19 protein-coding genes (2 of these 19 only partly in view) are annotated in these 57,671 nt (G+C 46.6%); all 19 read right to left on the bottom strand.

Annotated elements, in window-relative coordinates; all coding sequences use genetic code 11:
* Nucleotides 1–5,247 carry the 5' portion of a non-ribosomal peptide synthetase gene (locus C173_RS20530; protein WP_036727817.1) on the bottom strand. 1,941 nt of this gene lie to the left of the window's left edge, so only the first 5,247 of its 7,188 coding nucleotides appear in the window; it begins with the start codon at nucleotides 5,245–5,247; its stop codon lies beyond the left edge, outside the window.
* 24 nt (nucleotides 5,248–5,271) lie between these two features.
* Complete coding sequence (locus tag C173_RS20525; RefSeq protein WP_036727815.1) at nucleotides 5,272–6,243, bottom strand: serine hydrolase domain-containing protein; 972 nt, start codon at nucleotides 6,241–6,243, stop codon at nucleotides 5,272–5,274.
* A 22-nt stretch (nucleotides 6,244–6,265) separates the two neighbouring features.
* Nucleotides 6,266–8,311: an ABC transporter gene (locus tag C173_RS20520; RefSeq protein ID WP_162174709.1), complete on the bottom strand. Its 2,046-nt coding sequence runs from the start codon at nucleotides 8,309–8,311 to the stop codon at nucleotides 6,266–6,268.
* Nucleotides 8,312–8,644: 333 nt separating this feature from the next.
* Entirely contained in the window at nucleotides 8,645–9,808 is a 1,164-nt protein-coding gene (locus tag C173_RS20515; RefSeq protein WP_036727811.1) for a U32 family peptidase, read from the bottom strand.
* An 18-nt stretch (nucleotides 9,809–9,826) separates the two neighbouring features.
* The gene (locus C173_RS32995; RefSeq protein ID WP_051478217.1) at nucleotides 9,827–14,767 is read right to left on the bottom strand and encodes an SDR family NAD(P)-dependent oxidoreductase; all 4,941 of its coding nucleotides are present in this window, start codon (nucleotides 14,765–14,767) and stop codon (nucleotides 9,827–9,829) included.
* Nucleotides 14,768–14,800: 33 nt separating this feature from the next.
* Nucleotides 14,801–16,072, bottom strand: a complete 1,272-nt coding sequence (fabD, locus tag C173_RS20505; RefSeq protein WP_036727809.1) for an ACP S-malonyltransferase — start codon at nucleotides 16,070–16,072, stop codon at nucleotides 14,801–14,803.
* 24 nt (nucleotides 16,073–16,096) lie between these two features.
* Nucleotides 16,097–17,113, bottom strand: coding sequence for an HAD-IIIC family phosphatase (locus tag C173_RS20500; RefSeq protein ID WP_235191967.1), 1,017 nt, complete (start codon nucleotides 17,111–17,113; stop codon nucleotides 16,097–16,099).
* Between the two features lie 67 nt (nucleotides 17,114–17,180).
* Nucleotides 17,181–18,308, bottom strand: a complete 1,128-nt coding sequence (locus C173_RS20495; protein ID WP_036727805.1) for an acyl-CoA dehydrogenase family protein — start codon at nucleotides 18,306–18,308, stop codon at nucleotides 17,181–17,183.
* A gap of 30 nt (nucleotides 18,309–18,338) precedes the next feature.
* Nucleotides 18,339–18,578 (bottom strand): acyl carrier protein, encoded by a 240-nt coding sequence (locus tag C173_RS20490; protein WP_036727803.1) that lies wholly within the window; start codon nucleotides 18,576–18,578, stop codon nucleotides 18,339–18,341.
* A 20-nt stretch (nucleotides 18,579–18,598) separates the two neighbouring features.
* A complete protein-coding gene (locus C173_RS20485) occupies nucleotides 18,599–19,459 on the bottom strand; it encodes a 3-hydroxyacyl-CoA dehydrogenase family protein (RefSeq protein ID WP_036727801.1) in 861 nt (286 codons plus the stop codon).
* Entirely contained in the window at nucleotides 19,452–19,709 is a 258-nt protein-coding gene (locus C173_RS20480) for an acyl carrier protein (protein ID WP_051478215.1), read from the bottom strand. The genes C173_RS20485 and C173_RS20480 overlap by 8 nt, the downstream gene beginning before the upstream one ends.
* A gap of 4 nt (nucleotides 19,710–19,713) precedes the next feature.
* Nucleotides 19,714–24,954 carry a non-ribosomal peptide synthetase gene (locus C173_RS20475; RefSeq protein ID WP_036727799.1) on the bottom strand — a complete coding sequence of 1,747 codons (5,241 nt, stop codon included), beginning with the start codon at nucleotides 24,952–24,954 and terminating at the stop codon, nucleotides 19,714–19,716.
* A gap of 12 nt (nucleotides 24,955–24,966) precedes the next feature.
* Complete coding sequence (locus tag C173_RS32990; protein WP_051478214.1) at nucleotides 24,967–30,060, bottom strand: SDR family NAD(P)-dependent oxidoreductase; 5,094 nt, start codon at nucleotides 30,058–30,060, stop codon at nucleotides 24,967–24,969.
* On the bottom strand, nucleotides 30,061–37,926 hold the full coding sequence (locus C173_RS20465) for a non-ribosomal peptide synthetase (protein WP_036727797.1): 7,866 nt from the start codon (nucleotides 37,924–37,926) through the stop codon (nucleotides 30,061–30,063).
* A gap of 3 nt (nucleotides 37,927–37,929) precedes the next feature.
* Nucleotides 37,930–41,829, bottom strand: a complete 3,900-nt coding sequence (locus C173_RS32985; RefSeq protein ID WP_155991591.1) for a type I polyketide synthase — start codon at nucleotides 41,827–41,829, stop codon at nucleotides 37,930–37,932.
* Nucleotides 41,817–45,665, bottom strand: a complete 3,849-nt coding sequence (locus tag C173_RS32980; RefSeq protein ID WP_051478212.1) for a type I polyketide synthase — start codon at nucleotides 45,663–45,665, stop codon at nucleotides 41,817–41,819. Before C173_RS32980 ends, C173_RS32985 begins: the two co-directional genes overlap by 13 nt.
* Before the next feature lie 11 nt (nucleotides 45,666–45,676).
* Nucleotides 45,677–46,900, bottom strand: coding sequence for an ACP S-malonyltransferase (fabD, locus tag C173_RS20450; RefSeq protein WP_036727795.1), 1,224 nt, complete (start codon nucleotides 46,898–46,900; stop codon nucleotides 45,677–45,679).
* Nucleotides 46,900–54,297: a non-ribosomal peptide synthetase gene (locus C173_RS20445; RefSeq protein WP_036727793.1), complete on the bottom strand. Its 7,398-nt coding sequence runs from the start codon at nucleotides 54,295–54,297 to the stop codon at nucleotides 46,900–46,902. The genes fabD (C173_RS20450) and C173_RS20445 overlap by 1 nt, the downstream gene beginning before the upstream one ends.
* A gap of 35 nt (nucleotides 54,298–54,332) precedes the next feature.
* Nucleotides 54,333–57,671, bottom strand: partial view of a non-ribosomal peptide synthetase gene (locus C173_RS20440; RefSeq protein ID WP_155991590.1) — the 3' portion only. Its footprint extends 516 nt past the window's final position; 3,339 of the gene's 3,855 nt are visible here — the last part of the coding sequence; the start codon falls outside the window, past its right edge; the stop codon is at nucleotides 54,333–54,335.

Here is a 57,671-nt window from a genome sequence, read left to right as displayed (position 1 = left end):
CTCTCCGAGTTCAACCCGGAATCCTCTGATCTTGACCTGGTTCTGCTCTAACCTTCCCATAAACTCAATATTGCCGTCCGCAAGAAATCTGCCCATATCACCGGTTTTGTACAACTGCTTGCCAGTGTAGGGATCACTAAGAAAGGCTTCCTTCGTCATGCCCTCATTCTTGTGATATCCCAGGGAGAGCCCCGCACCGCCGATAAATAGTTCTCCGACAGCTCCATAGGGCATACGCTGCAGGCTGTTGTCCAAAATGTAAAACTGATTATTGTCAATCGGCTTTCCGTAAGGAATGCTTACCTCATACGCACATGATTCCTCTATCGGATAATATATCGACCATATTGACGCTTCTGTAGCACCGCCGAGGCTGATACATTGGGCATTTGGAAAGAAGCCCTGTATGCGGGCCGGCAATCCGACACCGATCCAATCTCCGCTCATAAACACCAGCCGCAGATACGTCTGCTTGGTCGTCAACTCGCTGTCTTCCATGTATCCGACCAAATGCGATAACGTTGAGGGAACAGAATCCCAAAAGGTGATTCTCTGCTCGTACAAAAGATTATGCAGCTTACGTGGATCCATAACGCTTTCTTTATCTGCTATGACAACTTGTCCACCTGCCGATAAAATCCCGAATAAATCATAAACTGATAAATCAAAGCTAATTGAAGTCACAAATAAAAGCCGATCATCCCGTCCGATGTCAAAGCGCTGATTCACCCAACAAATCAAGTTCACCACGGAATGATGTGCGATGGTTACCCCTTTGGGGGTTCCTGTCGAACCTGATGTGTAAATTATATAAGCTACATCCACTCCGCTTACTCTTACATCGTTGTTATGCGATGGAAATGACCTGAAGTGTTTGTCGTTATACCGTAAGAGACGGGGATGATATATCCCTTCCTCCGCGTCACCTGACACCATTAAGCGGACTTCCGCATCCTTCATAATCGCTTCTTTTCTTTCCTGCGGATAATCAGGTTCGATTGGAACGTATGCCGCCCCCGATTTCATGACCGCAAGTAAGGTTACGATCATATCGAACCCGCGATGCATACAAATAGCTATCCGATCACCCGGTTGTATTCCGAACTCCCGTGTTAAACAGTGCGCTAATCGATTGACCTTCCGGTTTAATTCGCCATACGTGATCGTTGCATCTTCCAAGAGAAGTGCAATATTCTCCGGGAACAACTCCGCTTGCTCCTCAAAAAGCTGATGGATGGTTGTATTCGATGGATACTCTTTCTGCGTCTCATTAAGAGCGTTCATCCGCTCCAATTCCCGGTCATTCAGAATCTGTTCTTTATTAGTCTGGATATCGGGATTCTTAATGAATTGCTCCAAAATAGCAAGATAGTAATCGGCATATATTTCGACTTCGGCAACCGGCAAATAGGCTTCTTTATAAATCATTCTGATTTCCAGTTCTGAGTCAAAATTGCTGATCGTAAAATCAAATAAAGTATTGGTCCGTTCATAGTTACTGATCGACAATTCACTCTTCGCTGACAGGTCCTGCTTCACTTCGTTATAGACATAGAAGTCTACATAATTAAACAGGGTATCGAAAAACGGATTGGAGTTGCCCATTTCACCCAGATGTTTGGAAATCTCATATAACGGCATTCTTCCAAAATACTTTAGCTTTGTTAACTTCTCTTCAACGCGATGGATGAGATCCCTCCAAGTCAACCGGCTGTCCCCCAACTGAAAGCGAACAGGAATCGTATTCAGGAAGCAACCCAGTATCTTATGACTATCCTCAGACATAAGCCTGTTCTGATCTACAATACCTGCTACAATATCATTATCGTGGGAATACAGGTTCAACATATACAGATAAGCGCTGAATAAGACGGTTTTCAAAGAAACTTGATTCTGGGCAGCAAATTGCTTCAGCGATTGTGTTGTAATCTCATCAATCTTAAATATGGATGCCTTACTCTCCGCCCCTTCTCCCGCCTCCTTACTGCGTTTAGGGAATTGAGAGCGCTTATACTCGTTTAGCTCTTCCTCCCAGAAGTGATAAATGTCGTTCTTTTCCTTCAGCGATAATTGATAGAGAACGTAGTCATAATACGTACTGCTTAATTTCTCAAACACGGCGAAGCCATCTGATTTCATTTGGAAATACGTATTAATGATTTCCGTACTGAAGGTTGCGTTGCTCCAACCGTCCAGCAAAGCATGATGGAAGCTCCAGCAGATGCAAACGGATTGAGTATTAATTTGGAATGCCTTCATTCTCCACAACAGCGAGAACCCTTCCTGCAACGGGTAAATAAAAGGCTTACGCTTATCCTCTTCCTGGTATAAAGCGATGATTCTTTGCTGATCGTCTTTGGAGTACCCGGTTATGTCTATGTAATCAATAATATAATCCATATTATTGTGAACGATCTGAACCGGCTCGTGAAAATGTTGAATATCAAATGTGGTTCTGAGAATAGGATGCTTCTTCAGCATTAATCCCATGGATTTATTAAGCGCTTCCAATACAAAGCAGTCATCCTCAATTTCATAAACAAATTGTTCATGATAAACAGCATCCCCGGAGTTTTTCAATGAGTAAAAGATCATGCCCAACTGAATATCGCTGATCGGGTAAAAATCTTCATATTGCTCAGGAAGAAAAGCTGCCTGCAGCGGATCGTTTAAGATGGTGTCCCTGAGCTTTTCGACACGCTCGATAGCACCGGATAAATCGTTCGCAGGTGATTCATTTTGTTTCGCATGCACGGCTAATCGGCGAATCGTCGGATGTTCATATATATAGCTGATATCCAATTCAATGTGTGATTTCTGCAAAGCTGCCACAATCTGAATAGCCTTAAGGGAATCTCCCCCCAAGTTAAAAAAGTTATCGTCAATTCCAAACTCACTCAAACCTAAAATCCCCGCCCAGGCTTTATGGATTCTACGTTCCATTTCATTTGCAGGCTGCTCCTGGCCGTGATCTACTTGCTCTGTTAACATCTTCAGTGCATGCCGGTCAATTTTCCCATTGGCATTCAACGGCATCTCATCCAAATGGATAAAGCGGGCAGGAATCATATAACCCGGTAAATAAGCACTTAAGAATGCAGCGAGCTCCCCCGCCGGCGCGGCCTTACCTGCAGCATAATACGCGGTCAATTCCTTATTGCTGGAACGGTCCTCCTGAACCAGCACCACTGCAGACTTCACCATTTCAACCTTCAAAAGCTGCAGTTCAATTTCAGGAATTTCGATCCGGTTTCCTCGAATTTTCACTTGATAGTCGATCCGGCCAATGTATTCCAGCTCACCGCCGGCTGTCCATTTTGCCCAATCGCCGGTTCTATACATCTGTCCCTCATGGGTAATGCAGTTATCTTTAAATCTGGCATCAGTGAGGTCCTGCTGATTCAAATAACCTCTGGCAACCCCTACACCTGTGATGACCAATTCTCCCGGTACCCCGACAGGCTGCAACTGATTACTGCGGTTAACTACAAACAATCCGATGTTATCAATCGGCTTGCCTATTGGGACTGCATCAGCCTGATGCGATTCACTGCACACATGATACGAAACATCAACGGTTCCTTCAGTCGGCCCGTACAAGTTCACCAATTGCTTATTCCGGAAGACGGAGTGGAAATTTTGTACATGCTTTCCGTGCAAGGCTTCTCCGCTGGCAAACACTACTTTTACTGTATCCATAAGATGTGCGTTCCCGGTTTGTTGAACATAATCGACAAAGATATCAAGCATCGACGGAACAAAGTGCATCACCGTCACCCCGCCCTGATGAATAGCTTCCAGTATTGCAATGGGGTTTTTTTCGCCTTCCGGCTCTAGTATGCATACCTTCGCACCTTGGAAAGACCACCAAAAAATCTCCCAAACCGAAACATCGAAGGTATAGGGGGTCTTCTGCAATATGACGTCATTGCGCTGTAACGGAAATTTTTTTTGCATCCAATGCAACCGGTTCACAACGGAATGGTGCTCAACCATAACCCCTTTTGGCACTCCTGTCGAACCCGATGTATAAATGACATATGCAAGGTCTGCCGGGGAATTGACAGGAGCCATATTGGTAGCTTCCCCGGAATAATTCGCCGCTTCATCAAGGGCAATGATCTCCAGGCCTTGCTTCTCAAGCCCGGGACAGCTGTGGTCTGTCAAGACCACCCTCACACGGCTGAAGTCCAGCATATAATCCCGTCTTTCAATGGGACATTTGGGATCAATCGGCAGGTAGCATCCGCCCGCCTTAAGAATAGCCATGATACCGACCAGCATCTCAGGAGAACGCTGGCAATACATCGCAACGGATTCATTGCATCCTACTCCCAGTGAACGCAATTTCCTGGCCAGTTGATTGCTTCTCCGATTCATTTCTTTATACGTCATTCTTTCATTCTTGCAGATAATGGCCACTTGATCCGGCGTTTTGGCCGCCTGCTCTTCAAAGAGCTCATAGAGGAGTTTATCCTTCGGATAGTAGGCTTTTGTGTTATTGAACTCATATATGATTGTATTTTTTTCTTCAGATGTAATATACTCATACTCTTGTATCGGGCGCTCCATACTGCTCATCACCTGCATGAACAGTTGAATGAACCATTCTGTAATCCGGCAAATGGTAGCTTCGTCAAAACTGCCCAAGCGGTACAGTACCTTCCCTTTAATCAGCCCGTCAGTCTGAGCAAAGGAGAACACTAACTCATTATTTGGGTTGGAGCTAAGGCTGGTGATGAATTCTTCCCGGTGTAACCCCTGCATATGCAATGCCACCCGGAATACAGATTGCGCAGCTTCTTCTCCAAGAAGCTCACTTAATCTGCGGATAGAGAAATAATGATGCTTGTAGGCATCCATCAAGCTTTGCTTCTCCTGAAACAGCAGACTCTTAAATGTTTGTTCAGGGTCGATTTCTGTTCGGAGAAACAAATACGGATTCAGCGATTCTTCTGCTAACGCAGGAATAACAACCGTCATGTCATCCTGATCGCACCATTTGTTTAGGAAAACATGCAATGCGCATAAGATCACGGTAAACACCGCTAAATTCTGATTTTTCCCGAGCCGCAAGATTTGCGCCGATAATTCGGCTGGTAGGTTAAAAAGATACTCACCCTTTTCATTTCCCTGAGCAGAATAATCTTTTGGAAGTCTCAATTCCTGGTATTCCTTCCTGAACTTTTCGATCCAGTAATTCATCGTTTCACTTTGTAAACCTGATGAAAGAAGAGATTCATTCATTTTTGCGCCTCCAAAGAGATGTTTTTAACTTAAGCCGATGTATGGGAATAAATGTGTATGCATCGCCTCCATAGGATGGCGGAACCGCTTCAGATGTTTAGCTTGAAAAACAATAACCATATCCGCTTGAGGCAGAATGATTATGCTTGTTCCCCCGGCCCCTGAGGCATAATAGCCATGCGGATGCAGCCACCACAAATATGAATAGGGACCGCTTCCGGCGGTGGATTCAGTTACCCAAGTGGAGGGGATAACTTGTACACCGTTCCAATCCCCCTCATTTAAGTACAAATAACCGAACCGGGCCATATCTTTTGCAGTTAAATGCAAGCTTCCGGCCAAATGCTGCTGCGGATCCTCGCATTCCCAAGCATCGGCGTGTATACCGATTGGACCAAACAGCCACTTGTTGGCCAATTCGTAAATTGACATTTGGCTTACTCTCTGTAACACAGCCGAAAGAAGCCAAGCATCGAAATTATTATATTGAAACCGGTTCATCGCCCTGTTCTTGACAGGAAGCTCAAGAATATACCTTAACCAGTTATCAGACCTGCGCATCCTGTCAACCATTGGCTGACTGTCGGCTGCAAGTCTGGGATAGTAGAAACCCGATGTCATCGTTAATAGATGCTTGATGTTGAGACAGAGTATCCTTGGATCACAATCCTTGCTGAGAAACTCGGGAAACAGTTCTATGATTTGCTGATCCGTATTCGACAGGTATCCTTTAGCTAAGGCTATACCGGCCAAAGCTGACAGTATACTTTTATTCACAGACAGAATATCCCGTTTATCAGTCTCTCTTGTTCCTCTGTAATACTGTTCAAAGGCGATTCTTCCATGTTGTACTACTAAAAAACTGTATACATGGGGGAAATCTCTCTGAAGATGCTTACTGGCATTCCATAACAGCTCCGGATCGATTCCTGCTGAGCTTGGAGTGCCGTATTCCCATTCCTCCGCCGGCCATATCTTTGATCCGTGAACCACCATGGTATTGCTAGCCTCCGTAGTTTTAGTTTAGATATAAGAAGCTTCCTATAACCGAATGCGGATTATGGACTAGCATCTCAGGCGTCCCCTCCGCAATGATAGAGCCGCCCTGTTCCCCGCTTCCCGGACCCAATTCCAAAATCCAGTCACAACATGAAAGAAACAAGGCGTCATGCTCAATCACGATCACGCTATTCCCTCTTCCAACCAATTCATTTAATAAGGTCAGCAGCTTGCCTATATCATGATAGCTAAGGCCCGAAGTAGGCTCATCAAGAACAAACAGCTGTCCTGTATGCTTGTGATCGGCTAATTCCTTAGTCAATTTTATCCGCTGGGCCTCTCCGCCGCTAATCGTTGTAATCGGTTGCCCCAATGCAATATAACCTAATCCTACATTGACCATGGTTAACAGAATCCTTGCGATTTTTGGATCATGAACAAATACTCCAGAGGCTTCTTGTACGGTCATCCGCAAAACGTCACTGATGGTATAGCCTTGATACCGGATTTGAAGAATTTCAGGCTTAAAGCGCTTCCCTTCGCAGCTGGGACAAACATGGCTGAACCGGGCGATCTCAACGATACCGTCACCACGGCATTGCTGGCAAGCTCCCCTGGAGTTGAAGGAGAAATCTCCTTCGGTATAATGCTCTCCCTGATCAATGGCTTGCTTGGAAAACGCCTGCCTGATAAGGTCCCAAACTCCGATGTAACTGGCAGGAATGGACGTTTTGGCCCTGCCTATAGGCTTTTGTTCAACTAAATGGCACTTCCTAATATGCTCCGCTCCATCTAAATGTGTGGAACCGGCAACACTCTTTCTTCCCTTGGACAAGTGCTCTTGCAGTGCCGGAACAAGCGTGTCCGTGATCAAGGAGCTTTTGCCGCTTCCGGATACGCCAGCAACTCCAACCATTGTGCCCAGTGGAATGGCAACATGGATATCCTTCAGATTGTTTGTGTTAACCCCATACAGGCTAAGACGCGGTGTATCTGCAGTTATAATCAGATCTCTTCTTCTCAGCAAACGCTGCACTTGTTCCTTTGCAATATATTGGCTGATCACACTCTCCTTACAGCTGATGAACTGTTCATAGTTTCCCTGGAACAGAATCTGTCCGCCTTCTTGTCCACCGCCGGGTCCGAATTCAATAATGTGCTCCGCTGCCCTTAGCATCATATGGTCATGTTCAACGACTATAACGGTATTACCGGCTTCCTTTAACTTAAGAAGCTTATTAATAACCTTATCTTTCTCAATTTCGTGCAGCCCGACTGTAGGCTCGTCAAAAACATACATGATCTCATTTAATTCAATATCAAAGAATGAAGCCAGATATAGTCTTTGCAGTTCTCCTCCGCTTAACGTTGGAATTCTGCGTTGCAAAGAGAGATAGGACAATCCGACATCCAATAAATGCAGCAGTTTTCTGCACATAAGCTCGGCAAGCTGCACGGACCGCTCATCGTGCCCGTGCTCGGCTGCCTCAGTCAGAATCCCGTAAAGCTCCTTAACCGAAATGGATTTCAGGTATGAGATATGGTGGTTCAATACCTTTACCTTCAGAACCTCCGGAGCCAGTCCGCTGCCCTCACACCCAGGACAAACCGTGGTTTCTGCCCAGTCTTCAATATCTTTTTGAGCGTAGATTTGATTAATGTAGGGAATATAGCCAATAAAATAAAATTCATTGCTCCCATACAAGTAGTCACGCTGTATTGCGGGAGACTGCTTGGAATACGGCAGATTGGCATCAAACCCTGCCAGCTTCGCATAACGCAGAAGCTCCTGTTTCAAATTCCGGTTCGTATCGTTGTACAGGCTTGCTTTGGATAACATTAGCTTTTCAAATATACTTTTTTCATCCACATGGGAGATAACGCCCCGTCCGTAGCATTGAAAACACATGCCGATGCTGGAGTTAGGCGAGAATGCTGAAGGGACGTATTCCCCGTGGCGGCTCCCACAAACCTTACAACTTGTATTGACGGCTACGGTGTTACCGCATACCGTACATTCCAACGTTCCGTAAAGTGAAAAGAACAACTCCAGCAACCGGTTCATTCCCAGCTTCGTCCCGACCGTGCTGCGGGGATTGCTCTGCCGGACAAGCTTCTGTTCCACCGCAACCGTCGGGTTAAGTCCCTCCATCTTGTCGAAGGAAGTAGTCTCATATTCATAATTCAGATCCCATTCTCCAAGTGCGCTAAGGTAACGTTTGGTGCCTTCGTAATGAATCAAATCAAAGGCAAGGCTTGATTTACCTGAGCCGCTCGGTCCGGTAATGACCGTTAACCGGTGCTTCGGTATTTCAACATAGATTTCCTTTAAGTTATGCAGGCGCGCTCTGTGGATTTTGAGCGATGACATCGTAACTCCTCCCCGGTATATACAAGCTTAGAAATCAAACTCGATTTCCATACCGCCTACAGTGCTCGAAGCTTCTTCTTTCTTGTCATGATCAACAGCTCGCACAAATTTCTTGTAATCATCGTATTTGGTATGAAAATCCTTGGCGAGTGCGCTTATTTCATTGACTCCGTCACTCACAACACTTTTGCTGGCATACCTGTCGCAGTAACTGCATCTTGTACAGTCTTTTTTGCAATATCCCTGAATGTCGTAGAAAGGTTTGAGGAAACCATCGAGCAGCTTATTGTCAACTGAAAACTTATAAGCATAATTCGATGAGAACATATCCAGCAATTCCATCAGATTCCCGTCAAATGACCCTCTGAAATATGCTTCCACTGCCTTAAGCGGATTCCCGCGGTTCACGTATTCTCTGCCTTGTAATTTGTAATAGCGGATTCCGATGCTTTCATAGTAATGCAGGTCCTCAGGACGGATCCAAGACAACTTCATAAGTTGGTTTACATCCTGAAAAATTTTCAGCGCACACCTGGTTGTATAGTAGTTTGTTCCTGTATCCATAGGATCCCGTACAACACCGCTTGTCTGGTTGTAATGGAACATCCGGTACGTACACTCCTGATGGCACAGGGAGTTAATAATGATTTCCGATTTGTCGCCGAAAGCGCTCGCGATTCTCCGGAGCATGTCAAAATCCCGGTTGATTGATTCGTCCAGCACGATACGGTCTACACCATTCTTCTTGTAGTGCAGAGCTTTGTTTACGGAATTGATCTGGCAGATGACAGACGCTTTAATCTTTATGTCCAACTCCATGGAGTTCACAAGATCCATCAGCGATGGGAGTGTTACGGTCAACGATCTGACCCCTGCTTTATATAATGCGGATATAAACTGCTTCGTCTCCTTCACGCCTTCTGCAGTAAACTCACGGTTATGCATGTAAGGTGCATTGAAAACATAGTTAAAACCAATGCCCTTCGCTTCACAATACCGGATGTATTCTGTCAAATCATACATGTCAATCTGGGGTAAATATTCGTTGATCCGTCCCGATTCAAAAGAGTTATTAATGGATATTTGCCCGTAAGTCTCGAGTACCTGACTACCGGGATATTGCTTGGCAAGCTCAACATACCCGTTGATTGTAGTCTCTTTGAAATCCGCCGGAATACTGAAAAACCTCATTTTAGCATAACCTCCATTTTAGTCCAGTTCAAGTTCAAAATTGAAATCCCAGCTGTCTGCCAGCGGCTTTTGCTCTACAGCACGGGAGGTTAGGCTCCCGATATCCATGGAAGGGTCGTTCAGGGTTAATTCAATCAGCTTGTTGTACTCATCGGCTATGCTGCGGATCGTCTCCTCTTTATAAAGAGCCGTTTTGTAAGTAAAATTAATCCGCAGCTGCGCGGAAGTTTCCGTAACTTCAACCTCCAAGTCCATTTTGGAAGCAGTCTGGTCAATGGAATAAGGGACCAGCCTCACATCCTGGAACTGCCCCTGGATCTTAGTAGAATTTTGCAGTACGAACAAGGTGTCGTATAACGGGTTGCGATTGGTATCCCGCTGTATTCCCAAGGCGTTAACCAACTCATCGAATGGAAGCTCCTGATTATCATAAGCTTCCAAAAGACTCGTTTTTACCTCAAACAGAAAATCCAGAAAGCTCTTGCAGGGAACAGGATAGTTTCTTAGCGCCAGGGTGTTGACAAATAAACCAATGATCTTTTCCGTCCCCATTTGCGTTCTTCCTTCAATAGGAAATCCCACCACAATATCCTCTTGTCCGGAGAATTTGTTTAGCAGCACATAGTAGACAGACAGTAACACCATATAGAGAGTACATTCTTTCTCCGCAGCGAAGCTTCTCAGCCGATCCGTCGTCTTCCGGTCTACCTCGATAGAAAACATACGTCCTTCGAAACCTACATATGATGTTCTTACATAGTCCGTCGGAAGTTCCAAAGGCGGAGCCAGTGTTTGATACCGGCGGAGCCAGTACTCGGTTTGCCTCTTGAAGTACCCTTCCTTTTGCATCTCGCTCTGCCAGGTGGAATAGTCTTTGTATTGCAGCTCCAATGGAGGCAGCGTTCTTCCTTCGTAGCCGTCTCCCAATTCACCCAGAATAATTCCCCGGGAGGTTCCGTCGGTAACAATATGATGGATATCAATAAGCAGCAAATGCTCGTTCTGCTGCAACTTGATAAGCTTCGCCCGTATCAGCGGAGAAGTGCCTAAATTAAAACAGCTGATGAAGGGGCGAATACAAGCCTCAACCTCCATGCTGGTATCCTGGGAGAGATCCGCCCATTCAAGCCTAAAGCTGCACTCGCTGGATACTTTCTGTACAACCTCTGCTCCCTCAACTAAGAAATACGTTCGAAGGGTCTCATGCCTATGAATCAAAGAAAGAAAGGCCTTCTCCAATCTTTGGCGGTCCAGATCGCCATCTATCCTGAAGGCATCCAGCATATTGTAAGCCGTGTTATTTCTGCTGATGCTTTGCAAAAGAAATATTCTTTTTTGTGCAGCCGACACCGGATAATATTTCTGTTCCTTGGCTGGAACAATCGCCTTTAACATGGATAATTGTTGCCACAATGTCTCCAAATGTCCGGATAACTGATGGACGGTTGGATATCTGAAGATATCCGCTACCTCCAAGCTACAGTTCAGCTGATTCTGGATTCGGTTGATAATTTTGGCCGCAATGATAGAATCAACACCCAACTCAAAGAAGTTCTGGTTATAATCCACATGCTCATAAGATAAGAGCTCTCCAATCAGACTTCCGATCTTCTGTTCAATTGTCCGTGTTGCGGTCTTATTGTTCACCTGAATACGACTGTCTGCATCCGGCCTGAGCTGTTGCCGTTTATGAAACTCCTCGTTGACGGATTCCGAAAAACGGATCGGCAATTGTTCAGAGATTTCATACAACTCACATCCCCAATTTATCCTGCCCGGGATCAAATCGTGGACATTATGGTGCAGCACCCAGTCAAAATAACGTATGGCCCTCTCCAGTAACAGTGGCTCAAATAATTCTTTGCGCAGATTGGTTTGCTTGCATTCTGCCAGCCCGGTATCCGTCCATTCAGGCCACCTGATGTTAATAAACGGAGTCGATGCGCTGCAGCGCATACTCGCGTAACTGTTCATGTAACTGTTAGCTGCTGTGTAACCGGCAGCCCCGTATCCTCCGATCAGGGTCATGGCCGAAGAGAATAGACAGATAAAGTCAGGCGGTTCGTTACATGTCAGCCGGTCCAATATCCAAGTGCCCTGCACCTTAGGACGCAGGATTCCCCTAAGGCTGTCTTCCGACAACTCATGGATTTCTTTGACCATCCCGTTTCCGGCACAATGAACAATGCCATTCAACGGGCCATGTATCACCCTGATCTCCTCCATTATTTGCTTCATCCGGTCAAAATCCGCAATATCCGCAGCATAATGGATAATTGTACTGCCGGAGTTCTCCATCTGCTTAATCATGTCCATCTTTCGGGCATCCGTATCGGGAAGTCTGGAACGACCGAGAAGAATAAGCCGGACTTTCTTTTTACCGCTCAGATACTTGGCCAGTTCCAGCCCGATCCCGCCAAATCCCCCGGTTATCAGATACAGCCCGTTTTCCTTTATCCCCACATTGCGTAATTCAGCATGGACGGTAGTCTCGGACATTGGGTTCAGCTCTTCATAATATCTTCTTCCAGCACGGAGAGCCGTTATGAAATAAGGTGACTGGCAGAGCACTTCACGCGTGATAACGGAAAGCTCAGTGGCATCGTCTATATCAATGCATTTGCAGCCCACCTGGGGAAATTCCCAATGAAATGACTTGGCAAACCCGTGCAAGGCCGCATTCACAGGTTGTACCAGGTCTGTTTGATTCACCAGATAGGCATACCGGGTAACAATGACCAATTCGGCCTCTTGGATTTGATTCATCTGAAACGTTCTAATCAGTGTAAGCAGATTGATAACCGGGTCTATCATGGATGTTCCCAGTTCCATATAATCATCCGCAGCGTTGACTGAGCCCACGGAAGTCATATGAACCAATTGTACTTTCCCGCTTATGCCGATTTGTCTGAACAGCCATTGATACCCCGTTCTATCACCTGTGATGAAGAACCTTTCCCCCTCCTTGGCGCAATAATCCGTTATCGTCACAGGAATTACATTCTCGGTATCTGCCTGCAATGATGCTAGAATCGCCCTCTCCCGCTCTCCGCCTCCGCCCAACACTATGGTGACTACATCATTACGGGCAGCAGCCGGCCGGTTCGGGCTCAGATCCTCCTTCCAGACCACCTCATAGCCATCCTGCATTTCAAAACACTTCCCAACCCGGCTATGTTCCGGTATTTGGATCCAGCACCGCTTCCGTTCAAAGGGGGTAACCGGAATTCTGACCCTATGCCTGCTCTGGCCTCTATATAGGGCGGAGAAATCAATCGTCATACCAGCAGCATAGCGCTGCGCAATAGTCTGAAGCGGCAGGGGGGCCTCTTCGCTGCAAGACAACGCCTGCTGTGTGAAGGCTTCCTCACCGCCAATATATATATCCGGTTCCTGAATCCACAAAGAATCATCCATGCAGTTCAATTGTTCCAGCTTTGACAGCAGATCTTCTTTGCTCTTAATAAGCATGGATAGTCTGTGTTTGTAATGCGTTCTGCCGTTGTTAGCTGTAAAACAGAGATCTTGGATATTCAATAAGTCTAAATGGGTTCGAAGGTGTTGTTCATATTGCTTCATTAGCTCAATCAAAGATTTCCTACTTTTTGCGGAAAGACAGAGAACATCGGGCAGTTCCTCCTCGCGAGGTGGAACGGAGGGCTCCTCCTCCACAACAATATGACAGTTGGTTCCGCCAATTCCAAAAGAACTGATCCCACTTCTTCTAGGCACAGCATTCCAGGGCTCGTTCCTGTCGCTGACATAGAGAGGAGAATCAATAAACCGGATTCTCTTATTCGGTTGCAGAAAATTTATTTGCTTGGGTATCACTTTATACTGCATAGCCAATATAACCTTGATCAGTCCCGCCAAACCGGAGACACAATTTAAATGGCCCAGATTCGTTTTGACTGAGCCGATGGCACAGAACTGTTTTTTCGAGGTATACGCTTCAAATGCTTTTCTGATTCCTAAAACTTCAATCGGATCCCCGATTTTGGTCCCAGTACCATGCGCTTCGATATAGGTAATGGTCTCTGGATCAATATCCGCATTCTTCCACGCCTTTCTGATGACATTGCCCTGTGCCTCCGCACTGGGAGATGTCAGGCCGATGGTTTTACCGTCCTGGTTAACCGCACTGCCCCTGATCAGGGCATAGATATGGTCCCTGTCTTCCTTCGCCTGATTGTAGCTCTTCAATAGAAGCGTAATTACACCTTCGCTCTCAACGGTACCGTCCGCTGAGGCATCGAATGTCTTCGTCTTGTTGAATTCCGACTCAATTCCAATCTTTACATCACTCTGTATCGGATCAGGCATGATATAAGCTCCACCGACGAGAGCCATGCTGCAGTCGCCTGAACGGATAGCTTGGCATGCCAGATGGAGGCCGACCAAAGAGGAAGAGCAAGCGGTGTCTAGGGTCATGGAAGGCCCTGTGAGATTGAGCAGATAACTCACTCTATTAGCTACTATAGCCGTTGCGTTCCCCGTCAAGAAATTTCCATACCCCTCCGGATCAACTTCTTTTGCAATCGTTGCATAGGCGGAATGATTCAAACGGACTCCCGCATAAACCCCCGTATCGGTTCCTGCCAATCGTTGTACGGCATAACCTGCGTCCTCAATTGCTTCCCAGCAAGACTCCAAGAACATCCGGTGGGTGGGGTCCATCACCGAGGATTCTTTGGGTGAGATCCGAAAATGACTGTTGTCAAACTGGTCTATATTTTGCAAAAAACCGCCCTTATTGTACCTAAGCTCATGATCATATCCCGCGGAATAATCCCGGTAAGCTTCAATATCACGCTTCCGGGCCAAAGGCAGGTCAGAGATGCACTCCTTCCCCTCTGTAATAACTCCCCACAATTCTTCCAGACTGCCGGCTCCAGGCACTTGCATAGCGATTCCGATAATCGCTATGCTCTCTTGATTGTATTTGTCAGATTTATTCATCCAAAGATGCTTCCCTCCTGCACTAAACCAGACTTAATGGTAAATAAAATCGGCGAACAAGGCTTTTGTACCGGTCTCTTCAAAAATTTGATCAAACCGCTTTACTCTAAGCTCCGCGGGAGTACGTTTAGTTTCAAATACACTCATCAGCATCGCAAGCGCTTCTTCCATGTGTTCCTTCGTCGGCATACTCTGCTCTTTCTCCAGTTGATCCTGAAGGGCTTGTATTTTCTCGTAAGGCATAATTACGCCGGTTTCGTATTCTTCGTTGTTGTCATTATTATTTTTTGTACAAACCGCGATTGCTAGGCAACGGGTAATCACCGTAAACTGATTGTCCTCTGGAGTGTTGACATGATGAGTCTGAAATTTATCCATTACGGAGTTGCGGTCGTCAATCTGACCAAAGGAGTAAGCCTGTACGTTGCTGCAGGTTGCCCTAATGACATTGGTCATGATGGATTGCGGTCCCATCTCAATATACAAATCTGTGCCTTGTCCAGACAAGTATTCCATCGTCTTGTCCCATTGAACCGGCTTGTACAGCTGCTCGGTCAGATTGGTGATGATTTGCTCTGAGGTTGTATATGGCATTCCGGTAACATTTGAAATGACAGGCCACTTTACGTCGTTCAGTGTAATTTTTGATATTTCTGCTCTCAATTGATCCGAGACATCCTTCAACAACCCGCTGTGAAAGGGAGGACTCGAAAACAACGGTGTAATCTGCACGTCGTCGGCAAGTTCAAGCAGTTCATTCTCCGCATCCGTGATAGCCTGTTCACTGCCGGCAATCACCTGCTGGTCTTTGAGATTGAAACAAGCAATAGAGACGGTATGTCCCAACCGGGACAGGCAATTGCATACTGCTTCCACCTGGGCTGAATCTAGTCCGTTCACCACCGTCATCCAGCTTGGATGTGTATCCTTGACATTCATCGCCAGTGAACCCCTTAACCGGACAAGCCGGAGGGCATCGGCAAACCGAAGCCCTCCCGAAGCAACCAAAGCTGAGTATTCTCCCAAACTGTGACCGGCCAAATACCTTGGTTCAAGTCCGACCTTATCCATAAAGGCCCTGAAGATGGCATAGCTTGCCGTCAATAAAGCAGGCAACATGTTCTCAATGGCATTCAGCTCCAAGACAGGCCCTTCAAAGCAAAGTTTTTTAATATTAAACCCCAGGATATCATTCGCTTCCTCGAATACTTCCCTCGCTACTGAATAGTCATCACAGAGTGTTTTGGTCATACCGACAAATTGCGATCCTTGTCCCGGAAAAACAAACGCCAGCTTGTTATTCATTTATTGCAGCTCCTTCGTCATTGGTTAATCATTGATGATAATGCTTACATAATCGGGCAGCTGAGGAATTTGATCCGTATTCCGCTCCATAATTGTACAATTCCCTTGTTGTTCAACTTCTTGGAACCCGGCAAATTTATAGGTAATCAGCATAGGCCTGTTCCGGTCATTGGAAATAAACTCTGCCCGCAGCTTCACTCCGGCGTTGGCAGCTTCCTGCATCAGATAGGTTAACATTATGCTGCCGACACCGCGCGACATGACACGGCAAGACATCAGCAGCAGCTTAATATTCCACACCTTGTCCTGACATTCCAGCAGGACAATACCGATTTTTCCATATGTGCCGTATTTGTCGCTGAGACCGGATATAATCAGCCTGTGGCTGTCCGATTTGATAAACTCTCTTAGCTCCTCATATGAATAGGTATACCCGGTAGTATTAAGCTGGTGTGTGCGGACAGTCAGCTCCTCGACTCGCTGTAAATCTGTTTCGGTTGCGGAAGATATTGTGAACTCCATATCCAAGGAAGCCAAAAAATCCTCCTGGGCTCCCTCAAAGCGTTCTTCCACCAGCTTACGTTCAATATCATCCTGATACATTTTCCGTCTAATCTTGGAATCTTCCGTAATAAAGACAGGGTGCAGCTCTGGTAGATCAAGCAGACCGTCCAGCCCTTCCGCTAGAATGCAGAAAACATCAGGATGAACAAACTGTACTTCATCCAATTCAAAAGGCTGGTCATCTATAAAGGCTATACTGTCCAGACTGATATTTAAGGATTTTGCAATTGTGCCGATGGAATCCGATTTATTATTCCAATTGATCTGCGGGTACAAGAAATACTCGTAAAGGCCCAAATCTCTTAGCTTTTGTTCCGCATCCGCATGATTGTTTTTACTGGCGACCGACTGCAGTATTCCCCGTTCATCCAATGTACGTATGATCTCGCTGACATTGTCCTTGACCGTAACTCCGAAACCTTCCAGCAGTACGCCATCCCACAGGGTATGATCCAAATCCCAAACGACACATTTCATTTTCAGCGTTTTGTGTGCTGCACCTGCAATACTCATTTCGCTCGTCGCCCCGTTTCTAATCTATTCTTCAGATATTCCGAAAGGCATATGTTGCAATCAAAATCTCATGCATTTCGTTTGTGCCTTCGATAATCTCATTGACCTTAGAGTCCCTGTAAAAACGCTCCACATGATACTCTCTGCTGAAGCCGTTGGCTCCGTGGATTTGAATAGCATCGCTGGCGACTTTGGATACCATGGTTGAAGCAAAATATTTTGCCACCCATGTTTCCATGATTGAATCTGGCTCTCCCGCTTCTTTTAAGCTAGCGGCATGATGGCATAAAGCTCTCGCCGCTTTGATGTTCGTTACCATGCCGGTAATCATTTTTTGAATCAACTGATGTTGTCTGAGCGATGCACCGAACTGCTTCCGTTTTCTGGCGTATTTTAAGCTTGCATTCAGACAGGCTTGGCCAAGTCCGACGCATCCCCATGCTATTGTAAACCGCCCATAGTCCAGCGAAGCAAGAGCTACGTGGGATAACCCCGTGCCCAAGCTGCCTACAAGATTTCCCTTCGGGATTCTGCAGTTCTTAAAGTCTATTTCGGCTATCATTGAAGCTCTTGCTCCCAACAAACCCTCAATCGGCTTTATCTCCAGGCCAATGTTATCTCTTTCAACGAGGAAGGCAGTGGGTAATCCCTCGACCTGGGCAAAAACCAAAAAAAGGTCGGCGATTTGCCCCATGGTCGTCCATTTCTTCGTTCCGTTTAAAACGTATTCATCCTGCTCCAGCGTTGCAGACATGGTAATATTTTTTGCATCGCTTCCAACAGTAGGCTCAGTAAGGGAAAAGGCTCCAATAACCTCTCCCCGGGCTAATTTTCGAAGCCACTTGTCCCTTTGTTCCGGCGTACCCCATTTTAAAATAGCGAGTGCAACCATCCCTTGAACCGTCAACAGGCTTCTTACACTCGAACAGCCTCTGCCGATCTCCTCATTTAATAAGCCAACTGTAACCATATCCAGCCCCAGGCCGCCGTAATCTTGAGGCAGCATAGACCCCAGATATCCCGCATCTGCAACCTTTTGCAGCAGCTCCGCTGAGATCTTTTCCTCTCGGTCATTCTGTTCCGCAACCGGAATCAGCTCACGATCGACAAACAGACTGAAGGATTCCTGCCATTTCAATTGAGAAGGTGTAAATTCCATTTCAAGGCCTCCCTGTATATTTAAAATTGATCAAACAGCCTTTTTCTGTTCTACGAACTGCGCAATGCTCTCAATGGATCTGAAATTATTCATGTCCAGGTCATTGTTTTCAACCCGGATGGAAAACTCTTTCTCCATGAACATAACCAGCTGCATTGCAAAGAGTGAGTTTACAAAGCCCAGCGCAAAAATATCTTCGCTATCAGATATTTCTCTTTTTCTATAAAACTTGCTTAAAAAACCTTTTGTTTTTTCCTTGATCTGTTCCATGTGTTATAACCTCGCTTTTTTTAGTATATAAAGAAACCCTGGCCCGATTTCTTCCCGGTCAGCCCTGCACTGACCATTCTCTTTAGCAGCGGACAGCAGCGATACTTCGGATCCTGAAAATCCTGATAGAGCACTTCCAGCGAATCCACTACCGTATCGAGGCCGATCAGGTCGGCAGTCTCCAACGGCCCCATCTTATGTCCATAACATCTCTTGAATATTTCATCCACATCATGCGCAGACGCAACCTGATCCTGGACAACAAATGCCGCTTCATTCATCAGCAGATGAGAGATACGGTTCGACACAAAACCCGGTGAATCCTGAACAATCACACAGTCCTTATCAATAGAGGAGAGAACGTCCTTCGTCTTCTCTATGGTCTCATCGGAGGTGTAGAATCCTCTTATTACCTCTATCGTTTGGATGAGGGGAACTGGATTCATAAAATGCGTGCCGATGACACGCTCTGGCTGCTTGGTCAATGCTCCGATCCGGGTTATTGAAATACAGGATGTATTTACAGCAAGAATGCAATCCTGTCTGACTGTCCGCGATAAAGTAGCATATACCTGCTCCTTTACCTCCCATTTCTCCGACACATTCTCTATAACAAATGTAACGTCTGCCAAGTGATTATAGGATGTTGTAAATTCGATTTGGCTCAATGCCTCTTCAGGCTTTACTGTGAGCTTGTCAGGATGGAACATAGTATACAGGCGGAGGCTGTTGCTGATTTCTTCCTTCGCTTTGGCCAGTATTTCTTCAGAGATATCAATCAGAATAACTCCATAACCATTCTGTGCAAAAGTTTGTGCAACGCCTCTTCCCATAACTCCTGCGCCAATCACACCGATTTTCCGTACACTTATTTCACTCATGGGAATCTTCCTTACGACGCGCAATATAGGTAATCAAGCTTTCCAACGTTTCAAAGTTCTCGGAATCGAAATCTTCATCTTTGAATTGAAATCCGAATTGTTCTTCAACAGCTAAGATCAATCTCAGCAGCCCGGCTGAGTTTAATCCGTAATCGGCCAAGCTGTCGTTCACTTGGATACTGTCAACGCCTTCAATGTTCAAGTCTTCCAGAATCGCTTTCAATTCCAGCAGCATCTGTTCGTCCCCCATGACTTTAACCTCCTTGTATTGTCTTCGAAGACTCCAAGACCATGTCTACCTTCTCAATCAGTCGCTGTTTCAGGCCTTCCATGGTTTCCTTTGCATAAACCAGTGAGTTGTATACAAAATTCACCTGATATTCATCTTGCGGAAGAATAACAATATTCAGGTTGTGGCTTGTCTCCTCATAACTGTGTATTCCTACCAAGCGGAAGGTGCTTTTCACCTTGGTAACTACCTCTTCCAAACGCGGATAATTCTCATATATAATCATGTGATCTATCATTATGTTGTCAATACCTGCGTTGCTAAGAACCTCACTGAGAGGAAGACAACCGAATTGTTCGGATGACAAGATAATCTCCTGAACGGAAGCGGCTGTTTCCGGCACTCCGGATGTTAAGACATTTTTGACTCGTACCGGCACAGCATTAATGAACATCCCCACCATTTGGTCAATTTCGCTGATCTCTGTGGGTCTTCCCGATATTACCAGGCCAAATAATGCCTCATTCGTCCCGCATATGTCTTGGAGGAGTAATCCCCATACTGTTAAAAACAATGCACTCTGCGTTACCCCTAAATGCTCGGCCAGCTGTTTTAGACCTTGTGTTCTGGCCTCCCCCAGAGAGGTTTGAATCTCTTCTTGAACATACTGCCGGGTCCCACCTCCCTTTTTGAATTTCGACAGCTGCGTCCCAGCCGTGGCACCATCCAGCGTATGTCTCCAGTACGCAATCGCTTCCTCCCGCTTGTTATACTTCTGGAACCATTGGAGGTAGTCGCGGAACAGCCGGGGCTCCCTCAGCCGAGGTGGATCTTGGACCGACAAGGCTTGATAGGTTTCAAAAAACTCCCTCATGATGATACTTAAGCTCCACCCGTCCAGGAGAATATGATGAAAGTTCCATATTAATAAATGCTTCGTATTGCTTCGCTTCACTAATACAATCCGAAGAGGAGGGGAGCTGCTTAAGTGAAATCTGGCATTTCTGGAGCTACAGATAATCTCTTGAATGGATTCAGACTGTTTCTCCTCGTCCATGCCTGAGAGTTCAATTATTTCCAAAGGAACCTCTGTCTCTTTCAGCACTATTTGAACGGGAACCTCGATAGTACGGAATGTAAATACTGATCTCAAGGTCGGATACCTCTTGATTAGAACAAGCAGACTTTCCTGAACCAGGTCATTCTGTATGGACCCTTCAAAATCAAAAGACATCTGATTAAAATACGAATTCTTCTCTTTATAGAGCATGGAATGAAACAAGATCATTTTCTGCGTCGGCGTAAGCGGGTACACATCTTCCAATTGAGCATTTATTCCCCCGGCAAAACGGCAGAGCCGTTCCAGCTTGTGCTCATTCAACCCTTGAAGGGTAAGATCGCTTGGGGTTAAGGTTTGCTGCTTTCTTTCCATGCAATGGACGATCATACCCGAAAGATTGTTCTTCATCACATCGGCGAACCGCTCCATGGTTGCCTGTCCAAGCTGATGCTTGTTATAGGTCATAGATATGGAGAGCTTTCCGCCGATATGGATACCTGAAATGTCGAGATCATGCTTTCGCTTCCAGCGAGGCGAGACCATTTCCCCCATAGAGATGCCGGAGAAATGAAACCCCTGATAATCAGACACGTCAAAATTCCCCAAGTAATTAAAGCTGACTTGAGGTTTTCGCGCTCTGTGTTCTCTTTTGCCGGTCCCGTAGTCAAGCAGCATACTTCCGATTCCTTTGTTCGGAACGGCTCTTAAGGTTTCTTTCGCCAGTTTGATATATTCGGAATAGTCGTCCGAGAGTTCTTTGACCCTTAATACAACCGGATAAATACTTGTAAACCAGCCGACTGTTCTGGAGATATCCGCTTCTTCAAACAGCTCCTGATTCCTGCCGTGCGATTCCATATCCACTGCAGCCTTGTCTACATTAAAGCACTGTTTCAGGGTTAATGCGGTCGCGGCCAGCAAGATGTCGTTGATTTCGGTGTTGTAAGCGTGATGGACAAGCTTCATCATTGCTTCCGTTTCGGCGGCAGACAACTCAAATTCAACCCTGGCAACATCCTGAAAGCAATAGCCCTTTCCTTCATGATTACTTGGCAGGAACGGTTCGATCTGCTCCTCCACTGCAGTCCAGTAATCCTTCTCCCTGTCAGCTCCGGGCAATTCAAAATACCTGTTCAGCCGCTGAATCCACTGCACATAGGAATCAGTTTTTCCAGACAAAATCAGCCCCTCACCTGCAATTGCCTGATTATAAAGGGTAGTGAAATCCTCCAGAATAATTCTCCAAGAAACCCCATCAACCACAAAGTGATGGATCAAAGCAGCTACATAATCTTTGTCTTTGCAGCGAAAATGCACTACCTGCAGCAACGGGCCATCAACCAGACGCATGGCTCTTTGTTTCCCATTCAAATGTCCCGTAATCCGCTCTTCTGCATGTTCAAGCTGCGACAGGTCCACCGTTTCAAAGGCAAATAAAGGGCGAGCACCGGGTTCTCTGATTTGCTGAACGGTACCTTGCTCATAGACGCGAAGAACACTACGCAACGCATCGTGATGTTCCATCAGTTTGTAAAAAGCCTGTTCTATACAAACTGCCCTCATCCGCTCGACTGAGGTTAAGAGTATGCCTTGGTTATAGTGATTGGCGATCTCCAAGGAGCATTCCTCCAGAAACCATTGCTGAACAGGTGACAATGCAGCCTCGCCGGAAACGCTGTCATAGTTGTCCAGCTTCTCCGCCGGCTCCATGTGGTTACTGATCTCCCGGATGGTGGGAGAATGAAAGAAGTGCTTTAACTCCACCTTCCAGTTTTTTTGCCTTAACTTAGAAAGAATTTGTATAGCCTTGATCGAGTCTCCGCCCAACGTGAAAAAGTGGTTGTCTATACCGACCTCAGCCACCTTAAGGACATCCTGCCACACCCCGGCCATAATCCGCTCCGCTTCGGTTCTGGGCTGGATCACACCCTGTTCCCTCATTAAGACTGGGGAATTCTCCATTAATTGTTTTCTGTTGACCTTCCCGTTACTCGTCAGAGGAATCTCCCTGATGCGTGAGAAGAAAGCCGGAAGCATATAGTCCGGGAGCTGCTGCCCTAAGTGCGATCTGATATCCGTAAGGGTTAATTGATCACTGCCGGTAAAAAAAGCATGCAAGTACCTGCTGTCTTCCCCGTCCTTCATATCAAGGACAACTGCATTCCGCACCCCGCCCAGCTTCAACAACTGGTTCTCGATCTCTCCCAACTCAATCCGGTGTCCTCTGATCTTCACTTGCTGATCTATCCGGCCCAAATAGAGCAGTTCGCTGCTTTTTGACCATTTTACCAAATCCCCTGAACGGTACACCCTCGATCCGTGTTGAAAGAGATCCGGAATGAACTTGTCCTCTGTCAGTTCTTCACGGTTTAAATATCCCCGGGCAACTCCTAGTCCGGCAACCAGCAGCTCTCCCGGAATTCCTTCCGGCACCAGCTGCAGGTCTTCATCAACAACATAGGCAGATAAAGTGGGAAGCGGCCTCCCTATATTGGAATGTCCCTTCGAGATCTCCGTTTCCGTAATCTCTTTATAGGTCACATGAACAGTTGTTTCCGTTATGCCATACATATTGATCAGTTTGGTTGCCTTATATTTGTTATGCCAGTCCCGGAGAATTGAGGGATTCAGCGCTTCCCCGCCGAATATGACATAGCGCAATTGCGATAGACCTGCATCATGATAGCTCTCATCTTCCCGAATCAAGGTATGAAAAGCCCCCGGAGTCTGATTCAGAACGGTTACCCGCTTCTCTATAAGCAGCTTACGAAAGCGGGGAGTATCCCGGGCAACCTCCTTGGGGACAATGATCAGATGCCCTCCGTTCAGAAGCGGGCCGTACATCTCCCATACAGAGAAGTCAAAGCTGAAGGAATGAAACATGGTCCATATATCATCATTATTGAAATCAAACAGGCTTTTGTTATTGCTCAGCAGCCCCGCCACATTTCGATGTTCAATCATGACCCCCTTCGGTCTGCCAGTCGATCCTGAAGTGTAGATCACATATGCCAACTGCCCTGGATTCCGATCAGCTGGCTTAGAAGCGGTCTCCGGTTCTTCATTCAAGCGGGCCAAGTCCTCGGTATAGATGACGGCTGCTTGTCCTGATTCTCCCCCTGTATCTGCGAACCGTCTGCTTGTGATAATGACAGGGGACCGGCTGTCTTCAATGATTTCCTTCATTCTCGCCGCCGGCATTTCCGGATCAATCGGCAGATAAGCTGCACCCGATTTCAATATTCCTAACGCAGCTGCCACCAAATCAATGCTTTTATCCAGCTTCACTCCAACTATAGTTTCCTGCGGAAGGTTGAGCTTGCGAAGCTGCCGCGCGTATACATTTGCCAGCTGATCGAGTTCTTTGTAAGTCAATGAGCTGCTGTCGCAGGTTATGGCAACCCGGTCTTGGTAACACTCGGCAACCCGTTCAAAGAGTTGGTCGATGGTATGGGCCTCCGGGTATTCTGACGCCGTCTCATTATATTCGGTTATTATCCGCTGCTGCTCTTGGTTCGTTAACAGTTGAACATCCTTCAATAACGTATTGGTATTGCTCAGGACCTGCTCAAAAAAAACATTTAACTGACCGAAGATACGGCGAATAGTACCGGCATCGTAATATCCGGGATGAAATTCGATATCCAATGCAATACGGCCGCAATCATCCGAATAAAAGGAAAAGCAAAGGTCCGCCTTCCACTTTTCAAGATAATGGATATCCCGGTGAACGACTAAGGCGGGCAGAGACATCTCCGGTAGAGGGTGAAAACCCGAATCCGGGCTATTCAGGGCCTGCTGCAGCGTTTTTCTCACACCGTCCATATAGGATTTAAAGGTCATCTCCCGCTTTAAATGAAAACATACAGGGATAAGCAACTTTTTGACAACATCAACGTCCGGTTTATCCCACTGATTCATTAGCGGAGTTACAGCAATAACCTCGGAAACCCTTCCATATTTGGACAGCAAAAAAATGACTCCCGCATTCAGCATCATAAACTCTGCGTAGGGAGATTTCTTGGTGATCCGTTTAATTTCGTTATTTATTGCATCCGGAAACAGGAACGTTTCAACTGATGAAGGATAATCGGAACTGCCAACGTGTACACAATCTCGTGGAAAACCGCTTACTTTCTCCACCAGCGTTTGTTTGTCCTTCCAGTAGTATTTGCCATCCCCTGGATATGCATCTTCTAATTCCATCTCATTCCCCCCTTACCAATCAAATTCAACGCTTTCCAAATCAACCTTGCGCGATATCTTCGAAGGATCATCCAGATTGATCCGGGCCAGCTGAATATCCCCGTTGCCTGCAACTGCTTCCAATATTGTTGTATACTGGCGCAACAGCTCCTCTGCCGTTTCCTTTTGATACAATTTGGTGTTGTAATCCATATTGCAGCTCAATACCCCATCGTAGTCCTGAATATTTAACGTAAGGTCATATTTGGAATTCGAATTCTCATACCTGTACGGATTGGCCTGCAGACGCCCGAAGGAAGCTTGGGGTATCGGAATATTTTGCATGGCAAACACAACATCGAATATAGGATTGCGGCTGACGTGACGCGGTGCATTCCATAAGGATACCATCTCATCATAGTACAACTCCTTATGCTCAAAGGATTGCAGCACTTCACTCCTAAATCTGGCAAAAAAGCCGTTAAAGGTATCCTCAGGGACCGGACGGGTCCTTACCGGCACAACATTGACCAGGTTTCCGACCAAGCCTTCCAGGGCTGGCTGATCCCTTAAAGCTATGGGTGTACCGACGATGACATCCTCATAACCGGAGACCCGCATGAGAAGAATGTGAAAAGCCGCAAACAAACTCATGAACAAGGTGCCTCCTGATTGATGTGCTAACCGGAATAAACCACGATTTACGTCCCCGCTGACGTCCAAAGTGACTGTGTCTCCAGCAAATTCTCTGATTGGTCCCCGCGGGAAATCGGTCTGAAGCTCAAAAGAAATTGCCGGCCGGTTCAATTTCGCATCCCAGTATTCCAGATCAGCCGCCATCTCATTGTGCTCACATTGCTTGCCGCGCACATAAGCATAGTCCTTAAAATGAATTCTCACCGGTTCGAGCCTCTCTCCGTTGTACAAACTTGAGAGCTCCTTAGTGAGAATGCTAAGCGACACTGCGTCAGATACAATATGATGGATATCAAAACATAAGATAAATTGCTCTGTACCTGCTGCCAATACCTCTAATCGTGCCAGCGGAGCGCTTAGAAGATGGAATGGGCGGATAAAAGCCTTTAAATAATGTCTGATCTCCTCCTCCGTCTCCACTTGTTTGACAGTTACGATTCCCGGTACATCCGATTGGACGGTTTGAACAACCTCGCCGTCGGCAATCCGGAAGGCAGTCCGCAACGCTTCATGTCTCCGAATCAGAGCTCCAAAGGCCTTTTCCAGTCTGTTCAAATCAAAGTTACCGGTAATTCTGACTACATTAGTCATATTGTAAGAACAACCGGCGTTTCCCAGCTCTTCGATAATGAAAATCCCCCGTTGAATTGGAGTAACGGGATAATAATTCTGCTCAGGTGCCAGGAGAATGTCTCGGCTAATATCCCTCGCCGTGTTCTGTGAAGAATCTTCAACCATGGTCTGCTCCGCAATAAACCCGGTGAAAGCATGAAGGTCTGGGAACCGCAGCAGATCCGTTACCTTAAGTGCCGTCTGGAAGACTTGATTAATTTGCACTATTACTTTCATGGCAATGATGGAGTCCCCGCCAAGCTCAAAGAAGTTGCTCTCCAGATCAAGCTTCTCCATGCCAAGGACGCCGCCGATGATTTGTCCAAGGCTTTCCGAATGTCCATGCGGTGGTACCTTTTCCCCCTTGTACCTTACCTCGACCACACGTTGATACGAAGAAGCCTGTTCAAGCCCGCCTTTGATTCTTTCAATAATGGAATCGGACAGACGGAAGGAAAACTCCTTATAGTAAGGAAGAAGCTCGCCCTGGTAGTTTAATCCTCCAATAATGGACTCCTGCACGTCATGGTTTAAAATGTCGTGAAACGCTTCACGTACCCTCTCTGAAGAAATGACCTGGAACAACTGCTTCTGCGGATTAAACCGCTCCCCCATCAACTGCACTGTGAACTCCCACGGTGCCCAGCTCATGGCAATCGTTCGCTTACCACCAGTATTTCGGTAATGAACGAAGGAATCCAAGAAGGAATTGGAACAAGTATAACCTGAAAGTCCCACACCGCCGATCAGGGTGACCGGTGAGGTGAACAGCACCATAAAATCCAGCTTATCCTGCTGTGTTAAGCGATCCAAGAGCCATGTTCCCTGAACCTTTGGGGCTAATGTGCGAAGGAAGTCTTCTTCTTCCTGCTCTTGAATACTCACCCCTCTGGCACCCGTTCCTATTCCTGCACTATGGATAACTCCGTGAATGCTGCCGTAAGTCTCACGAACCTCATCCAGAACAGAAATCATGTCCTCCGGGCAGGAAACATCCGCCTGGTAACACCGGACCTGAGATCCTCGTCCCTCAACTTGTTGAAGCGACTTCACTTTATCGCTTAAGGCATTGGCAGGATCGGCCGCTATTGCTGCCCACTCTTTCTTATCCGGGAAGCAGGAGCGGTTAATCAGAATCAAGGTTACCTGATTTTGAACCGACAAATAATGGGCAACCTGAAGCCCTAGCCCTCCCGTTCCCCCTGTAATGACATAAACACCTTTGGGCCGGATACCGGTCGGTTTCAGCTCCATATCCAGAGGCTGGAAGGTCTCCAGCCGTTCCACATATCTGATCCCTTTCCGGTAAGCCACGTTCGAATCCATTGCCGCTGACGCAATCTCATTGGCGATGACTTCGGCTTCCGTCTCGGAATCTATATCGATGCATTTGCATTGGGTATTGAAATTTTCGTACTTCATTACTTTCGCCAGCGCGAACATCGGCGCGAAGACCGGGTTGATTACGGGATCACTGCGGTGTATAGCGTTGACGCGCTCCGCTATCAAATAAAGGTCCAAGTCTGCAAAGGTTTCTTCTGCCAGAGCCAGATGGAGGTTTCTAAAACTGCACACTCCCCGCTGAAGACCTGCAGTCAAATCATTTTCGCTGTCCATCCCCCCCTGCTCGGAAAGGCTGGCTAAGTGCACAATCGCGGTCAAATTCATGTCCTTCATTTGCGCAAGCAGAGCCGAGAAGTCCGCTGCCGTATTCCGAATTAGATACTCCATCGCACTGATCTTGGAATATTCACGGCCGAGTTGTGCCGTTACAACATATCTTTGTCCACGGAGCTCCTTCATTATCGCATCGGAGAGACAACCATCCCCCACAATGACCAGAACAGCACCTTCCCATGTTCGCCCGGGTGGAACAGCCTTCTCTGCCTCCACCCAATTGAGTTGATAATACTGTTCTTCCCCTCTGTCTTCCGTCTCCTTGGCAACCCAGCACCTCTTTTCATCAAAGACGTAAGGAGGTAATGGGACTCTGCGAAATACCGTATTCTTGTACATCGCGCTCCAGTTCACTTCATGTCCTTGAACATACGATATTGCAAGCCGGCCCAGCCGCTTCGGATCATGGCCTTCCGCCAATACATCTTCATAAGCTTCCAAGAGAGCTCCTGCAGCATCGGCAGCCGCTTTATTGACTGAGCCATAATAAATTTGCAGCTCCGGGCAGTTTTTCTTCCCGGATTGGAACAGCATTAATTTATTCTGAAGATCCAATTGGTCGTTCGTAATGATCGCCAGCCGGTATTGATAATGCCCCCTTCCAATATTTGAAGTGTAGCAAACCTCTGCCAGACTACAAGGATCATTGAAGTATTTAATGTAGCTTTGCACAAGCTGATATAATGAGCGTTCTGTTTTGGCCGACAGTGTAAAAAGAGAATCCCCGGTTGCTGCTGCACCAGGCCACTTCCTTGTGTACTCCTCCAAGACCATGTGACAGTTGGTTCCGCCGAGACTGAAAGAACTTACACCGCACCGAACCGGTTCCTCGCTCTCCTCCAGGTCCCGCAGCACATCATTCACATAAACCGGAGATTTGTGAAACCCGATATTCCGGTTGGGATAACGAAAATGCAGGGATGAAGGCAATTGACGATTTTTCAGAGAAAAAACAGCTTTCATGAACCCGATCATTCCCGCCGCATTGTCCAAGTGGCCGTAATTGGATTTGACCGATCCAATCGAACAGAATTGCTGCTTCTCCGTGAATTGGCGGAAGGCCTTCGTGATTCCCTCCACTTCAATCGGATCCCCCAGCTTAGTCCCTGTGCCGTGAGCCTCTATAAAGGACAAGCTTTCAGGGTTAATTCCGGCGGCCTTCCATGCACGAACGATTACTTCTTCCTGGGCAAGCGGATTCGGTGCCGTAACCCCCATGGAATCGCCGTCATTATTAACCGCACTGCCCTTAATGACAGCATAGATATGGTCGCCGTCCTTCTCCGCCTGGACTAGGGGCTTAAGCAGCACCGCACCAACCCCTTCGCCACCTGCTGTTCCATCGGATGACTGGTCAAAGGTCTTCGTAAGCTGATCCGCGGATTCAATTCCCAGCTTCTCTGGCGGCTCAACGGGGAGCATATTCAGTTTGATGCCTCCTGCGATCGCCATACTGCATTCTCCTTGCATCAGAGCCATGCACGCCATATGAATCGCAACAAGAGAAGAGGAGCATGCGGTATCCACCAATATAGAGGGTCCATGTAAGTCAAGCAAGTAGGCTATTCTGCCTGCCAGCAATGACTTCAGATTACCCGGTATGGACATCGCAGTATATTCAGGACACAGCTCGGCAATAAGCCGGCTGTATTCACTGTCGCTGCCGAAGCCGGCGTATATACCGGTTCTTGTCCCCTTTAAGCTGTGCCCTCCATATCCTGCGTCCTCGATCGCTTCCCAGACAGTCTGTAAAAAAAGTCTTTGATTTGGGTCCATCAGACTCGCTTCTCTGGGAGAGAGATTGAAAAAATTATAGTCGAAGCGGTCAATGCGCTCCAAATACGACCCACGGGAATATTGGATCGCAGCGGGCTGTCCAGACATAGAGCCCAGAATGTCGTCGAGATCTTGTCTGCGGCTTAACGGAAGTGACTTCACACAATTTTTCCCACTGACAAGATTATTCCAGAATTCAGTCTGATTGTCGGCATCGGGAACCCTGAGCGCCAAGCCGATCACGGCAATATCCTGGAAGTTTCTGATTTGCTGTTCTTTCATCATGGATAACAGCTGTGAAGCAACTGTACGGTTGATAGTGCCTCTTTTTGTCTCCTCAAGAATGAACCGGTAGACGGACTCCAATTAATCTCCCCCAATACCCTTTAAATCCTGGAGCATTTGCTCCACATCAAAATCGTCACTGTCAATACTGTCCAGCATCTGGTCAATCTCATTCTGTATAACCGTTTGGTTCAGGACTGTCTTTAACGTGCCGCCCTCCCCCTTCTTGCCGATATAATCGGCCAATGCAGAAATGGTGGTGTAGTTGAATAAGTCAACCAGCTTAACCTGTTGCGGAAACACCTTCTCCAGACGGTTATGCAATCTGACAAGTGAAATAGAGTCGCCTCCCACATTGAAGAAGCTTTCCCGGGGATCAATCCGGTCAAGCTGAAGAATCTCTTGCCAGATCAGTGTAATCTCCGCTGTCAGCCCGTCGTCGGCAGGCCCGCTCTGATTCTCAAGCCTCAGGGGCTCTTCCAGTGCAAACAGTACATCCGCAGCAATTTTGCCGTTAGCATTCAACGGTAACTCATCCACATAGGTGAAGCTTGCCGGAATCATATACTGAGGCAGTACGCCGGCCAAAGCGGTCTGGAGCTCTTCACGGCTCATCCGGTTATCACCAATCAAATAAGCCCTTAATTGATGGACCTCATCCTTGCCTTGCTGCACCAGCACAACCGCCTCATGAATTCCTTCAATCCCGCCGAGTTTTGCCTCTACTTCACCTAATTCGATCCGGTAGCCGCGGACTTTAACCTGCTTGTCTTTTCTCCCGCCATACTCGATTTGGCCTCTTGCATTGAACCGGCCCAAATCCCCGGATTTGTACATCCTTCCGTTTGGAATGAACGGGTCGGGTACGAAGTATTCATCCGATTTCTCCCGGTCATTTATATATCCTTTTGCAACCCCGTCACCGGCAATATAAATCTCACCCATGACCCCCACGCCACAGGGAACCCGGTGCTGGTTCAAAATGTAGATCCGTACATTATCCGCAGGTTTCCCGATCGGCACAGAGCGCCCTGTATCCTCCGTTTCGTCATACCGGTGGATCATGCATCCGACTACGGTTTCCGTTGGACCATATTCATTGTAAATCTCGATCCGGTGCTGAAATTTATTAACAATACTGCGGGCCAGAGAAGTCTTCAAATCCTCCCCTCCAACTATAAACCGTCTAACAGATGTATTGCCGATATCAACATCCGTTAACAGCATCAGGTGAGACGGAGTCAATTTCACAACCGTTGCCCTATTATCCTTCATTACTTTGTACAAAAGAAATTCATTTCCATCATTTCTGTATACCTCAATTGTGCCGCCGCAAATAAGCGGAGTAAAGATCGACGTAAGTGTCAAGTCAAAGGCTAGGGATGAATACAAAGGGAACACCGCATCCCCCTCATTGGCATACATTTTTTGGGCCCACCAAATATAATTTAGCAGTCCCTGATGCTCCACCATGACCCCCTTCGGCCTTCCTGTTGAACCCGAGGTATAAATAACATAAGCAAGCTGATCCGCAGCAATTCGGGCAAACACCGGTGTAGCCTCCGTCTCCGGTTCCCCTATCAATCGCAGGTCTATGATCTTGCCTTCAAATGCTGTGTCTTCCTTCATGTCCGTATTGGTCAGGAGCAGGCATACTTGCGAATCAGCCAGCATGTAGTCCACTCGCTCCGCAGGGTATTCGGGATCAATTGGCAAGAAAGCCCCTCCCGCCTTCATAACGGCAAGCAGCCCGATAATGGTTTCCGCCGAATGCTCTGTCATCATGCCGACAATCGCTCCCCGCTTAACTCCCTCTGTCACCAGCCGGGAAGCCAAATGAGTCACACGCCGTTGCAATTCCGAATAGGTAACCGTAAGCTTATCCTCCGAAACGGCTGCTTTGAAAGGTTCTCTCTCCGCTTGCTGCTCAAACAATTCCACAATGTTGGAGTGACTGGGATAAGGAGCGCCGGTAGCATTGAATCTGTTCATGTAGATCTCCCTGTCATCCAAAGTGAGAAGCTCCATCTCTTCTAGCTTTACGGATCTAACCACGACTGTGTCTATCATTTTCTCGTAGAAGCGGGATAATCGTTCAATCGTTGACGGACTATATAGATCACTGTTGTACTCAAACCTGATTTCCGTCATCCCCTCCACTTCCCGGCAGCTCAGGTATAAATCAATCAGACTTGTATCATCACTAACCTGGGCATGCTCGTAAAATTGAAACATCGTCGAGTAAATTGGGGATGTTGTCAAATCCCTTTCAGGGTTAACCTTTTTCACCATCAAATCAAAGGGATATCTGCCGTTTTTGAATGCCAGCACTGATTTTTCTCTGACAACATTCAGCACATCCTGGAAGGTCTCAAGATTACGGAATTGGGCCCGAATGCATAACGTGTTGATAAACAGACCTATCAGATTCTCCACCTCTTCAGAATCCCTGCCTGCGATTGGGAAACCTACGATGATATCCTCATCGCCCGTTACCGAATGCAGAAGAAGGAAATACACACTCAGGAAGAAGACATGCTGAGATGTCCCCCATTCCCTGAGTTTACTTTTAACCGACTGGGTCAGCTTTTCATCAAGGCGGAACGTATGGGAGCCTCCATTAAAGGTCTGTATGCTGGGACGGCTGTAGTCGGCAGGTAAATTTAATGCTGGCAGCGGCTTAACTAATTCACCTAACCAGTAGGATTCCATCGAACGGGCCTGCTCGCTTTCAAACCAGCATTTCTGCCTCATCATCCAGTCTACATACCGCATGGCCGGCATGCTCAAATCAGGTACTGTATCTTGTGCCAGCGCCTTATACATGGTCATTAATTCTTCAAAGAATATTTTTGAACTCCAGCCGTCTGTAATTAAATGATGCAAATTAACATAAAAGCACCAATCCTGGCGGTTCAGCCGGAACAAAATGAACCTGTGCAAGGGCTTGCGCAAGTCAAACGGCATTCTTTTATCGGCATTGATCATTGCAAGCAAAGTTTCTTCCTTATCTGCGTCATCTGCCAGGTCGATAACCTTGATGTCAGCATGGCAGTGATCGACTATTTGCTGGCGCGGAGAACCATCAGCATCCTCTACGAATATGGTTCTCAAGGTTTCATGGCGGGCCAAGAGCCTGTCAACCGCATTGCAGACAAGCTCCGTATTCACCTCCATTTCAAGCCGGAATGATGACGGAAGATTGTAGGCAGTCAAGCCCGGATGAAGCTTCTGCAGGAACCACATCCGCTCTTGTGCATGGGACAGCTCATAATCAATATTGACTAGGGCGGTTTCCGGTTCGCCGGCAAGAGAAGCCTGGTTCAGTTTGTCTTTGACATGACCCTCCAGTTCCCCTATGGTTGTGTAAATGAACAAATCCCCCATGTCTATATCAATGCCGTATTCCTTGTTTAAAACATTTGAAATTTTTATGGCTTGAATGGAGTCCCCACCAAGCTCATAAAAATCATCAAATACATTAATGGTCTTCAAACCCAATACTTCTCCCCATATTTGGCCAATCCTCGTTTCAAGCGGGCTATAGACCCCATTGGCTCTTCCTTTCAGTTCCAGTTTCTCCAGTGGTCGCGCCTGCTCTTGGAAATCGGCCTGCAGACTTCTGTAGTTAACAAGCCGGCTTTCAATATTTTCGCAAAACCGATATGGGATTCTGTCCAAGCTTCCTAATAGTGGATAATTAAGTTCACCGACCATGACTTGATGCTCATTCAAGCTTAAAATATCTTTATACGCCGCTACTCCTTCCTGTGGATCGATCGGATGAATGATTGCCTGATCGTGTTCCAAGGCGCTTCCGGCAGCCATGCCAACAAATTTCCATGTAGTCCATTTTACACTTATTGCAGGAACTTTCTTACAGTTCCTAAGATAGTCGGCAAATGAATCTAAATAAGTATTCGCCGCTGTATAATCGCTCTGGCCTGCTCCGCCGGCCAGACTCGCGACAGAGGAGAACATCATAAAATAATCAAGCTCATCGTCCTTCGTCAACTGATGAAGGATCCATGTCCCGTTAACCTTGGGTTGTAGAACCGCCCGCAGCTTATTCCTATCCTTTCGGCCTATTACACCCTCTCCCGGAACTCCGGCAGCATGTATGACGGCGTTAATGCGGTGGAACTCTTGGCGGACCCTTCCAACGATTTCACGCATCGATTCATAATGGGAAACATCCCCGGCATAGAAAACGATTCGTGCGCCTAGACTCTCGATTTCCCGCAGCTTCCTGATTATGCTCATCAGTTTGCTATCGATGCCTGCGGCGAGAATCCCAGCCCACTCCTCCTTGGATGGAATGGCAGTACGGCTCACAAAAGCCAGCGAGACCGGGCCGCTTCTCGCCATTTCCAAAGCAACCTCTAAGCCAATCCCACCGGTTCCGCCTGTAATCAGGTAGACTCCGTCTTTTTTCACTTTTATCGAAGAAGAGTGCTCCATGACTTCGATTTCCGCTATTTCCTCCTCATACGCTAAGTCATTCCTCATAGCGGTAAGGTAGGATGACGGTGTGCGTCCGATTTCTGTAACTAATGAAGGAACTGATGTCTCATCATCCAGATCGATGCACTTGACTGTCAGATTGGCGTACTCTTTCTGAATCACTTTTCCGAATCCTGCCATTGTTGCATTTATGGGAATTACCGTCCGCTCATTTCCGGTTACGGAAAATGCATATTTCGTAATAACGGTCACATGAATTGGCTGAGCATGTAGATGCTGAGCAATGGCTTTAGCACAGAAGAAGAGACTGTCAATCCCGTCTGCTTGGGCGTCCTCCAGCTCATCCAAGGTGTCCGGCTCCTGTCCGGTATTCAGAGAGAACAGATACAAGATACTGTTTATCTGGTTTCGCTTCAGGTCTTGGAACAGCCGCTGAAAGTCGTCCTCGCTTGAACTAATCGTATAATGCTCCTCATCCGTCTTCTGATAGACCGGGCCCCTTTCCACATGAATCACCGGGAAGCCATGGCCTGTAAACTGTGTAATCAATTCTTCCGATATGCCCTGCCTGTCTTTCATAATTACCGTTACACCTAACCTGGGCGCTGATTCCCTGGGAGCCTCCTCCTTCTTCTTCCAGCTGATCCGGTGTAACTTTTGTTGTTCCCGTTCTTGAATGAACCCGCTTTCATGATTTTGTAGCCGGCGCATTCCATAATCCGTTACTTCTAATATGACATTCCCATCCGTATCAAGAAAGGTAATGTCAAACAAGGCCATGCGGGAAGGAGAACCCTCCTTTCGTCTGATATAGCTCAAAAAACGGGAAGGGATCGGTGCATATGCAACCAATTTTTTATAGCTATAAGGAACATACAGGCCCTCGTCGATTAATTTCCCTGCAAAGTTTATACCAATATCCATCAAGGAAGGATGCAGATGAAACTGCCCCAATTCCCGAAGAACATCCCCGGCAGCTTGCACCTCCAGCAGCAGGCTATCCTTCGTCTGCTGTAGCATCAGTTCATTGCCATGCCAATGCTTGCCGAATACGAAAGGTCCCCCCATAGAGCTTATATTAATCGGCTGCTGCTCTTCTCTGAAGGCTTGCTTTAATATCCCTACCGCTTTCTTGTCCGGGGGAATTTCCGCTCCCCGCCGGAAAGCGCCCTTAGCATGAACTGTCCGCACACCACCGTCATCAACAGACTCAATTGCGAACGTCAGAGCATCCTGCGGACCAGAATGAATAGCGGCCACTAGCTTTTTCTTGCCTGGAGCGTCAACAAAATACGGGCTCAAAAAGGTAACATCCCTCAGCTCAAAGGATTCCCCCTTCCACCTCTCGTTCACAGCCTCCAGCGCCATTTCCAAATAACCAGTGCCCGGCAGCATACTTCGCTCATGCCATTTATGCTCATTCAATACCCAACTTGCCTTGGTCTCCATGTCCAGACGAAAGATTGTTTCAGATTCACTACTCTTTATTCTCTCTTTAATGAACGGCGCCTTATTGAACCTCTGCTCAGCTCTCTGCCCGATACCTTCCGGGGCGACCCAATAGCGCTCTTTTTTTAAAGGATACGCCGGTAAGGGAAACTTAGTACATTGCTGCGAGTAGAGCCTGTCCCAATTCACGTCCGCCCCCTGTATGTATAATTGGCAAAGAGAGGTCAACAGAGAAGAGTCCACACCACCTGCTAACGCGGCCCGGTCCAGTATCTCGGACGATAACCGATTTAGTCTGTCCAGTTCCCGGACGGTAATGCCCCCCTCCTCCGCTAAGTGTCGATTGTTCTTTGTCACATGATGTGTCCCGGTAAAAATCCCCCGGCCCTCTTTCGTTAGCCCGTGAATATATACATGTATCAGTTTTTTCCGCAAATCAATCCAATCGGTGTAGAGAATTGCCAGCCTGTTTGAAAAATGCGGCCTTCCTACTGAAGCACTATACGAAATATTGTCCAAAGGCAAGGAATCTGTGCCAATGATGAATTTAACGAACCGCTCGACATACTGAACCAAGGAATTATTGTCCCTTGCTGACAGGGTCAGAACCCTCGCTTTGACGTCGTTCTCTGCAGCAGCCTCCCGGGGGGCTTCCTGCAGAACAACGTGGCAATTCGTTCCACTGAAACCAAAAGAGCTGACACCCGCCAAAAGAGGCTTGTCCGGCTGTTTCCATTCTTTAAGCCGACTGTTCACATATAGAGGCGATTGGCAGAAATCAATGAAAGGATTGGGCGACTCAAAATTAACAGTAGGCGGTATCTGCTTATTTTCCAAAGATAAGATCAATTTAATTAATGAAGACATTCCGGAAGCTCCCACCAAATGGCCAATATTCGGCTTTACAGACCCGATGCCGCAAAATTGGCTTTTGGAGGTGTACCTTCTGAACGCATTGGAAAGCGCCCTCACTTCAATAGGATCGCCTAATTTCGTTCCGGTTCCGTGGGTCTCAATATAGGTAATATCCTCCGGATTGATACCCGCCCTCTGCCATGCAGTAACAATGACATCTTCCTGCGCCTCGGCATTTGGGGCCGAAATCCCATTGGAGGTGCCATCATTGTTGATGGCGCTGCTTTTAATTACAGCCCTTATATGATCCCTGTCCTTTAGCGCCTGTTTCAAAGGTTTCAGCATGACAATGCCTATCCCTTCTCCCCACACGGTGCCGTTCGCATTTTTATCGAAGGTGCGCACCAAGCTTTCCGCCGATTCTATCATACTGTCTCCACTTACAGGAAACAGAGAAAGATTTATTCCTCCGGCCAAAGCCATCTCACAGTCCTTATTCTTCAGTGCCTGACAGGCCATGTGAAGCGCCACCAGACCAGAAGAGCATGCTGTATCGACGACGATGCTTGGACCCTTTAAATTCAAGTAATATGAAATCCGGCTTGCCATAATGCCGGCAGTCGATCCGGTTATCGCTAAAAAATCCGAATCATGCACCAACCGCTTGTATATCGTATCGCTCGAATGATCCCGTCCAGCAAAGACACCAACCTTTTTCCCATGAATCTGCTTTCCGGCGGAGCCTGCGTTCTCAAGTGTTTCCCATGCCACTTCTAGGAAAACCCGCTGGTGGGGATCCATTAATAATGCTTCTCTCGGTGAGATCCGGAAGAATGCTGGATCAAACTGATCAATATGCTCCAAATATCCCCCTCTGCCGTAAAAATCCTCTGGAGAATCCCCCTCGGGGATAAAGCAATCTGTATCCTTTTTGCGCGTAAAGGGAAAGTCCCGTATCATCGATTTGCCATTTTTGAGATTCGACCAGTATTCCTGTTCATTATCCGCCTCAGGGAATCTACAGCTCAATCCGATAATGGCAATGTCTTCGTCTTGGTGTTCATGCTGGGCTTCATCCTGTTCATTGATTGTTGTAAGAAGCGTCAAAGCGGTGTCTTCATTTAACCCGCCTTTTTGCAACTGGTCCAGAATATATTTATTCAGCATTTCGATTTCCACAGCTTAGTTCTCCTTTCTGTGCTGCTTCAGAATCTGCAACCCATTTTCAACGGATACCGCTCCTGCTTTCACACTACCGATCAGAGCTCTTAAGCCCTCATTATCCAGAGCGGCAGTTAGTCCCCGCTGTTCTGCTTTATTCGGTTCCGGCCTTTTATTTGAAGCAGCCTCTAGCTGTTGTTCAATATATTCGGAGAGCAGCGACACCGTCGGATAGGTGAATATATCCGAAATATTGATTACGCCAGGAAATCTAAGCTCCAATTCTTTGAGCAAGTCGATAGCCAGCCTGGAGTCCCCTCCAAGCTCGTAAAAATTCATATCGACATCAATCTCATAGATATCCAGCACCTTTCCCCATAAAGAGGAGACAGTGATTTCCGTCTCAGAATAATGAATTTCGTTTCTTCCCATCAATGTTACTGATTCGATGGGCACGGGAGCAGAAGGCACTCCATCCTGATTCATGCGAACCCGCTCGATCGCCGATACAATGTCCTCGGATAACCTGATACCCAACTTAGCCGGGTCATCGGCATGCAGGAACAAGGCATCGTTATAATTCACCCGTGCCGCAATAATCCGTGCGCCTGTGTGGTTGAGTGACTGCAGTATTAAGGAGATACCCCCTTCCTTTTCTAATGCATGGAACAATGTATCTTTGTTAACCCCGTGCCGGACAGACATCCCTACATGTTTCCATGTAGCCAAATTCACCGAAACAGTTTTGCGCCCTGTCTTACTCCGCTTCATAGCATAAGCATCCATGTAGGCATTGGCTGCTGCATAATCGGCCATCCCCAGCCCTCCGGCAAACGATGCAATGGAGGAGAATAAGACCATAAAGTCCAGTTCATCCTTTGCCGTTAACTTGTCCAGAATCCATGTCCCATCTACTTTTGCCTGAAGTACGCCGGATATATCGGCATAGCTCTTATGATAGATCATATTCGTCCCGGAAATACCCGCGGCATGGAAGACTCCCGAGATCCTTCCGTATCTGCTTCTGGCCTCCTGCAGAACAGCCGCAACTTGTTCTTCATCCGACACGTCGGCAGAGAAATAATCTACAGTTGATCCATTTCGTTTCATTTCAAGAATAGCATTATGCTTATCCAGCCATTCAGCGTCCTCTGATTGAGCAGGAAATTGCTGTCTGCCAAGCAAGATAAGGTGAACCGGGCGCAAGGCGGCTATAGCCTGCGCCAAGCAGAAGCCTATTCCGCCAAATCCTCCGGTAATTAAATATACGCCAAATTCATGAATCCAGTGCCCGCGAGCTTGAACGGGATTAGACTTTTCAGCTTCAATGATTTCAACATATCTGCGCCCTTCCCTATAAGCGGTCAGGTACGACTCTGAATGATGCATAATTTCACTGGTAAGTTGTTGCAGGGAGGTTAACTCATCATAATCAACACATCTGCAGGAGATATGAGGCAATTCCTGATGGATTACCCGGCCCAGGCCAACCAGTAGAGCATATTCGGGAATAATATACGGCTCCGTCCCTGTCACTTCATGCGACGACTTCGTTAACAGAACCAGATCAATATTTGAACTGACATTATTGTGAACCAGCGATTTGATTAAATTCAACAGGCTTTGGATGCTTTTATCCTCGAAGCAGTGGATGTCATTCAATGAAGCAACCGTCGTTTCCATGAAGACTGACAGGATGATCTTATAAGGTCCTGAACCCTTAACGGAAGAGATGAGCCTCTTGAAGCTGTCCTCCGATAGGTCTACCATATAACGCTCGGCTTCCAGCCGTTGAAATTGCTTGCCTAACGTTATATCGAGCACCCCGGGGATGCTCTGCAGCAAAGAAGCTGCTGTCGGGTTTCCGTCATGAATCAGCAATACGGATTCCTCGGGAGTTAGATTCCCGCTTGCTTCCACCGGCGCTTCCATCCAATTTATTCTATAGAAGGAGTCCTGCGATTTGTCGGTGCCGGCAGATTCCTTTTCCCCATACCGCCGGAGCTGCAGCCAGTGCCGTTTGGATTCAAACGGATAGGTTGGCAGGGATGTCTTCCGGTACCCCTGTTTAAGGTACAGTACTTCCCAGCGAACATCAGCACCACTAATATACAATCGGCAAAGCTCTGTAAGCATGGACTCCTGAGTCTCTTGAGATTCCATCATCTCTAACCAATGATCGACCGTTCCGCTAAGGCTTTTTTTCATATCCTCGGTCAGATCGTTCACGGATAAAGCCTTCTTATTAAAAACTAAATTAAAATGGCCATAATGAATTTGTTGATTTGTTCTGCTTGCCGCTTCCAATCCTATTCCATTAATCAAAATCAGCAGCGACTTCAATTCATCCAAATCCTTCGCAAGCAAAGCCATACGATGATTGTAGTGTTGTCTGCCGGTGTTAGCTGTAAAACAAATGTCCCCCAGACTCGATTCGTTTTTCTCCAGAAAAAGTAAATATTTCTTAATATACTGCATTAATCCTTTTTCACTGTAAGCAGACAATACAAACACAGAGCTGCCCGATTCGCTCTCCGGAATCACACGTTTTTCAAGTGAAGGTGCTTCCTCAAAGACCATATGACAATTAGTTCCGCTAAAACCGAAGGAACTAACGCCACATCTTCTAGGGAAGTGGGCCGGCTCCCAAGGAGTCAACCGGTCAACGATATACATGGGCGATTGGATAAGCTTCACCATCGGGCTGGCTTCTTGAAAATGAAGGGTAGGCGGAAGCATTTGATGCTTAAGTGCTAACGCCACCTTGACCACTGATGCCAGGCCTGATACCCCTTTGGTATGACCGATATTAGTCTTTACAGAACCTATCCCGCAAAAATTACGTTTGTCGGTGAATCTTCTGAAGGCCACATTCAGGCCCTTCAGCTCTACCGGATCACCCAGCTTTGTCCCGGTCCCATGAGCCTCAATATAGCTGATGGTTTCGGGATTTATCCGCGACGCTTTCCATGCCTTCTCGATTACCTCTGTCTGAGCAACGGGGTTAGGTGCTGTTAATCCGTTTGAGGATCCGTCATTATTTATCGCACTGCCCTTAATCACCGCATATATTTGATCTCTGTCCTTTAACGCTTTATCCAGGGGCTTAATTACAATGGCACATATACCTTCACCCCACACTGTACCATCCGCTCTTCTATCAAAAAAACGCACCTTACCCTCCGGCGAATTCAGCATTTCATTTTGCTCCGGGGTCAGTGTAACTGAAATACCGCCTACAATCGCACTCTCACATTGCTGGTCCACCAGGCTTCGATATGCGGTATGAAGCGCAACCAGACTTGAGGAGCATGCGCTGTCCAAGACAAGGCTTGGACCGGTCAGGTTCAGCAAGTAGGCAATTCTGCTGGCAGCAATGCTGGTGTTCGCTCCTGTTGCCAGCAGGGGATCAGATGTATCAATTACATTAACGTAACGCAAAGCACTTGTATCCTGTCCGACAAAAACACCGGTTCTGGTTCCTGTTAATTGCTGGGTAAGCCCTGCATCTTCTACTGCCTCCCAGGCGACTTCAAGAAACAGCCTCTGGCAAGGATCCATTACCTGTGCTTCTCTAGGCGATATCTTAAAAAAACCGGCGTCGAACTTATCGATCTCTCTTAAGTATCCGCCTACACAATCCTCACGCTTAGCGTCTTTAGCTAATAGCTCCTTCGTATCCGCCCATCTTGCTTGGGGAAACGGAGCCAGACAGCTCCGGCCTTCTGAGAGCTGCTTCCAATATTCATTAACCGATTCCGATAAAGGCAGTCTGCAGGCCATACCAACGATTGCCACATCCATGGCTTCTTTCCGTTGATCCTGCATCTGCATCATTTCAGCTAATATTTTCTTTGACTCTTCTTTGGACAAAGCACCCGATGTAATTTGCGAATAAATATATTTTTTTAGGTGTTCCAACTATCTTCACCAACCATCTTTAAATACTCGCCAAATTGCTCCTCCGATACTTCACCTTCGGTAATTTGCCTAAACAGCTCATCCAGGTCCATCGCTTCATTTTTTTCTTCCTGCTCTGCTTGTCCCGAATTCCGGTCTAAGAATTGAGCCATGCTAGAAATCGATGAATAGGAGAAGACATCTACTATCTCGAGTCTCCCCGGGTATTCAAGTTCCAGCTCTTTAAACAATTGGGCAACCATGATAGAATCTCCGCCCAGATCATCGAAATGGTCATATATGCTGATCTCCTCAACGCCCAGCACTCTCGACCATATTTCCGACAACCTCTGCTCGGTCGTTGAGCATTTATTACCGCCCCCTGATTGGGCCGCCTGTTTGTCAACAGCAGGGGTTCTATGCTTAGTTTGACGCTTTTCAAGCCTGGCAAGCTTCCTTTTGATCTCAGGCGAGAATTCTATCGGCAAAAAGCGTTCAAGGTACATCAGATTCCCGGAATAATTAAGCTCACCTATAATCAACCGGCTGACACTCTTGGAAACCGCAGCCTGAAATCCACGTAAAGCATCATCCACTTTCAGAAGCTTAAATAAATGCTTCGATTCGTCAAAAGTAGTAAGCGTGTGTTCAACCGAGTGCCTCCAAGTCGGCCAATTAATAGATAGTGTTCTTTTCCCTCTCCGGCTCCGCCAGGAAGCGAATCCATCGAGATAAGCATTAGCTGCAGTGTAGCCTCCAACACCAATGCCTCCGGTAAGTGCTACAACAGATGAGAAGAGTACAAAAAAGTCCAGTTGATCCTTTTCGGTCAATCTATCGAGAATCACTGCACCTTTTACCTTCGGCTCCATCACCCTTTCAAGTGAATCCCTGCTCTCATCTTTTAGTAGAACAAGCTCACGGCCCGCGACCCCCGCACCATGTATAATACCGTTAATTGTCCCGAACTTTCTCCGGAGATCATTCAGAATCGCGCTCATATCGGATTCAATGGTTACATCACCCGCATAGACAGTTACGGACGCACCGGTTGATTCAATTTGCAGCAAGTCTTCAATTTTATTCCTCAAGGCCTTGCTTTGGGCTTCATCACGCACTAAGGCAGTCCAAGCATCTTTTGGCGGCAGTTCCGATCGATTGATCAACGCAAGATTAACTTTGGCCTGCGAAGCTAAATGTTTCGCGAATAGAAGTCCAAGTGAGCCTGTCCCCCCAGTAATAACGTATACTCCATTCTCCTTATACACGACTGGATGATGGTCATCCACCATATTTATGCTTACGCTCTCCAGCGAACCTGTATACCGCTTTCCTTCTCTGTAAGCAACATCCAGCGCCGTATGCCGTGCTCCCATTTCATCAATAATTTTATTAATAAATACATGCTGGTCAAAATCAATCGCACTTACCTGTAAACGATGATTTTCGAGATTTACTGCTTTGCCAAGTCCCAGAAAAGCTGCATTCCCAGGATTCATGTTCTCTTTAAAGGATGTGATTTCATTTGCATTCTGGGTAATAAGATACAACTCCGCTTTATTGATATGGCTCAGTGCTTCTATCGCCTTTGATATATGGAACAGGCTGTACACTCCAAGCTCCGGTTGTTCATCTCTTTCCCCTGCAATTGAATTGCCAATCGTGGCCATATGAACAATCCGCAACGAAGACGCCGGCTGGATTTCATCTAATAACCGGAAGATGTCATTCTCCGAATATCCGATAATGTAGCGGTTATCACCGGCCCGCTGAAATCCATGGCCGTACTCAACCTCTACAACCCGTTCACACCCGTAATTCCTTAATCCCGATGCCAGTTCACCGGCATACCCTGAACGGTCCTTAAATATAAGGACTATAGAGGCTTCAAAAGGGGCCCTGGGATCTTCCGACTCATTCACACTCCATGAAGTGCGATACATAAAGCCCGGTTCATCCGGATACCGGACCCAGCACCGATCCATTTCAAACACATAGGAAGGCAAATGGACCCGCTGAACGTCCCCCTCATATAACATATTCCAATTCGTGTCCGCCCCCAGCGAATAGAGCAGCCCTATCCTATTGAGATCTCCTTCTCCCTGCAGAAACAATTGGACCTCTGATGCAAGCTCCATGTCTATTTTCTGTTTCTTTGGCAAAGTCATTTCCCATGGGTCAAGTTCAGGCTTCTCCGCCGGAGCAACTGTGTAAAACCCCCAGTGTATGGACTGATCTGCAGCAGCATCAAGCCCATGTTTGTGAACATGGTTTAGCTTGTGGAGTAAATCATCGAGACTGTCACAGACAATCGACAATCTGCACGGATGATGATCCCTTCCAGTCGATGCAGTATAGCAAATATCCAGCAGCCTTAACCGCCTGTCACGATGTAGCGCGTTTGCATATTCGTTGATTAGAGCAGTAAGACTATTTTCAGTTTTCGCAGATAACACGAAAAGCTGGCAGTGCTGATCCGTTTGGTTAACCTCCTGATGCTCAACATACTCCTCGAGTATGACATGACAGTTGGTCCCGCTGATTCCAAATGAACTTACGCCGCATCTTCTGTGGAGAGCACCCTCTTCCCAATCCATTAATATGTCATTAATATAAACCGGCGATTTGTGGAACGGTATTTTTCGGTTCGGACGTTTGAAGTGTATGGAAGGCGGTATTTTCTTCTTTTGCAAAGACATAACAGCTTTCACAACACCAGCCAAACCGGATAAGCTGTCCAAGTGCCCCAGGTTGCTTTTTACGGAACCGATCGCGCAGAACTGCTGCTTTTCCGTATAGTGATCAAAGGCCCTTTTGATTCCGTCTATTTCAATAGGGTCACCTAGCTTAGTAGCTGTTCCATGGGCTTCAATGTAGGATAAAGATTCCGGTTTAATCCCTGCATCTCTCCATACGCGAAGATGAAGCTCTTCCTGGGCTAGGGGGTTCGGAGCAGTTAAACCGGCTGAAGCGCCATCTTGGTTAACGCTTGAGCCCTTGATAATAGCATAGATAGGGTCTTTATCTTCAACTGCCCGATCATAGGATTTAACGATCAGAGCAATGCTTCCCTCACCCAGGCCAATCCCCTCACAGTCATCGCTGAATGACCTGGATCTGCCGTCGGATGACAAAATGCCGATGCTGTCCTGCAAATCTGCAATAGGCGCAAGCGTAATTTTGACCCCCCCGACGATGGCCATCTCACAATCGCCGTTTCTTATCGCCTTACAAGCGGTATGAAGAGCTACCAGGGACGATGAACACGCCGTATCAACAAGAAGGCTGGGGCCTCTAAGATTCAAAAGATAGCTGATCCTGCCGGCGATAACCGATTTTATATTTCCCGCCGTTGCCAAATGGGATAATTCTTGTTCCATATCATAAACAACTCGCTTGTATTCCAAAGGCGAATCGCTGTTATGGCCTACATAAACCCCTGTTTTTGTCCCCCTGATCCGGTCCCCCCCGTATCCCGCATCCTCAATTGCACTCCACACGGTCTGCAGAAAGATCCTCTGTTGCGGATCCATCAACCGTGACTCCTGGTAGGATAGGTTGAAAAAACGGTAGTCGAAACCGTCTATTCTATTAAAATAGGAACCTTCCATATACTGGTTATCAGTGACTTGGTTTCCACTTGCTCTAAAATAAGCTTCCATATCGTCGCAGCGGTCTTCAGGGAATTTCCCAATGCAGTCTCGGCCTTCAACCAATGCCTCCCACAGCTGTTCGGCCGATTCCATGTCGCCGATCTGACAAGACACACCAATTATAGCCATGTCCTTTATCGTTTCACTCTCTACGACCACCTCCTTCTCCAGGCCCTCCAAATCCAAATCCGAAAAGTTTATCATGTTCACCCTCCTTAAACATTACACTCTATCTGCGATTTCAGTTCTATTTGTTCCTCTGCAGATACTCCTTTGGTTACCAGTATTCTTTCAAGCAGCATCAAGCAGGTATCCGTCTCATCATGGGTGACCGTTCTGTTCTCCCTCTCAATGGCTCCTTGAATTTCGACCAGCTTCTTATAAGATTCAATGACACCTTCGGAATATGCCTGAGTGTCCCAATTATCATTGATAGTTGAGACAGCAACGGCCATGCACCTCTCCACAAACCCTGCAGACCGGGTAGAGGGTACAGACTTGCACAGCCTGCTTGCCAGCTTGTCCTTTAGCTCTGCAAGGTCTTGATCATTGTCAAAGGAGAAGGCGTCCGCGTTCCATGATGATTTGCGGATTAATTTTGTCAGTACATCTTTGGGTCCCATTTCAACAAATAGATCCGCCCCGGCTTGAACAAGATAAGCCATTATTTGTTCCCATTGCACTGGCCGGGTCATTTGCCGGAGCAGCGAAAATCTGATATCTTCCGGTTCCTGATACGGTTTGGCTGTAACATTGGATATAACCGGCCACTTCGTAGGCCTCCACTTTATTTCCAGCAAATCAGTGGCGAAGCGTTCAGCGGCAGTTGCCATTAAAACAGTATGAAAAGGTGCAGGCACTTTTAAGGGAACAACCGACGCCCCTTCTCTCTCTAAGGCTCTCGCCGCTGTGGACAGAGCTTCAGTATGACCTGCGATGACGTATTGTTCCTTAGAATTGTAATTTGCAACAGAAACGAACACTCCTTGTTCGGAGTGTTCATGGCACAAGTTATTAACAGTAGACAGCGGTACTCCCATAACTGCTGCCATGGAACCGGTCCGTGAAGCAGCAACTTCCTCCATATATCGGCCCCTTGCATCTATTAGGCGTAAGCCATCCGCATACGAGATACCGCCGGAGCATGTAATCGCTGTATATTCGCCTAAGCTATGCCCTGCCATGAATGAAGGAGCCGCATTCGTTTCTGTCATGTACGCATGGAAGGATGCAACACCCATGATATAAATTGCAATTTGATTCAAATGTGTGCCTTGGGACAAATCCATCTCTTCATCTAAACATATTTGCGCTACATTCCGATGAAGAATATCGCTTGCTTCTTCAAACACCCGCTTAGTGGAAGGAAAACGCGACATCAGCTTGCTTCCCATACCCTTGTATGGAGAGCCTTGACCTGGAAACAGCAGACATATCATCAGTTCGACTCACTCCGTCCTTTTCGTGACAGTATAACTAACGATTTTGCATAGAAGCGGATAAGTTCCATCATTCGTTGCTTCTTAAGCTTCGCGTTGTTGAAATGGCAGACGATCTTGACTACACCGTTTCTTTGCTCTATCACTGTAACCACTAGATCCGTCCGCATTGCTTGATTGTGACGGGTAAAGACAGGAATCATCCGATCCTTATCAACCGGCTGCTTTAAATGATTCATAAACGTATCTCTGTCGTAATGATTGTCTGTTTCACACTTCCGCTCTTTATAGGCAGATCGGACTGTCTGCAGAATGTCGGCAAAATCAGCCTTTTCAAAAGGCAATGGAACAATGGATGAATTATGATCATAGCTGCCATAGACCATCACTTGCCCGTAGCCGGTCTGATCCAGCAGACCATAAGCGAACATAGATACGAGTATATCGAATAAGCCAACATCTATCTGCTGCGCAATCAGCTTTAACGATGTAACAGAATCGCTGTCCAATTCAGTGGATATCGACACTGTATCCACATAATCAGTTTTACCTGCCAGGAAGTTATCCGGGACGGCCAGCTGCTTCAAAGAGGCTTTGCTTGGATCAAGACCTCCCGATGTAGTATCCAATATATTTACCAAGCTTTTAATGGTCGGGTAAGTAAATAAATCGGCAACAACAATCTTGCCGGGGTACATTCTGTTAATTTCGTCGTACATATGGATTACCTGGATCGAATTACCTCCAAGCTCAAAGAAATGATCGTATACGCTTATCTTGTCTCTTCCCAATATCCTCTTCCATAAGTCAACGATGAAGGTTTCCGTTGCTGTCTCCGGAGGCGAGAATTGGCCTGCCGTCTCTTCTGCCAACTTTTGGACTTCCCGCAATTGCTTATAATCGACTTTGCCGTTGGCCGTTAAAGGGATCTTGCTGATTAAGGTAATAAAATTGGGAATCATATAATGCGGCAGCCGTGAGCGGATACTCTCCCTGATCATTTTAGGGCGTTCTTCTGCGACTGTATAAGCAACGATATTGTCTTCGCCATCCATCGTCTCCACTGTAACTATGACGGATTCTACACCGCTGACATTTCCAATTACGCGTTCAATCTCCTTAAGGTCAATCCGGTAACCCCTGACTTTGACTTGATTATCAGTTCTTCCGATGAAATCGATACGCCCATTTGACAGCCATCTTGCAGCATCGCCAGTTCTGTACAGAACTTCGCCCTTTATGAATGGACTTGGAATAAACTTCTCCATTTGAAGCTCATCTCTGTTCTGATACCCCTTAGCTATGCCCGTTCCGGTTAAATAGAGCTCTCCAGGTATTCCCACAGGTTGCGGAACCAGCATTTCATTAAGAATATAGACCTTTGTGTTGGCAACTGGGATCCCGATAGTTATTGTTGTCTCGCACTCCAACCGGCGTTGGTATGTCGCTACTACGCTGTTTTCTGTTGGTCCGTACGCGTTTACAATTTCTATATGGGGCATCAGCTCTACACATTTTTTCACGAGCTTTTCATTTACCTGGTCACCGGCCAACGTAATGACTTTCAACGATTGGAGGTGCTCCGGTTCAGAACAATCCAGAAGCAGCCTCATCATTGCCGGAACCGTGATGAAGTGGGTAACTTGCTCGCTTTTGATTAGGTCTCTTACTTCAAATACATTTCGTGGATCATTCACAAAAACCGACTTAACACCACTTGTCAACGGCGTGAATAAACTGGCTACATAACCGTCGAAGGCCGGAGAGAACAATTGAATGAAGCTGTCTTCCTGCTTCAACTGATATTCCGCTCTAAACCATGAAATTGAGTTATGTATCCCCTGATGAGAGATCAGAACTCCCTTGGGATAACCGGTTGTCCCCGAAGTGTAAATGACATAAGCAGTGTCGCTCGGTCTAACCCCAGTCTTAAATGGTGTGCTGTATCCATTGGTCAACCTGTGAGTGTCAATAGCCAGCACGCGGCCTGTAAATTCAATTCCCTTCAAATAGTCCTGTTTTGGTGACAACAGGATCTGGCTTCGGCTATCTTCCAGCATAAAATTCTTTCGTTCGGCCGGATATTCGGGGTCAATTGGCATATAGGCGCATCCCGCTTTAAGAATTCCCAATATACCTGCAACTGTCTCAACCGAGTGATCTGTCATGATGCCGATCACATCATTAGCCCCAACCTCCTGCTTATGCAGCATACTTGCTATACGCCCGGAAATAATGTCTAACTCCCCGTATGTCATCTGTGCAGCATTGGTCTTTACAGCAATAGATGACGGGTTGGCTGTTGCCTGCTGCTCAAAAAGGTCTACAATCGTCTCATTCTCCTTATAGGTACAGTGAGTCGAGTTCCACTCATCAAGAAGCAAACTTGTTTCAGCTTGGGACATAAATTCAAATTCCAGCAGCTTTTTAGCCGGTTTATGAATAATTTCATGGAGAAGACGTACATAATGATCAACAAATCTTGACATATCAGCTTCTTCATAAAGATCCGTGCAATACTCCAAATATAGGGTTAACGAGTCGTTCTTCTGGACGATTTCGAGCGTTAGATCCAACCGGGAAGTCTGCTTTTTGTAGGGATAATCGCTAATATGCAGCCCCTCTACCGTCTCCTGTTCTCCGAAGGCATTCTGCAGCACAAACATCACATCGAAAATCGGATTGCGGCTTACATCCCTGTACTTATAGAAATTTGTCACCATATCCTCGAATTGATAATCTTGGTTATCATACGCTGATAAGGACATCCTCTTCACGTACTCCAGAAACTCATTAAATGAAAGCTCACCGTTTACCTTGGCACGCATCGGCAGCGTATTGACAAACATCCCGATAATATCTTCAAGGTCCGATATAGAACGACCTGATACAGGAGTTCCAACCACAATATCCTCCTGAGAGGTATATCGCATAAGCAGCGTGTATAATCCGGCAAGTAAAACCATAAATAAAGTGGTTTTAGAGGTCTGTAAATAAGTGTTGATTCTTTGGTACAGCTCACTATCAATATCATAGATGATCGTGTTCCCTGTGAAGCTCCGCTCGTTAGTGCGTGCATGTGCGAACGGCAACTCCAGCAGTGGAATATCACCTTCCAACTGCAACTGCCAAAAGTCGGCTTGCTTCTTTAACGCATCATTCTGCAGCAGCGAACGCTGCCAATTGGCGAAATCCTTGTACTGATAGCCGGGATCCTGTAAGGCCTTGCCCAAATAAATATCGATTAATTCCCGGGTGAAAATGTTCATGGAGATGGCATCCGAAATTATATGATGCATATCCAAAATCAACATATGCGTATTGCATACATCACGAAGCTTTAGTAATTTGATTCGGAACAACGGCACCTGCCCTAATTGAAACTGTCTTACGAGTTGACTGATTTCCTCTGCAACAGAAGCATAATTGACTTGCGCAAACTCCAGTTTGATGTCTGCATCCGGATTGACCTTCTGAACCACTTCTCCATCTCTAAAGTGGAAGGAAGTCCGCAGAATAGCATGCCGTTGAACCATTTTTTTGTACGCGCTTTCAAGTCTGGCATAATTAATTTCACCTTCAAGCCTTCTGACAATTGTCATATTATAGCTCAAGTCCTGTTCATTGACCTGATTTAATATATACAACCGTTTTTGGGCGGAAGAGGAAGGATAGTACTCACGATCTGCTATTTTTTTGAGAGGGGGAGTATTCGCCCTTCTCTTTTTTGAAGAAACTTCCGCAACGAATTTAGAGAATTGCTCCAAAGTTCCATGCTGAAAAAGATCCGAGATCATTATGTCGATAGTGAAGCTCTTATTGCACTGATTGATGATTTTCATGGCACTGATGGAGTCTCCGCCGATTTCAAAAAAGTGATCATAGAGATCTATCTTTTTGAGGCCCAGTATTTTACCCCATATACCGGCCACGGCATGCTCCTCTGGAGTGTAAGTGTTATCCTCTCTTCCGGTGAATTCAAAGGCATGGATGGTCCCATCCTGAGAATCCCTTCCATATAATTGACGATATTGTCTAACCCTCTTACTCAAACTGTTTGATAGAGAGAACGGCAGATTGTCCAATATGAATATTTCACTGTTATAGTTCAGTTCGCCAAGATATACTGTCGTGCACGGAGACCGAAGAATATCTGCCAATCCGCTTAATGCCGAATCAGTGGAGATCATATTAAACAATAAGCGGTTCTCATACACCATGTGCGGATTGCTTACAGTCTCGTTCCAAATCGGCCATCCGATGGTTACCGCTGGGGTCCCTGCTCTTCGCCCGTATGTGCTGAAGGAGTCCAGATAGGCATTCGCCGCCGTGTAATCCCCTGAGCCAGCCTGAGCCAGTATCGTAATGACAGAGGAGAAGGGAATGAAAAAGTCCAGCCTCATATCTAATGTTTTTTTATGTAACAGCCATGTCCCATGAACTTTGGGAAGCAATGTCGCCCGGAATTCATCCACGGTCTGTTCCGTCACTGGAATCCCTTCCCTGTCGAACCCGACTCCCGCACAATGCATAATCCCGTGAATGATACCATGCTTTTCTCTTATTGCAGAGATGGCCTCCTCCAATTGCAACTCATCAGCTATATTCCCCCGGTAGATCTCAACCACGGAGCCATTGGCCTCGATTTCTTCGATTTGCTTCACTATTTCCCGGTGCCGCTCGTTTCGCACTGTATGCCATTCGGCTCTGTCCGGAAATACGGACCGGTTGACTAAACATAAAGTAACATTTTGCTGTGCGGAAAGAAATTGCGCGACCCGCAAGCCGATTCTGCCAAGTCCGCCGGTTATCAAATAAACGCCATTTCCCCTGATTTCAATAGGTGCCGCAGATCCAACCTGGTTATCGGCTTCCGCTAAAATTTCTGTATAGCGGATACCGTCACGATAAGCAACTTTAAAATCGGAGGCAGCAGAAGCAATCTCTCTCGCAACTATTTCAGCTGTTGTTGAAGCATCGATATCCACACATCTGCATCGGCACAGGTAATGCTCCATCTCGATTACTTTGGCAAGCCCGAAGAGAGAAGCATTCTCAGGCTTGATCGCTTTTTCCCGGCCGTCTACTTCATGCACATGATCCGAAATAATAATAATTTCATGCTTTCTATGGGTCTGGGCAAGTCTCTGGACCAACGGCAACAATCCGAGCACACCATTTCGCTGGCTGTTGTCTAATTCCTCCAAAGTTTCAGGTGTTCTTTTGTGTAGGGTTGCCATATGAATGACTCGGTCTACAGCACCAAACGGAATTTCATGCAAAGTCCGCTCCCAATCAGGACTTTCCAAGTCAATCTCTGTGACATTGAATCCATTGTCCGTTAATCTCTTCGTAACTTGCCCACATAGAGGAGATTTATTTTTTAATAGCACAATACTTCCGGTCTCCCGGGCTTGCTTATGCGGGCTTTGTTTTTCTATCCATTGTGCCTCGTAAAAACTCTGCAAAGGCTGCTCATTGCTACGTACCGCAACATTGCCTTCTAACCAGCACCTTAGATCATCGAAGGAATATGTCGGAAGACTCAGTCTGCGGCGAAATGTACCCGAATACATCGTCTGCCAATCCGGTCTCGCTCCTTGTACATACAAGCTGCATATCTGATTCACAGCATCTTCCGAGCACTCCCTTGCCCGGGCCATTTCGGCCAGCAGCAGGTTTGCTTCAAGCGTCATTTCTTTGATCTGGAGCTCAGAGAGATGATGCGGATTCCGTTCATCCTTCTCAAAAACAATTTTATGCACACCATAATAAATCCCTCTGCCTGACTGCAGGTATTCACCATCGGCAATTACGCTTTGCAGGGCTGCTAACAGTTCTTCAGTACTTGAGACAGCAACCGCCATACGGATCTCGTAATGCCCCCGCCCGACATTTGTTGTGTAACAGAGATCGTGGTAACAAATATCAGGATTCTCGGTTAAATAGACCATATAGTTCTTCACCAACCGCTGAAAAGCAGTATGGGATTTCGCGGACAATGTGAATATCGGAGCACTATTATTCGGATTGGACTGCATTTGGTAATGGTCATTATATTCCTCAAGAACAATGTGACTGTTTGTACCGCTCACCCCAAATGAACTGATCCCGCATCTTCTTGGCAATTGGTCAGTATCCCAGTCATTCAGCCCATCGTTAAGATAGATGGGCGTATGTACGAAAGGAATATTCTGATTGGGATAACGCACATGCAATGTTGGCGGAATTTGTCTGTGCATCAGCGATAGAACGGCTTTGACTAATCCGGCCATACCTGCGCAGTTATCCAAATGTCCGATATTACTTTTGACGGAGCCGAGTGCACAGAATTGTTTTTTATCGGTAAATTTAGAGAAGGCATTTTTGAGTCCTTCAATTTCTATCGGATCACCCAATTTCGTTCCGGTTCCATGTGCTTCCACATATGTCACCGTCGCAGGATCTATACCGGCATCCTTCCATGCTCTGCAAATGACGTCTTCCTGGGCAGCGGGGTTAGGAGCTGTTATCCCAATGGTATTCCCATCCTGATTTATTGCACTGCCTTTTATGACTGCATATATATGATCGCCATCATCCACCGCTTTGCTTAAAGTTTTGAGGACAACAGCTATGGACCCCTCTCCCACACCAATTCCATCGGATTGATCGTCAAATGCTTTACAGCGGCCGTCTTTTGCTTCTATACCGTACTTCTCCGTGCTTTCCACGGGCAGAACATGCAATTTGATACTGCCGACAATAGCTGTATCACACTCCCCGTTGCGCAGCCCCTGGCAAGCATAGTGAGCGGCTACCAATGAGGATGAACAAGTTGTGTTAAATACAACACTTGGCCCCCGCAAGTCCAATTGATAAGATACCCTGCTTGCAATGATCGCCGATAAGTTACCGGGTACAGCGTAAGTTAGCGAATCTTTGCCCAACTCTGAAATCATATGGATGTAATCATTATCGGCACCGTAACCAACATACACCCCGGTCATGCTGCCGGCTAACGTTCTCCCTCCATAACCCGCATCCTCTAAGGCTGCGTAGGCGGTCTCCAGAAAGACCCGCTGATTCGGATCCATTAATTCAGCTTCTTTGGGCGATAAATTAAAATAAAGAAAGTCAAAAGTATCAATACGGTCCAAGTATCCCATACGGGCATATTTAAACCGCTGACCGCCGGTGAAGGACGATTCAAGGTCTTTTCTTCGGATATCCGGAATATGACTGATGGAGTCGATTCCTCCCTTTAGATTGTTCCAAAAGTCATGAATCGAGTTCGCTTGAGGAAGTCTGCCGGAAATACCGATAATGGCGATGTCTTTCCCGTTAATCGACCGCCCGTCCCATTCCGCTTCCCAGTTTTTTGTTACAGGCTCTTTCGTGAACAGATTCTTTTTCATATTATTTCATCCTAGTAGTAAGATTTTACATTCCTTCAAATACTATATTCGCATAAGATTTGATCAATCGTTGTCAAATACATTTCAAGCAACGAGGATATTTCTTCAGCATTATCTAGTAACGAATGAAAAGTCCATTTCAGCTTAATGGTTCCCTTAACCGGCTTATCAACCATCAATAGAAGATCGAATAACGAATTCAGCTCCGATTCCGACCTACAGCATTCTTTGAGATACACCATGGGAAGCAGCGTATTTTTCACCTTGCTCTTTATGACATGTGAGAGCGGAATTATTCTTCCATTCCCCATTGTTTGCCTCCGTAATTCGTTGACCAGCTGTTGGATATGGTCTATATTGCCGAAGTCCACTGCAACCGGTGTGATACTGTCTAAGGAATGAACCATCGTATAGAGATAAATCTGCTCAGAGGCTGCTATCTGATAGAGAACATAAATGTAGGCCGACATTATGATTTCCGTCGGCTCGATTATATTTTCCGCAGCTCCTTGCTCTAACCTCCGGGTCAAGCTTTCCGGTATCTGCATATACCTTATACTTAAATGTCCCTTGTCCGAAACAGGATGGTCTTCCCTGAGGATTTCAACGCCTTCGGAAATGGCCGTTTCCTTGAAAGACAGATCGGCTCGTTTGTTGTTTTGACTTGTGATCAGCAGAGATTGGGCCTTAATTGTGGGAGAAGTGAACAAATCCGTTATTTTAACCGTTCCCGGATATGTTTTCTCAATATAGTTAAATAATCTTACCAGCATGACCGAATTGCCGCCGATCTGGAAGAAGTTATCCTCCATTCCAAAGCCGCCTGCCCCAAGCGCTTGCTCCCATCCATCCCGCAGAAACAGCTGAATTTCGTTCTCTGGTTGAATACCCTCACTATCCTTATAGACTGATACTGGTTCAATCTGCGGGAGAGATCTCTTGTCAACCTTTCCGTTGGGTGTAAGCGGAAGCTGCTGAAGCTGCATCCAATATTGGGGAATCATATACTCCGGCAGTTGTTCCGATAAATACGAGACGATTTCAGCGGACCGTAAGGGATTGTCGTTGTCGGTTACATAATAGCCAAGCAGGCAATCCTCGTTAAATGGATCCTTGCCCATAATGACAGCGCATTCCTTAATATGGGGATGGGAGCCGATATGCATTTCAACCTCTGTCAACTCAATACGGTAACCTCGAAGCTTGACCTGACTGTCAAGACGCCCTAAGTGTTGTATGTCTCCGCCGGGGAGCCATTTCCCCAGATCCCCTGTCTTATATACCTTTGTTCCATCTGCTCGTAGTGATACAAACCTGCTATCTGACAGCTCCGGTTGGTTATAATATCCTGGAGATAAACCATCCCCGCCAATGCAAATTTCTCCTTTAATGCCCGGAGGCACGAGATTTCCGAATTCATCCACAATAACGATCTGCGTATTGGCGATGGGTCTTCCTACAGAAATCTTCGTATCCCCGGTTAATTCCTTAATGGTTGACCAGACTGTAGTTTCAGTTGGACCGAAGAGGTTATATATCCGGGCATTGGTATGTTGATTCAAATAAATCAGCAATTGTAATGGAAAAGTCTCTCCTCCCAGCAGAATCTCTTGAACGCCTTGCAGGAAACCTGTATCCTCTGTGCCCTGAATCAGCAAGTTCAAGCGGGAAGGCGTCATCTGAAGCATCTTGATCTGATATTTCTTAATAGCAGATTTCAACCGCTCAGGATTCCTCTGCTCGTCATCAGTAGCCAAGATGATCTTCATTCCACGGGTAAGCGGCAAAAGCGATTCAACAAGAAATATGTCAAAAGACATACTCGTAACGGCAAGTATACTCTTCTTACTTGAGAAGCCGATTTCTTTGGTAAGCCCATGAATGAAGTTCATCACAGATCGGTGGGTAATCTTTACCCCTTTTGGTTTCCCCGTTGACCCGGAGGTATAAATCACGTACATGAGATCCTCAGGTACAGGCGCGGGGAACTCCGCCGGTTCGTAATCCATCATATGCTCAGGGTACTGCTCCAAAAAGATGTTCCGTACCTGGTGCCCACAATCAGCTGTCAAATCATTCCGGGTGAGGATAAACAGCATGCCCGAATCTTCAATCATATGGTTGAGTCTGTCTGCCGGGTACCCGATATCCAGAGGAACGTAAGCAGCCCCCGTTCTGATTACTGCCAATATTGACACAATCATATCAATGCTGCGCTCCATGCATATTCCGATAAGCATACCCGGTTGTATATCTTGCTTAATGAGGTATCGTGCAAGCCGCTCTGTCTTCTCATATAAATCATGGTAGGTTATCGCAGCTTCTCCGCAGATAACCGCGATGCTATCAGGAGTATCTTCTACTTGTCTCTCAAAGAGATCATACACAGTTGTATCTGTGTCATATTCTGATCCGGTAAGGTTCCATGATGCCAACTCATTATATTCTTTATGGGTCAACATGCTGATTTCATCAATGCCAAGATGCTGATGGGTAATAACTGTACCGATCAAATGTTTGAAGTGCTCTGTCATTCGTTCAATGCTGGAACGATGGAACAATTCGCTGCAATATTCGAAGGAACCCTTAAGTCCCTCGTTTGTTCTTCTCATATAAAGTGTCAAGTCACATTTGGACGTATTATTGTCGATCTCAAGAATCTCCACCGTAGCTTGACCAAGCTTCATTGGCTGCATCGGTGAATCTTGCATGATCAGCATCACTTGATACAAGGCGGAATGGGACAATTCACGTTCCAGCCGAAGTCCGCCGATTATCCGGTCAAACGGGAGTGTCGCATTTGACATCGCTTCCGCGGTAGTTCTAATTACTTGCCTTATGACGTCACGGATGGCGGGATTTCCCGACAACCCGATCCGTAGCGGCAAAGTATTAATGAACAAGCCGACCAGGTTTTCCACTTCTTTTGCATCCCTGCCGGCTACCGGAGTTCCAATAATAAGATCAGGATTACCCGAATACTTATACAATAAGATACTGAATAAGGACAGCAACACCACAAAAAGCGTGGTATTCTCTTCTCTGGCAAGTTGCTGCAGTGTGTTGGCGGTATCCTGCTCTATATCAAAATAGAGGGTGTCCCCCTGAAAGGATTGAATTGCAGGGCGCAACAAATCGGTAGGCAAATCCAAAAAGCCCGGAGCCTCTTGGAGTTTACTCTTCCAATAGTCCATTTCAGCACTCAGCTCATTCGTTGTATACTTTTTCCGCTGCCATTCAGAATAGTCGGTGTATTGAATAAGCAACTCAGGTAATTTATTTCCTCTCTCCTGATAATACCGGTATAACTGGGTCAACTCCCGTTGAAGAATGCCTACTGACCACCCGTCTGAAACAATATGGTGTACGCTTGC

The sequence above is a fragment of the Paenibacillus sp. FSL R7-277 genome, from assembly GCF_000517965.1.
Lineage (GTDB): Bacteria > Bacillota > Bacilli > Paenibacillales > Paenibacillaceae > Paenibacillus_AQ > Paenibacillus_AQ silagei.
This window is presented reverse-complemented; position numbering and strand designations above follow the sequence as displayed.

Bases quoted from the DNA above. Each gene is read 5' to 3' on its own strand.
- C173_RS32995 (WP_051478217.1), bottom strand. From the start codon at position 14,767: ATGAATAAATCTGACAAATACAATCAAGAGAGCATAGCGATTATCGGA.
- C173_RS20445 (WP_036727793.1), bottom strand. From the start codon at position 54,297: ATGAAAAAGAATCTGTTCACGAAAGAGCCTGTAACAAAAAACTGGGAA.
- C173_RS20480 (WP_051478215.1), bottom strand. From the start codon at position 19,709: ATGGGGGACGAACAGATGCTGCTGGAATTGAAAGCGATTCTGGAAGAC.
- fabD (WP_036727809.1), bottom strand. From the start codon at position 16,072: ATGAATAACAAGCTGGCGTTTGTTTTTCCGGGACAAGGATCGCAATTT.
- C173_RS20500 (WP_235191967.1), bottom strand. From the start codon at position 17,113: ATGAAATGTGTCGTTTGGGATTTGGATCATACCCTGTGGGATGGCGTA.
- C173_RS20495 (WP_036727805.1), bottom strand. From the start codon at position 18,308: ATGGAATTTACACCTTCTCAATTGAAATGGCAGGAATCCTTCAGTCTG.
- C173_RS20515 (WP_036727811.1), bottom strand. From the start codon at position 9,808: ATGAGGTTTTTCAGTATTCCGGCGGATTTCAAAGAGACTACAATCAAC.
- C173_RS20520 (WP_162174709.1), bottom strand. From the start codon at position 8,311: ATGAACCGGTTGCTGGAGTTGTTCTTTTCACTTTACGGAACGTTGGAA.
- fabD (WP_036727795.1), bottom strand. From the start codon at position 46,900: ATGATATGTCTGCTGTTTCCAGGTCAAGGCTCTCCATACAAGGGTATG.
- C173_RS20485 (WP_036727801.1), bottom strand. From the start codon at position 19,459: ATGAGTGAAATAAGTGTACGGAAAATCGGTGTGATTGGCGCAGGAGTT.
- C173_RS32980 (WP_051478212.1), bottom strand. From the start codon at position 45,665: ATGATAAACTTTTCGGATTTGGATTTGGAGGGCCTGGAGAAGGAGGTG.
- C173_RS20475 (WP_036727799.1), bottom strand. From the start codon at position 24,954: ATGGAATTAGAAGATGCATATCCAGGGGATGGCAAATACTACTGGAAG.
- C173_RS20490 (WP_036727803.1), bottom strand. From the start codon at position 18,578: ATGGAACAGATCAAGGAAAAAACAAAAGGTTTTTTAAGCAAGTTTTAT.
- C173_RS20525 (WP_036727815.1), bottom strand. From the start codon at position 6,243: ATGGTGGTTCACGGATCAAAGATATGGCCGGCGGAGGAATGGGAATAC.